At 70.6% G+C, this 57,671-nt stretch carries 44 protein-coding genes and 2 tRNA genes (1 of these 46 only partly in view); 26 read left to right on the forward strand and 20 right to left on the reverse strand.

Annotated features, from left to right (window positions below):
* The first annotated feature begins 11 nt into the window (after positions 1–11).
* From ABZ457_RS10810 to ABZ457_RS10840, 7 genes are all read left to right on the forward strand, one after another.
* A complete protein-coding gene (locus tag ABZ457_RS10810) occupies positions 12–1,529 on the forward strand; it encodes a methyltransferase (protein WP_359156210.1) in 1,518 nt (505 codons plus the stop codon).
* Positions 1,530–1,872: 343 nt separating this feature from the next.
* Entirely contained in the window at positions 1,873–2,070 is a 198-nt protein-coding gene (locus ABZ457_RS10815; protein WP_018845834.1) for a hypothetical protein, read from the forward strand.
* Positions 2,071–2,316: 246 nt separating this feature from the next.
* The gene (gene topA / locus ABZ457_RS10820) at positions 2,317–5,175 is read left to right on the forward strand and encodes a type I DNA topoisomerase (RefSeq protein ID WP_359156213.1); all 2,859 of its coding nucleotides are present in this window, start codon (positions 2,317–2,319) and stop codon (positions 5,173–5,175) included.
* A 302-nt stretch (positions 5,176–5,477) separates the two neighbouring features.
* Positions 5,478–8,939, forward strand: coding sequence for a dTMP kinase (gene tmk, locus ABZ457_RS10825; RefSeq protein ID WP_359156215.1), 3,462 nt, complete (start codon positions 5,478–5,480; stop codon positions 8,937–8,939).
* A gap of 433 nt (positions 8,940–9,372) precedes the next feature.
* Positions 9,373–10,578 (forward strand): DNA polymerase III subunit delta', encoded by a 1,206-nt coding sequence (locus ABZ457_RS10830; protein WP_359156217.1) that lies wholly within the window; start codon positions 9,373–9,375, stop codon positions 10,576–10,578.
* Positions 10,579–10,693: 115 nt separating this feature from the next.
* On the forward strand, positions 10,694–12,235 hold the full coding sequence (locus tag ABZ457_RS10835) for an alpha/beta hydrolase (protein ID WP_359156219.1): 1,542 nt from the start codon (positions 10,694–10,696) through the stop codon (positions 12,233–12,235).
* Between the two features lie 150 nt (positions 12,236–12,385).
* Positions 12,386–12,459 (forward strand) — tRNA-Thr (locus ABZ457_RS10840).
* A 126-nt stretch (positions 12,460–12,585) separates the two neighbouring features.
* On the opposite strand, the gene ABZ457_RS10845 is transcribed toward ABZ457_RS10840, so the two are convergent.
* Complete coding sequence (locus ABZ457_RS10845; protein WP_359156221.1) at positions 12,586–14,259, reverse strand: tyrosine-type recombinase/integrase; 1,674 nt, start codon at positions 14,257–14,259, stop codon at positions 12,586–12,588.
* Positions 14,256–14,957, reverse strand: coding sequence for a helix-turn-helix transcriptional regulator (locus tag ABZ457_RS10850; RefSeq protein ID WP_359156223.1), 702 nt, complete (start codon positions 14,955–14,957; stop codon positions 14,256–14,258). The genes ABZ457_RS10845 and ABZ457_RS10850 overlap by 4 nt, the downstream gene beginning before the upstream one ends.
* Positions 14,958–15,051: 94 nt before the next feature.
* Here ABZ457_RS10850 and ABZ457_RS10855 point away from each other — a divergent pair, with 94 nt between their 5' ends.
* The 5 genes from ABZ457_RS10855 (at position 15,052) to ABZ457_RS10875 (ending at position 20,676) form a co-directional block, all read left to right on the forward strand.
* Positions 15,052–15,282, forward strand: coding sequence for a hypothetical protein (locus ABZ457_RS10855; protein WP_359156225.1), 231 nt, complete (start codon positions 15,052–15,054; stop codon positions 15,280–15,282).
* A 233-nt stretch (positions 15,283–15,515) separates the two neighbouring features.
* Positions 15,516–16,814 carry a DUF3631 domain-containing protein gene (locus tag ABZ457_RS10860; protein WP_359156227.1) on the forward strand — a complete coding sequence of 433 codons (1,299 nt, stop codon included), beginning with the start codon at positions 15,516–15,518 and terminating at the stop codon, positions 16,812–16,814.
* Positions 16,815–17,234: 420 nt separating this feature from the next.
* Complete coding sequence (locus ABZ457_RS10865; protein ID WP_359156229.1) at positions 17,235–18,089, forward strand: DUF2637 domain-containing protein; 855 nt, start codon at positions 17,235–17,237, stop codon at positions 18,087–18,089.
* A gap of 323 nt (positions 18,090–18,412) precedes the next feature.
* Positions 18,413–18,973, forward strand: coding sequence for a MobC family plasmid mobilization relaxosome protein (locus ABZ457_RS10870; RefSeq protein WP_359156231.1), 561 nt, complete (start codon positions 18,413–18,415; stop codon positions 18,971–18,973).
* On the forward strand, positions 18,970–20,676 hold the full coding sequence (locus ABZ457_RS10875; RefSeq protein ID WP_359156233.1) for a mobilization protein: 1,707 nt from the start codon (positions 18,970–18,972) through the stop codon (positions 20,674–20,676). Before ABZ457_RS10870 ends, ABZ457_RS10875 begins: the two co-directional genes overlap by 4 nt.
* Before the next feature lie 150 nt (positions 20,677–20,826).
* Here the strand turns inward: ABZ457_RS10875 and tyrS are convergent, their stop codons facing one another.
* From tyrS to ABZ457_RS10925, 10 genes are all read right to left on the reverse strand, one after another.
* A complete protein-coding gene (gene tyrS, locus ABZ457_RS10880; protein ID WP_145503458.1) occupies positions 20,827–22,230 on the reverse strand; it encodes a tyrosine--tRNA ligase in 1,404 nt (467 codons plus the stop codon).
* Positions 22,231–22,327: 97 nt separating this feature from the next.
* Positions 22,328–23,239, reverse strand: coding sequence for a glycosyltransferase family 2 protein (locus ABZ457_RS10885; RefSeq protein WP_359156236.1), 912 nt, complete (start codon positions 23,237–23,239; stop codon positions 22,328–22,330).
* On the reverse strand, positions 23,236–24,327 hold the full coding sequence (locus ABZ457_RS10890) for a hypothetical protein (protein WP_359156238.1): 1,092 nt from the start codon (positions 24,325–24,327) through the stop codon (positions 23,236–23,238). The genes ABZ457_RS10885 and ABZ457_RS10890 overlap by 4 nt, the downstream gene beginning before the upstream one ends.
* Positions 24,324–25,088: a methyltransferase domain-containing protein gene (locus ABZ457_RS10895; RefSeq protein ID WP_359156240.1), complete on the reverse strand. Its 765-nt coding sequence runs from the start codon at positions 25,086–25,088 to the stop codon at positions 24,324–24,326. The genes ABZ457_RS10890 and ABZ457_RS10895 overlap by 4 nt, the downstream gene beginning before the upstream one ends.
* Positions 25,089–25,181: 93 nt before the next feature.
* On the reverse strand, positions 25,182–26,198 hold the full coding sequence (locus tag ABZ457_RS10900; RefSeq protein ID WP_359156242.1) for a hypothetical protein: 1,017 nt from the start codon (positions 26,196–26,198) through the stop codon (positions 25,182–25,184).
* Positions 26,195–27,091, reverse strand: coding sequence for a radical SAM protein (locus ABZ457_RS10905; RefSeq protein WP_359156244.1), 897 nt, complete (start codon positions 27,089–27,091; stop codon positions 26,195–26,197). The genes ABZ457_RS10900 and ABZ457_RS10905 overlap by 4 nt, the downstream gene beginning before the upstream one ends.
* The gene (locus ABZ457_RS10910) at positions 27,085–28,236 is read right to left on the reverse strand and encodes a hypothetical protein (RefSeq protein ID WP_359156246.1); all 1,152 of its coding nucleotides are present in this window, start codon (positions 28,234–28,236) and stop codon (positions 27,085–27,087) included. Before ABZ457_RS10910 ends, ABZ457_RS10905 begins: the two co-directional genes overlap by 7 nt.
* 17 nt (positions 28,237–28,253) lie before the next feature.
* Complete coding sequence (locus ABZ457_RS10915) at positions 28,254–29,255, reverse strand: alcohol dehydrogenase catalytic domain-containing protein (protein ID WP_359156248.1); 1,002 nt, start codon at positions 29,253–29,255, stop codon at positions 28,254–28,256.
* Positions 29,252–29,929: an HAD family hydrolase gene (locus ABZ457_RS10920; RefSeq protein WP_359156250.1), complete on the reverse strand. Its 678-nt coding sequence runs from the start codon at positions 29,927–29,929 to the stop codon at positions 29,252–29,254. The genes ABZ457_RS10915 and ABZ457_RS10920 overlap by 4 nt, the downstream gene beginning before the upstream one ends.
* 305 nt (positions 29,930–30,234) lie before the next feature.
* Complete coding sequence (locus tag ABZ457_RS10925; RefSeq protein ID WP_186343726.1) at positions 30,235–30,432, reverse strand: hypothetical protein; 198 nt, start codon at positions 30,430–30,432, stop codon at positions 30,235–30,237.
* 213 nt (positions 30,433–30,645) lie between these two features.
* Between ABZ457_RS10925 and ABZ457_RS10930 the strand changes: the two genes are divergently transcribed.
* Entirely contained in the window at positions 30,646–31,686 is a 1,041-nt protein-coding gene (locus tag ABZ457_RS10930) for an AAA family ATPase (protein WP_359156253.1), read from the forward strand.
* Positions 31,683–32,243: a guanylate kinase gene (locus ABZ457_RS10935; protein ID WP_359156255.1), complete on the forward strand. Its 561-nt coding sequence runs from the start codon at positions 31,683–31,685 to the stop codon at positions 32,241–32,243. The genes ABZ457_RS10930 and ABZ457_RS10935 overlap by 4 nt, the downstream gene beginning before the upstream one ends.
* A 37-nt stretch (positions 32,244–32,280) precedes the next feature.
* Here ABZ457_RS10935 and ABZ457_RS10940 read toward each other — a convergent pair whose 3' ends face one another.
* On the reverse strand, positions 32,281–33,138 hold the full coding sequence (locus ABZ457_RS10940; RefSeq protein ID WP_359156257.1) for a DUF1932 domain-containing protein: 858 nt from the start codon (positions 33,136–33,138) through the stop codon (positions 32,281–32,283).
* A complete protein-coding gene (locus tag ABZ457_RS10945; RefSeq protein ID WP_359156258.1) occupies positions 33,135–33,809 on the reverse strand; it encodes an HAD family hydrolase in 675 nt (224 codons plus the stop codon). The genes ABZ457_RS10940 and ABZ457_RS10945 overlap by 4 nt, the downstream gene beginning before the upstream one ends.
* 179 nt (positions 33,810–33,988) lie before the next feature.
* Between ABZ457_RS10945 and ABZ457_RS10950 the strand changes: the two genes are divergently transcribed.
* The 3 genes from ABZ457_RS10950 (at position 33,989) to ABZ457_RS10960 (ending at position 36,873) form a co-directional block, all read left to right on the forward strand.
* Positions 33,989–34,062: transfer RNA gene (locus ABZ457_RS10950), tRNA-Met, on the forward strand.
* 244 nt (positions 34,063–34,306) lie between these two features.
* A complete protein-coding gene (locus ABZ457_RS10955; protein ID WP_359156260.1) occupies positions 34,307–35,905 on the forward strand; it encodes an N-6 DNA methylase in 1,599 nt (532 codons plus the stop codon).
* A 65-nt stretch (positions 35,906–35,970) separates the two neighbouring features.
* The gene (locus ABZ457_RS10960; protein WP_359156262.1) at positions 35,971–36,873 is read left to right on the forward strand and encodes a hypothetical protein; all 903 of its coding nucleotides are present in this window, start codon (positions 35,971–35,973) and stop codon (positions 36,871–36,873) included.
* Between the two features lie 386 nt (positions 36,874–37,259).
* Here the strand turns inward: ABZ457_RS10960 and ABZ457_RS10965 are convergent, their stop codons facing one another.
* From ABZ457_RS10965 to ABZ457_RS10980, 4 genes are all read right to left on the reverse strand, one after another.
* Positions 37,260–38,531: an ABC transporter permease gene (locus tag ABZ457_RS10965; protein WP_359156264.1), complete on the reverse strand. Its 1,272-nt coding sequence runs from the start codon at positions 38,529–38,531 to the stop codon at positions 37,260–37,262.
* A 5-nt stretch (positions 38,532–38,536) separates the two neighbouring features.
* Positions 38,537–39,232, reverse strand: a complete 696-nt coding sequence (locus tag ABZ457_RS10970) for an ABC transporter ATP-binding protein (protein WP_359156266.1) — start codon at positions 39,230–39,232, stop codon at positions 38,537–38,539.
* Positions 39,229–40,389, reverse strand: a complete 1,161-nt coding sequence (locus ABZ457_RS10975; RefSeq protein WP_359156268.1) for a hypothetical protein — start codon at positions 40,387–40,389, stop codon at positions 39,229–39,231. Before ABZ457_RS10975 ends, ABZ457_RS10970 begins: the two co-directional genes overlap by 4 nt.
* Positions 40,390–40,583: 194 nt before the next feature.
* Positions 40,584–40,997, reverse strand: a complete 414-nt coding sequence (locus ABZ457_RS10980; protein ID WP_359156270.1) for a hypothetical protein — start codon at positions 40,995–40,997, stop codon at positions 40,584–40,586.
* A 59-nt stretch (positions 40,998–41,056) separates the two neighbouring features.
* Between ABZ457_RS10980 and ABZ457_RS10985 the strand changes: the two genes are divergently transcribed.
* Both ABZ457_RS10985 and ABZ457_RS10990 read left to right on the forward strand, forming a co-directional pair.
* Positions 41,057–41,410: a PadR family transcriptional regulator gene (locus ABZ457_RS10985; RefSeq protein ID WP_359156272.1), complete on the forward strand. Its 354-nt coding sequence runs from the start codon at positions 41,057–41,059 to the stop codon at positions 41,408–41,410.
* Positions 41,407–42,015 carry a hypothetical protein gene (locus ABZ457_RS10990; protein WP_359156274.1) on the forward strand — a complete coding sequence of 203 codons (609 nt, stop codon included), beginning with the start codon at positions 41,407–41,409 and terminating at the stop codon, positions 42,013–42,015. The genes ABZ457_RS10985 and ABZ457_RS10990 overlap by 4 nt, the downstream gene beginning before the upstream one ends.
* A gap of 178 nt (positions 42,016–42,193) precedes the next feature.
* On the opposite strand, the gene ABZ457_RS10995 is transcribed toward ABZ457_RS10990, so the two are convergent.
* Positions 42,194–42,565, reverse strand: coding sequence for a hypothetical protein (locus ABZ457_RS10995; RefSeq protein ID WP_359156276.1), 372 nt, complete (start codon positions 42,563–42,565; stop codon positions 42,194–42,196).
* Between the two features lie 685 nt (positions 42,566–43,250).
* Positions 43,251–43,541: a hypothetical protein gene (locus tag ABZ457_RS11000; RefSeq protein ID WP_359156278.1), complete on the reverse strand. Its 291-nt coding sequence runs from the start codon at positions 43,539–43,541 to the stop codon at positions 43,251–43,253.
* A gap of 287 nt (positions 43,542–43,828) precedes the next feature.
* Here ABZ457_RS11000 and ABZ457_RS11005 point away from each other — a divergent pair, with 287 nt between their 5' ends.
* From ABZ457_RS11005 to glyA, 7 genes are all read left to right on the forward strand, one after another.
* Entirely contained in the window at positions 43,829–44,581 is a 753-nt protein-coding gene (locus ABZ457_RS11005) for an ArpA protein (RefSeq protein WP_359156280.1), read from the forward strand.
* A gap of 195 nt (positions 44,582–44,776) precedes the next feature.
* Positions 44,777–45,352 (forward strand): isochorismatase family protein, encoded by a 576-nt coding sequence (locus ABZ457_RS11010; protein WP_359156282.1) that lies wholly within the window; start codon positions 44,777–44,779, stop codon positions 45,350–45,352.
* Entirely contained in the window at positions 45,349–47,778 is a 2,430-nt protein-coding gene (locus tag ABZ457_RS11015; protein ID WP_359156284.1) for a M20/M25/M40 family metallo-hydrolase, read from the forward strand. The genes ABZ457_RS11010 and ABZ457_RS11015 overlap by 4 nt, the downstream gene beginning before the upstream one ends.
* A gap of 7 nt (positions 47,779–47,785) precedes the next feature.
* Positions 47,786–50,248 (forward strand): ATP-binding cassette domain-containing protein, encoded by a 2,463-nt coding sequence (locus ABZ457_RS11020; protein ID WP_359156286.1) that lies wholly within the window; start codon positions 47,786–47,788, stop codon positions 50,246–50,248.
* 170 nt (positions 50,249–50,418) lie between these two features.
* Positions 50,419–55,797 carry an amino acid adenylation domain-containing protein gene (locus ABZ457_RS11025; protein WP_359156288.1) on the forward strand — a complete coding sequence of 1,793 codons (5,379 nt, stop codon included), beginning with the start codon at positions 50,419–50,421 and terminating at the stop codon, positions 55,795–55,797.
* Between the two features lie 125 nt (positions 55,798–55,922).
* Complete coding sequence (locus tag ABZ457_RS11030) at positions 55,923–57,239, forward strand: cation:proton antiporter (RefSeq protein ID WP_359156291.1); 1,317 nt, start codon at positions 55,923–55,925, stop codon at positions 57,237–57,239.
* A 152-nt stretch (positions 57,240–57,391) separates the two neighbouring features.
* A protein-coding gene (gene glyA, locus ABZ457_RS11035; RefSeq protein ID WP_359156293.1) for a serine hydroxymethyltransferase crosses the window boundary here: on the forward strand, positions 57,392–57,671 show its beginning. It continues 1,067 nt past the right edge of the window; 280 of the gene's 1,347 nt are visible here — the first part of the coding sequence; it begins with the start codon at positions 57,392–57,394; the stop codon falls past the right edge of the window.

Raw genomic sequence — 57,671 nt, forward strand, 5'->3', positions numbered from 1 at the left:
CGGCGGCCACAATGGGAAGCGTGAGTACGACCCGTCTTCCCGCACCCGGTCACGCCCCACGGCTCCGTGACGCCTTCGCCGCCGCCGACTTCACCGCCGACGGCCTCCTCGACCTGCTCGGAGCCCCCGCCTACGCGGCACTGGCCCGCAGCGAGACGGTGCCCGCCCTGCGGGCCACCCGCGGCGACGGCCCGCTGGAGGCGCTGGTCCGGCTCTTCCTGCTCCAGCGCCCCGTCCCGTACGAGCGGGCGCGCCGCGCGCTGCCCGTCGAGGAGTGCCTCGCCGACGGCTGGCTCACCCGGGACGGCGACGAGGTGCGGGCCACCGTGGACATCCGGCCCTACGGCGGGCCCGAGGGCCAGGACTGGTTCATCGTCTCCGACCTCGGCTGCGCCGTCGGCGGGGCCGGGGGTGCGAGCGGCCAGGGCGAGGGCGTCGTCCTCGGCGTCGGCGGCGCCTCCACCACCCTCGCCGGGATCACCGTGCGCACGCCCGTCGCCTCCGCCCTCGACCTGGGCACCGGCTCCGGCATCCAGGCGCTGCACGCCGCCCGCCACGCCACCCGGGTCACCGCCACCGACCTGAACCCCCGTGCGCTGGACTTCACCCGGCTCACCCTCGCCCTCTCGGGGGCCGCCGAGGCGGACCTGCGGCAGGGCTCGCTGTTCGAGCCCGTCGCCTCCGAGACCTACGACCTGATCGTCTCCAACCCCCCGTTCGTGATCTCCCCGGGCGCCCGGCTGACCTACCGGGACGGCGGGATGGGCGGCGACGACCTGTGCCGCACCCTCGTCCAGCAGGCCGGCGACCGGCTGAACGACGGGGGATACGCCCAGTTCCTCGCCAACTGGCAGCACGTCGAAGGGGAGGACTGGCAGGACCGGCTGCGCTCCTGGGTGCCACGCGGCTGCGACGCCTGGATCGTGCAGCGCGAGGTCCAGGACGTCACCCAGTACGCGGAGCTGTGGCTGCGCGACAGCGGCGACCACCGCGCCGACCCGGCGGGCTACGCCGCCCGGTACGACGCCTGGCTGGACGAGTTCGCCGCCCGCGGCACCAAGGCGGTCGGCTTCGGCTGGATCACCCTGTTCAAGTCCGGCTCCGACCGGCCCTCGATCGTGGCCGAGGAGTGGCCGCACCCTGTGGAGCAGCCGCTCGACGCGACCGTCCGCGCCCACTTCGACCGCCAGGAGTATCTGCGCGCCCACGACGACGCGGCGCTCCTCGCGGACCACTTCACGCTCGCGCCCGAGGTGGTCCAGGAACAGGTCGGCCTGCCCGGCGCGGAGGACCCGGAGCACGTGGTGCTGCGCCAGAACCGCGGGATGCGCCGGGCGACCCGGGTCGACGCGGTGGGCGCGGGCTTCGCCGGGGCGTGCGACGGGACGCTGCCGGCCGGCCGGATCCTGGACGCCATCGCCCAGCTGATCGACGAGGACCCCGTCCTTCTGCGCGACCGCACCCCGCAGGCGGTACGGCTCCTGGTGGGGGAGGGCTTCCTGATTCCGGCGGGGCGGGCGGAGGCGTAGGCCGGGCCCAGCCCGGTTCGGACCGGGCACGCGCCGGGTCAGGGCTCGCCCCGGGCCCGGCGGAATCGCGTCACCCGCCGCCGTCGATTCGGCCATTGTTCGGATTGCGCGCCCGGCCCCGGTCGCTCCCTGCGGGTGCCCGCAAGGAGCGACCGCAATAAAGAGGAGGGGCGCACTCCGGGCCCGTGGCGCGCCGAGCCGACGACCCCGCGGACCGGCGGGCCCGCGCGACCGGCCGGGTGAACCCACGCGTCGTTCACCGCGAATTCGCGTCGGCGACGTCCGGGGGTGCCAGCCTCGGCCTCCATACGACCGAGGCGCCAGAGAAGGGCCGGGTGGCGAGATGGAGAGCGGACCAGCGATCTTCGCGGGAACGGCGTTCACACTGTTCGGAGCCGGACTGCTGCTGTGGACCGGGGTGCGGCTCGCCCATCGCGCACCCGTCGCCCACGGAGTGAGCCCCGCCACGGCGACCGCCTGCGGAATCCTCTGCGGGGCCGCCTTCCTCGCCGCCGGGGTGTGGTGCTTCGGACGTCTCTGACGAGGGCCTACGACAGGCCCGGCAACGGACGACGTACCGGTCCGGGCGGCACAAACCGCCGGAGTCGGGTTACCGTTCGAGTGGCCGTTGCGGGCTTTTGCCGTTTGACACGGGGGCGGGTTGTACCGTCACACTCCGCAGCGACAGCAGCGTCACAGCAGTGCCGTCGCGCTCGTACCCACACCGGTGCCGCGTGCCGCGCCGCTGTGAGCGCCCATCGGATGTCGACCGGAGAGAAGAGCGAAGTTGTCCCCGACCAGCGAGACCGCACAGGGCGGCCGCCGACTCGTGATCGTCGAGTCGCCTGCCAAGGCGAAGACGATCAAGGGCTATCTCGGCCCCGGCTATGTCGTCGAGGCGAGCGTCGGGCACATCCGCGACCTGCCGAACGGGGCCGCCGAGGTCCCGGAGAAGTACACCGGCGAGGTGCGCCGCCTCGGGGTCGACGTCGAACACGACTTCCAGCCCATCTATGTCGTCAACGCCGACAAGAAGGCGCAGGTCAGGAAGCTCAAGGAGCAGCTCGCCGAGTCCGACGAACTCTTCCTCGCCACCGATGAGGACCGGGAGGGCGAAGCCATCGCGTGGCACCTCCTGGAGGTCCTGAAGCCCAAGGTCCCCGTCCACCGGATGGTCTTCCACGAGATCACCAAGGACGCGATCCGCGAGGCCGTGGCCAACCCGCGCGAGCTCAACAAGCGCATGGTCGACGCCCAGGAGACCCGCCGCATCCTCGACCGCCTCTACGGCTACGAGGTCTCGCCGGTCCTGTGGAAGAAGGTCATGCCCCGGCTCTCCGCCGGCCGTGTGCAGTCCGTCGCCACCCGGCTCGTCGTCGAGCGGGAGCGCGAGCGCATCGCCTTCCGCTCCGCCGAGTACTGGGACCTGACCGGCACCTTCGCCACCGGCCGCAAGGGCGACAGCTCCGACCCCTCCGTCCTCACCGCCCGTCTGAACACGGTCGACGGGCGGCGCGTCGCGCAGGGCCGCGACTTCGGCCCCGACGGCCGGCTCAAGAGCGAGCAGGTCCTCCACCTCGACGAGGCGAACGCCCGCGCGCTGGCCGCCGCCCTCGCGGAGGCGTCCTTCGCGGTCCGCTCGGTCGAGTCCAAGCCGTACCGCCGCTCGCCGTACGCCCCCTTCCGCACCACCACCCTCCAGCAGGAGGCGTCCCGCAAGCTGGGCTTCGGGGCGAAGGCGACCATGCAGGTCGCGCAGAAGCTGTACGAGAACGGCTTCATCACCTATATGCGTACGGACTCCACCACGCTGTCCGACACCGCCGTCGCCGCGGCCCGCGCCCAGGTGACCCAGCTCTACGGTTCGGACTACCTGCCGGGGAAGCCGCGCACCTACGCCGGCAAGGTCAAGAACGCGCAGGAGGCGCACGAGGCGATCCGCCCCTCCGGCGACCGCTTCCGCACCCCGGCGGAGACCGGCCTGAGCGGCGACCAGTTCCGCCTCTACGAGCTGATCTGGAAGCGGACCGTCGCCTCCCAGATGAAGGACGCGACCGGCAACAGCGTCACCGTGAAGATCGGCGGCCGCGCCTCGGACGGCCGGGACGCCGAGTTCACCGCGTCCGGCAAGACGATCACCTTCCACGGCTTCATGAAGGCGTACGTCGAGGGCGCGGACGACCCCAACGCCGAGCTGGACGACCGCGAGCGCCGGCTGCCGCAGGTCGCCGAGGGCGACGCGCTGTCCGCCGAGGAGATCTCGGTCGACGGCCACGCCACCAAGCCGCCCGCCCGCTACACCGAGGCCTCGCTGGTCAAGGAGCTGGAGGAGCGGGAGATCGGCCGCCCGTCGACGTACGCGTCGATCATCGGCACGATCCTCGACCGCGGCTATGTCTTCAAGAAGGGGACGGCCCTCGTCCCCTCCTTCCTCTCCTTCGCCGTGGTCAACCTGCTGGAGAAGCACTTCGGCCGGCTCGTCGACTACGACTTCACGGCCCGGATGGAGGACGACCTCGACCGCATCGCGCGCGGCGAGGCGCAGGCGGTGCCGTGGCTGAAGCGTTTCTACTTCGGCGAGGGCGACGCGGCCGGCGCCGCCTCCGAGGCGGGCAACGGCGACGGCGACCACCTCGGCGGCCTCAAGGAGCTGGTCACCGACCTCGGCGCGATCGACGCCCGGGAGATCTCCAGCTTCCCCGTCGGCAATGACATCAAGCTGCGCGTCGGCCGCTACGGCCCGTACGTGGAGCGCGGTGAGAAGGACGCCGAGGGCCACCAGCGCGCCGACGTCCCCGACGACCTCGCCCCCGACGAGCTGACCGTGGAGTTGGCCGAGGAACTCCTCGCCAAGCCGAGCGGCGACTTCGAGCTGGGCACGGACCCGGAGACCGGCCGCCAGATCGTCGCCAAGGACGGCCGCTACGGCCCGTACGTCACCGAGGTGCTGCCCGAGGGCACCCCGAAGACCGGCAAGAACGCGGTCAAGCCGCGCACCGCCTCGCTCTTCAAGTCGATGTCCCTGGACACGGTCACGCTGGCGGACGCGCTCAAGCTGATGTCCCTGCCGCGGGTGGTCGGCACCGACGCCGAGGGCGTCGAGATCACCGCGCAGAACGGCCGCTACGGCCCCTACCTGAAGAAGGGCACCGACTCGCGCTCCCTGGAGACCGAGGAGCAGCTCTTCACGATCACGCAGGACGAGGCGCTGGCGATCTACGCGCAGCCGAAGCAGCGCGGCCGGGCCGCGGCCAAGCCGCCGCTGAAGGAGCTGGGCACCGACCCGGTCAGCGAGCGTCCGGTGGTCGTCAAGGACGGCCGCTTCGGCCCGTACGTCACCGACGGCGAGACCAACGCGACCCTGCGGACCGGCGACAGCGTCGAGGAGATCACGCCGGAGCGCGGCTACGAGCTGCTCGCCGAGAAGCGGGCGAAGGGCCCGGCCAAGAAGAAGACGGCCAAGAAGGCGCCCGCGAAGAAGACGGCGGCCAAGAAGACCGCGGCGAAGAAGACCACCACCGCGAAGACGGCCGCGAAGAAGACGACGGCGTCGAAGACGACCGCGTCCAAGACCGCGGCGAAGAAGACGGCGACGAAGACCGCCGCCAGGAAGACCGCGCCCTCCGCCGGGCCGGCCGAGGAGTAGGACGGCCCGGCCGGTGTCGGGCCGGTACACCGGTGCGCCGCGGGCCTCGGAACGCCGGCACCCCGGCCCGGCCCGTGGTGCGCCGGTCGTCCTCGGTACCCGACATCGTTCGGCGGCGGCCCCGTGGGAGCACCTCCCGCGGGGCCGCCGCCGTCTCCGGTTCCCCGCGCGGACGCCGGGCCCGGGCCGTGCGCGCGGCCCGTGTCCGGCTTCGGGCACGGGCCCTTCACAAGCCCTCGACAATGCGTCCGTGTGTTCGGACACCCCGCCGGGGAGCGGACCGCTCCCGATAGGCTGGGCGGATGACGCGAGCCGAGCAGCCAGCCGAGCAGCACGCGGTCACCGGTACCGCTGTGGAGACTGCTTCCGACGCCTCTGATTCCGAAGCCCTCGCCGCGGACTCGCGGGAGCGGGCCGTACGCGCCCTGCTGCGCGGGCAGCCGCTGCGGCGGTTGTGGAACGCGCAGGCGGTGGGCGGGACCGGGGACGCACTCGGCGTCCTCGTCCTCCTGCTGCTCGCCCTCCAGGCGGCGGTCGCCTCCGAGACCTTCGGCAGCGGCTACCGGGGCGCGGCCTTCGCCGTCGCCGCCGTCCTCGGCGCCCGGGTGCTGGCCACGGTGCTCTTCGGCGCCGTGCTGCTGGGCCCGATGACCTCCCTGACCGCGCCGAGCGGACCGCTCGACCGGCGCTGGACCATGATCGGCGCGGACGGTCTGCGCGTCGCGCTCTTCGTCGTCGCCCCCCTGTGGCTCGACTGGACGCCCGCCAACGCGCTGGCGATCCTGCTGGTCACCGGCTTCGTCGCCGGTGTCGCCGAACGCTTCTGGACCATCTCCCGCGACGGCGCGGCCCCGGCCCTGCTGCCCGCGCCGCCGCTGGAGGGCGCCGCCGTCCGGCCGCTGCCCGACCACCTCGACGCGCTGCGCAGGCTGTGGATCCGTACCGGCTTCGCCGTCGTCCCGGCCGCCGCGGCCGCGCTTCTCGTCGCGACCCTGATCGGCAGTCTGCTCGGCACCGGCATCGAGTGGTTCACGCTGCACCAGGCGGCGCTGGGCTCCTACCTCGCGGCCGGCCTCTTCGCCGCCTCGGTCTCCACCCTCTACTTCGTCCAGTTCCCCGACGCCCAGACGCCCCGGCCCCGTTCACCGCTGGAGGGGCTGCGCCGCCCGTCCGCGAGCGAGGCCGCCGACGGGCGGGCCCGGGAAACCGGCGCCGACCAGGCCGAGGGCAAGGCCGCCGGTGGCAAGGGCAAGGGCAAGGGCGGGCGCAAGGGCCGCACGCCCGACAAGGGGCGGACCGGCGGAATCCCGCTCTTCGTCCTGGCCTGCGCCTCCGTCGCCGCCGCGATCGCCTCGGCCGTCGCCGTCGCCGTCCTCCACGCGGTCGACCTCGGCGCCGGGCCGGCCGCCTTCGCCCTGCTGGTCCTCGCCCTCACCGGCGGCACCGGTATCGGCATCCGCGCGGCCGGGGCCGTGCTCCCCGGCCTCTCGCGGCGCAGGGTCCTCGCCCTGGCGATCACCGTCACCGGTATCGCGCTGCTCGCGATGGGCCTGGTGCCCGACACGGCGACCGTGCTGCTCCTCGCGCTGCTCGCGGGTGTCGCGGCGGGTGTCGCCGCGAACACCGGGCACACCCTCGTCGACCAGGAGACCGAGGAGCCGCGCCGCGCACGCCTGACCGACCACCTCCAGGCCGTCGTCCGCGTCTGCATCGGGCTCGCCGCCGTCGCGGCCCCGCTGCTGGCCGCCGCGATCGGCCCGCACCGGCTCGCCGGCGGTGACTTCGTGTTCGCGCACGGCGGGGCGGCGTTCACGCTGATGCTGGTGGGCGCGCTGCTGCTGCCCGTCGCCGCGCTCGTCCTCGCCAAGACGGACGACCGCTCCGGTGTCCCGCTCCGCCACGACCTGCGCGACGCGCTGCGCGGCGGGGCCGACCCGGCGCAGACGCCCGCGTCGAACGGTTTCTTCATCGCGGTCGAGGGCGGCGACGGCGCGGGCAAGTCCACCCAGGTGGAGGCCCTCGCCGAGTGGATCCGGGCCAAGGGCCACGAGGTCGTGGTCACCCGCGAGCCCGGCGCGACGCCGGTCGGCAAGCGGCTGCGCTCGATCCTGCTCGACGTCTCCAGCGCCGGGCTGTCCAACCGGGCGGAGGCCCTGCTGTACGCGGCCGACCGCGCCGAACACGTGGACTCCGTGGTGCGGCCGGCGCTCGACCGTGGCGCGATCGTCATCTCGGACCGCTACATCGACTCGTCCGTCGCCTACCAGGGCGCCGGCCGCGACCTGGCCCCCACCGAGATCGCCCGGATCTCGCGCTGGGCGACCGGCGGACTCGTCCCGCACCTCACCGTGCTGCTCGACGTCGACCCGGAGACCGCGCGCGAGCGGTTCACGGAGGCGCCGGACCGGCTGGAGTCGGAGCCGGCCGAGTTCCACCGCCGGGTCCGCACCGGCTTCCTGACCCTGGCCGCGGCCGACCCCGGCCGCTATCTGATCGTCGACGCCGGGCAGGAGCCGGAGGCCGTCACCACGGTGGTGCGCCACCGGCTGGACCGGCTGCTGCCCCTCTCCGAGGCCGAGATCCGGGCCCAGGAGGAGGCCCGCCGCAAGGCCGAGGAGGAGGCGCGTCGCCGCGCCGAGGAGGAAGCCCGCCGGAAGGCGGAGGAGGAGCGACTGGAGCGGGAGCGCCAGGAGCAGCTCGCCCGGCTGCGCGCCGAGGAGGAGGAGCGCAAGCGCCGCGAGGAGGAGGAAGCCCGCCGCCGTGAGGCCGAGCGCCAGGCGGAGGAGGCCCGGCAGCGGGCCGAGGAGGCACGCGTGCGCGCCGAGGAGGAGCGCCGGCGGCGTGAGGCGGAGGAGAAGGTCCGCCAGGAGGAGCAGGAGCGCCTCCGCCGGCAGGCGGAGGAGGAGGCCCGGCTGCGGGCCGAGGCCGAGGCGCGCCGGCTGGAGAAGCAGCGCAAGGCGGAGGAGGCGCTGCTGAAGGCGGAGGAGGCGCGGCGGGCCGCGGAGGCGGCGGCTGCGGCGTCGGCGGCCGCCGGGGCCGGGGGCCGGGCCGGGGCGGCTTCGGCTTCGGCTTCGGCCAACGAGGTCACCGTCGCGACGCCGGTCGTGCAGCCGGACGCCGAGCGGGCCGCGCCGGCCGCGCCGGAGACCCCTCTGGAGGAGATCACCCAGGAGGTGCCCCGCCCGGGCACGCCCCCGGCCGACGACGCGACGACGGTGCTCCGCAAGGTGCCGGACGAGGCGGCGGGCCAGGCAGGCCCGGCGGACACGCGCTCGCGGCGCGGCCCGCGCGGCGGTGACGCCGAGACCTCGGTGCTGCCGAAGGTCCCGGCGGCACCGAACGACGCGGAGACGTCCGTCCTGCCCAAGGTGCCGAACGAGGCCGAGACCTCGGTGCTGCCCCGGGTCCCGGGCGAGGCGGCCGGGAGCGGTGGCGGGCGCCGCGCCGCCGACGAGACGGCGAAGCTGCCGCCGGTGCGGGACGGGCGTCGCGGCGACGACCCGGCGGACCGTGTTCCGGCGGACTTCTTCCGCGACGAGCGGTCGGGGGCGGCCTCGGAGAGCGCGGCCGAGCGCACCCGCGAACTCCCGCAGATCGACCCGGACGGGTCGGAGACCACGGCGGAGCGGCCCCGGCGCCGCTCCGACTGGGCGGAGGAGACTCCGCTGGACGACCTTCCGACACTGGCGGACGAACTCCTCGGCCCGCACGAGGAAGAGGACGAGGACGAGGACGACCGGCGGGGCGGGCGCGGGCGTCGCTGACGGCACACGGAACGGGCCGGGCCGGGACCAACGGGGTCCCGCGCCCGGCCCGGGTCGTTCCGGGGCGGGCGGTTCCGTTCCGGAGCGGGCTTTTCCGTTCCGGGGCGAGCTGTTCCGTTCCGGGGCCGGGCCGACCGCGTCCGCACCCGGGTCCGGTTCGCGGCGGGCCGGGGGTTCCGGGGCCAGGTCCCGGTCCGTGGCGGGCGGGGTGGGCGGACCCTCGTCCGGCCGGGGCCGTTGGTAGCGGGCCGGGTCGGCGGCGGCCGGGTTCGACGCGGGCCGGGCCGACCGCGTCCGCCCGGCCCGCGTCCGGGGCGGGCCCGCCGTGAACGCCCCCGATGAATGGCGCCCCCCGAGCGCCCCCGCCCGCGTCCGTCACTGTCAGTCGGCTGGACCACAATGGGAGGCCGCAGGCGAAAGGTGGTGGCGGCCCGTGGCCGTTTGGGACGACATGGTCGGCCAGGAGCGGCTCCAGGAGCAGCTGGAGGCCGCCGCGCGGGACGCCGACGCGCTCGTCACCGCGCACGAGCGGGGCGAGCCCGCCCAGGCCGGGTCCAAGATGACGCACGCGTGGCTGTTCACCGGACCGCCCGGCTCCGGCCGGGTCACCGCAGCCCGGGCCTTCGCCGCCGCACTCCAGTGCACCAGCCCCGACCGCGCCCTCGGCGGCGCGCCCGGCTGCGGCTTCTGCGACGGCTGCCACACCGCGCTCCTCGGCACCCACGCGGACGTCAGCTCCATCGCCGCCGTCGGCACGCAGATCCTCGTCGACGACATGCGCGACACCGTCCGCAAGTCCTTCACCTCGCCCGCCGGCGGCCGCTGGCAGGTGATCCTCGTCGAGGACGCCGAGCGGCTGAACGAGAAGTCGGCCAACGCCGTCCTCAAGGCCGTCGAGGAGCCCGCCCCCCGGACCGTCTGGCTGCTCTGCGCGCCGTCCATCGAGGACGTGCTGCCCACGATCCGGTCCCGGTGCCGGCTGCTGACGCTGCGCACCCCCTCGGTGCGGGCCGTCGCGGACGCCCTCGTCCGGCGGGACGGCGTCGAGCCCGCGGCGGCCGAGGCGGCGGCCCGCGCCACCCAGGGGCACATCGCCCGCGCCCGCCGGCTCGCCACCGACGAGCGCGCCCGCGCCCGCCGCGCCACCGTCCTGAGGCTGCCCCTGCGCGTGGACGACATCGGCCAGTGCCTCAAGGCCGCGCAGGAACTCGTCGACGCGGCGGCCGAGGACGCGGCACAGCTCGCCGAGGAGGTCGACGGCAAGGAGACCGAGGACCTGAAGGCGGCGCTCGGCGCGGCGCAGGGCGGGCGGATGCCGCGCGGCACGGCGGGGGTGATGAAGGAGCTGGAGGACAAGCAGAAGCGCCGCAGGACCCGGGCCCAGCGCGACAGTCTCGATCTCGCGCTCTCCGACCTGACCGGCTTCTACCGCGATGTGCTCGCCCTCCAGCTCGGCTCGGGGATCGCGCTCGCCAACGGCGACGTCCGGGACGCGCTGGACCGGGTCGCCCGCGCGTCCCGCCCCGAGACGACCCTGCGCCGTATCGAGGCGATCGTCGCCTGCCGGGACGCGCTGGACGGCAATGTGGCGCCGCTTCTCGCGGTCGAGGCGATGGCGGTGGCGCTGCGCTCGGGCTGACGGGCCCCCGTCCCGCCTTCTGTCCCGCAGGCGCCCGGGCACGTCACCCGTACGAGCACGGACCCGCCCCGGCAAGGACGCGCAACCGCCGCCCCCGGCGATTACGCTCCGAGGGATGGACACCAGGCGCCTGTTCCGCACCTTCGCCCTCCCGCTGGCCACGGCCGGCCTGTTCCTCTCCGGCTGCAGCGGCGGCGCCTCGGACGGTTCCGCTTCCGCCGGCGCACAGCAGTCGGGCCAGGCGGCCCCGGCCGCCGAACTGGAGCCGTACTACTCGCAGAAGCTGAAGTGGCGCGAGTGCGGTGTGCCCGGCTTCGAGTGCGCCACGATGAAGGCGCCGCTGGACTACGCGGACGCCGACGGCGAGTCCATCGACCTGGCCGTCGCCCGCAAGAAGGCCACCGGACCCGGCGAGCGGATCGGCTCCCTGCTGGTGAACCCGGGCGGACCGGGCGGCTCCGCGGTCGGCTACCTCCAGGCGTACGCGGGCATCGGCTACCCCGCCCCGGTGCGCGCCCGGTACGACATGGTCGCCGTCGACCCGCGCGGCGTGGCCCGCAGCGCGCCCGTGGAGTGTCTGACCGGTCCGGAGATGGACGCGTACACGCAGGTCGACCAGACGCCCGACGACAGCGCCGAGGCGTCGGAGCTGACCGCCGCGTACAAGAAGTTCGCCGCGGGCTGCGAGAAGCGCTCGGGCAAGGTCCTGCCGCATGTCTCGACCGTGGAGGCGGCCCGGGACATGGACATCCTCCGCGCGATCCTCGGCGACGAGAAGCTGCACTACGTCGGGGCCTCGTACGGCACGTTCCTCGGCGCGACGTACGCCGAGCTGTTCCCGGACCGGACCGGGCGGCTCGTCCTGGACGGTGCCCTGGACCCGGCCCTGCCCGCGCGTGAGCTGAACCGCGACCAGACGGCCGGCTTCGAGACGGCGTTCCGGGCCTTCGCGGCGGACTGCGTGAAGCAGGCGGACTGCCCGCTCGGCACCACCTCGGTGGCGGACGCGACCGACCGGCTCAAGGCGTTCTTCAAGCAGCTCGACACGGAACCGGTCCCGACCGGCGAGAGCCGCCCGCTGGGCGAGGCCCTGGCCACCACGGGCGTGATCTCCGCCATGTACGACGAGGGCGCCTGGCCCCAGCTCCGCTCGGCCCTGACCGCCGCGCAGCGGGGCGAGGGCGCGCCCCTGCTCGCGATGGCCGACAGCTACTACGAGCGCGGCACGGACGGCTCGTACGCGAACCTGATGTTCGCCAACGCGGCCGTGAACTGCCTGGACCTGCCCGCCGCCTTCGACTCGACCGAGGCGGTCGAGGCGGCGGTCCCGGAGTTCGAGAAGGCGTCCCCGGTCTTCGGCAAGGGCTTCGCGTACGCCTCCCTGAACTGCGGCTACTGGCCCGAGCAGGCCACCGGCAAGGCCCACCGCATCACGGCCGAGGGCGCGGCCCCGATCGTGGTCGTCGGCACCACCCGCGACCCGGCCACCCCCTACAAGTGGTCCGAGAGCCTCGCGGACCAGCTGTCCTCCGGCACCCTGCTGACCTACGAGGGCGACGGCCACACGGCGTACGGGCGCGGCAGCGACTGCATCGACACGGCGATCAACACGTACCTCCTGGAGGGCACGGTCCCGAAGGACGGCAAGCGCTGCTGACGGGCTCCCGCGCCGGGTCCCGGGGTCGGTGCGGGGGCCCGCCGGGGCCTCGGGGAGGTGGTGCGAGGCACCCCGAGGAACCCTGTAGACTTGGCGCCGCTGCTGATGAGAGCGTGTTCCCCCGGGGACGGATCTCTTCGTCTGCAGGGTGCCGCCTTAGCTCAGTTGGCCAGAGCAACGCACTCGTAATGCGTAGGTCTCGGGTTCGAATCCCGAAGGCGGCTCAGAAGAACCCCAGGTCACATAGCCCGTGACCTGGGGTTTTCTGTTGCTCGGGGCATGGCGGGTTGCACGGCGGGTTGCCGTGACGTTGCTTGCGTGAGCGGTGCGTGAGCGGAGCCGCTCGGGACCTACTTTGCGGGCTTGCGGCGTGTGGCCTTCTTGGCTGCCTTGGCCTGGGCTTTCGCCTTGTCCCGCTTCGGCTTGCCGCCGCCCTTGTTGCCCTTGCCGACGTCGGCCGCCTTGGCCGCAGCCTTCCTGGCCTTCTCCTTCTTCGCGGCCTTGCGCGCGGCCTTCTCCGCCTCGGCCTTGCGCTGGAGGGGGACGAGCTTCGCGGTGGCCTCGGCGGCACTCTTACCGACGTGGGGGAGGACGCTCTGGTAGATGTCCCGCGTGATGCGGGTGTCGCTGTGCCCGAGGGTGTCCGACACGATCTTGATGTCGATGTCGGCGGCGAGCATGAGGGTGGCCGCGCCGTGGCGCAGATCGTGCAGGCGGATCGGTGGGAGGCCGGAGGCGGCGACGAGGCGTTCGAAGAGGTCGGTCACCTTGCCGGGGTGGAGCCAGGAGCCGTCTTCCTGGGTGAAGACGTGGCCGGTCTCGACCCAGGCTGTACCCCATTCTTCTCGGGCCGTTTCCTGCCGTTCGCGGTGGTGCTTCAGGACGTCGACGGTGTCGTCGTCGAGGGCGACCACGCGGGAGCCGCTGTCGGTCTTGGGGTCGGACGCTTCCACCTCCCAGCCGTCCTGGACGAGTTGAGAGGAGACGGTGAGGAAGTGGGTGTCGAGGTTCGTCTCCGACCACGGCTGGCCGCACGCCTCGCCTCGGCGCAGGCCGCGGAACGCGATCAGGTGCCACATCGCGTACAGCCGGTCCTCGACGACGAAGTCGAGGAAGGCACCGGTCTGTTCCGGCGTCCAGACCATCACGGGCGACGGCTTCTCGCCCGTCTGCTCCCACTTGGCGACCCGCTCGTCCGTCCACACGAGCGCCTTCGGCTTGCGCACGGGGTCGATCTCGACATGGGCGGCCGGGTTGAACGTGATGATCTGCTGCCCGATCGCGTCGTTCAGGGCCGCCCGGAGGGTGGCCTTTACGTGCAGCCGTGTGGCAGGGCCGGTGACGCGCCGAAAGGGCGGCATCTCGTCGATCGCGGCCTTCATGGCCTTGCGACGAGCCCGGTTCCCGACGCCCTTCCACGGCACCGTCCCCAGCTCGTCGAGAGCGGCTCGCCGCTGGGCGTTGTCCTCCAGGATCTGGGCGTTCGCCTCGCGAATGTCGGTGAACATCTCGCTGAGGTGGCTGACCCGCAGCCGGTCCAGGCGCCGGCTGCCGATGCGCGGCTTCAGATGGACGCGGATATCGGTCTCGTAGCGGTTGAGACCGGACTTGCGTATGCGCTTGCCGGCCAACCACCGGTCGAGCCATTCGGCGACGGTCAGGCTGCCTATGAGGTCCTGACCGGAGTTGAGGCGCCGCCGCGTCTCCTCGACCTCGGGCAGAGGTGACCGCTCTCGACTGACCTCGGCCAGCATCTCGGCGATGAGTTCGGTGCCCTCGGGGTCGTCCGAGTCGGCGAGCCCGAGCAAGGCGCGTACGTGGTCGAGGTCGGCCTGGGCGGCCTTGAGACTGGCGTACCCGCCACGGGCGAAGGAGCGGCGGCTGCCGTCCTCGCGGGGTGAGAGCTCCTGTCGTACGGAGTAGGTGCAGTGGTTCCTGCTGTTGCGCTTGGGGCAGGAGGTGCCGAGTTCCTTGCCGGTCTTGGGGTCGCGGCAGGAGCAGCGGCGGTAGGTGGAGCCCTTCAAAGATCATTCTCCTCGCTGGTTTCGGGATCGCTCCCGGATGAGTCGACTACGTCGGCCAGGTCGGGCCATAGGAACGGGGGCGTGACCCCCTCTTCCTCGATGAAAGCGCGAACTCTGCGCAGGCGGTCTTCGGCGTCGTCGGCCGTCTCGGCGGCGCGGGCCTGGGAGCGGAGGGCCTCGGCCTTCCGGTCGGCATTCGGGGCGGTCTGGGCGTGGTAGCGCGCGTACTCCTCGTCGCGTCGCGCACTTCGCAGCCGCTCCTGGGCGGCGTGATGGGCTCGGAAGTAGCGGAGCATGTCGTCGTCCGCGCCGAGATCGGTCTCCTCCCCCGTGAACCAGCGCAGCGCATCCAGAGTGGAAGTGGAGTCCTGGAGCGGGAGCCGCTGCACGTCCTCGATGTAGCCCACGGGATAGAGCAGGCAGATGGGTGGGGTGTTCAGTGCTTCGGCCAGCACCATGACGTCGACCAAGGGCAGGTTGGAGCGGCGTCCGGACTCCATGTTGGCGATGACGTTGCGGGGGATCGGATGGCCGATCTCCGCGCATCTGTCGGCCAAGTCCTGTGCGCTCCAACCCAATTCCTTCCGTCGTCTGCGGACCTCGGCGGCCACGGTGGCCATGACCTGGTCCACCCACTCCGGGACGTCGTCCTCGTCGTCGGCCTTGCTCGATCCATGGTGACTTCGGCGTTGTGTCATGCAGACACATTAGCTCGCTTAGCGTTGATTCCAAGACCTGGAGACGGACGCGGAGGTCGCGTTCGCCGTGGGCTCAGTCATGGATGGAGTGCGCATGCGCCAGAACGATGACGCCGGAGGGGCGAAGGGGATGAGTCGCGAGGAGCTTCTGAGGCTCCCGGCGGCCGTTGACCTGGAGACAGGTAACCGCGCGCTGGGGCTCGGCCGGAGCAAGGGCTACGAGTTGGCCAAGCGCGGCCAGTACCCGTGCAAGGTGCTCAGGCTCGGGAACGCCTACCGGGTGGTGACCGCAGACCTGTTGGCCTTGCTGGGACTGGCCGCATGAGGCACGTGATGCGTCATAGGCGCTTCTGCGCTGAGCTGACACAGAAACGCTGGACTGTGGCACGGCGTGGACGTACTGTCCGTGGTCGCTCGCGGTACCGAGACCCCCGCGAGAAGAGGGAGAGCCTCCGACGGTGCAACGCCGGAGGCTCCAGGACTCCCCAGCAATCCCGTGAGATCCGACCCGGCGGCAAGGGCGTGCAAGCCCGCAGCCGCCAGACGAGGAGCCGCCCAGTGCAACCCGAGAACCCCGACTCCTATTCCACCCCCGCCCGAGCGGCCTGGCCCGCCACGGCCATCCCCGGCCGGCCCGGCGCTCATCTGGGTCCGGCCCAGGCCGCCTATGCCACATCGGAGATGCACGATGGTCCGGCTGACGGCAGCGAGGCGGACCCGGCAAGCGGCCTGGAGACCATTCCCGACGCGGAGCCGACGCCAGGCTCGGATCTGCTGGACGAACTGCGCTCCCAGATAGCCCAGTTCGTGATTCCGCCCTCTCCCGAGGCGCTGGACGCGACCACCCTCTGGGTGGCGGCGACGCAGCTCCAGCCCGCCTGGCAGCACGCCCCTCGGCTGGCAGTGGTGGGACCTGCGAAACGGTGCGGGAAGTCGCGACTCCTGGACGTGCTGACCGAGACGGTCCACGAGCCGATGCTCACCATCAACACCACACCAGCGGCCATCTTCCGCTCGATCAACGAGGAGGAGCCACCGACGCTGCTGGTGGACGAGGCCGACACCATCTTCGGCCCCAAGGTCGCGGAGAAGAACGAGGAGACACGCGGACTCCTCAACGCCGGCCACCAGCGCGGCCGGTACGTCACCCGGGTCGTCGGCAACGACCACACCCCGCACAGGTTCGCCACCTTCGCCATGGCGGCCATCGCGGGGATCGGTGACCTGCCGGACACCGTCATGGATCGATCCGTCGTCATCCGTATGCGCCGCAGGGCCGAGGGCGAGAAGGTCAAACCCTTCCGCTCGCGACGCGACATCCCGGCCCTGCACGAACTGCGCGACCGTATCCGTGCCTGGGCCCTCCCGCTACTGGAGGACGCTTCGAGCCTGGAGCCGGAGATGCCGGTCGAGGATCGAGCCGCCGACTCCTGGGAGCCTCTGGTGATCATCGCGGACCTGGCCGGCGGTCGCTGGCCACGGCTTGCGCGGATCGCGTGCGCACGGATGGTCGCGGCCGAGGTGGCAGCTGAGGAGGACCACCCGAGTGGGGCCCGCATCCTCGCTGACATCCGACGAGTCTTCTTCGCACAGCGGGAGGCGGACAGCCTGTCCACCGAAGACCTCCTGCACCACCTGAACGCGGACGCCGAAGCCCCGTGGGGAGAGCGTGGACGCTACGGCCTGACCTCCCGGGAGCTCAGCGGGATGCTGCGCGACTACGACATCCGGCCCGGCAACGTGCGCATGGCCGACCGCACTCAGCGCAAGGGCTACACGCGCAACAAGTTCCTGGACGCCTGGCGGCGCTACTGCCCGACCATCCACCCGGTCGACGCTCGGCGCGGCGAAAGCTGACCCCCCACCTCCCTGGTTGCCGTACTTGCCGTCCCTGCCGTGATCGTGCAGGTCAGGGCACACAGCAGCAAGACGGCAGCCGAGGGCAAGACGGCAGCGCACGCGCCTGAGCACATGCAGCCAGCAGGGGGACGGCGTCCAGCTCCGTCTTGCCCCGTCCCAGGCGTCTTCGCCGTATCGCAGCAGGTCACAGTCCTGCTCGCTGGGACGGCTGCCGCGACCGGCCGTCCCAGCGGATGCAGGCGCCCGGACACGAGCCGGGGCGGATCCGCCTCACCCCTGTCCCGAGTCGGGACAAGACGCCAGAGCTTCCCGCCAAGACGGCACGTCCAGCGCGCTGCCGTACCGCGCTGACCTGCACGTGCAACGCACAAGACGGCAAAGACGCCCCTCACCCACTACCCCCAAGGAGATTCCCGCTTGACCGCCCCGCACCTCACCACGCCATCACCGCAGACACGAGATGACGTCCCAGCCAAAGGGCAGCGCCCGAAGCGTGCCGACGCAGAGCGGCTCGTGCTCGGCGCGGCCGGCATCGTCATCGTGGTTCTGACAGCCGGAGCCTTCTGGCTGTCCTACGCGCACCTCGCCGATGTCGCAGGCCAGCACGGGCTGGGCGCATCCCCCATCCGCCGATGGGCCTGGCCCGCCACCCTGGACGCGTTCATCGTCGCCGGTGAACTGCTCATGCTGCGGGCTGCGCTCCGGCGTACGACCGACCTCTGGGCCGTCGCCGTAACCGCTGCCGGATCGGTCGGCTCTATCGCACTGAACGTCGCTGGGGTCAGCGGCGCGGACAGCGAGCGCAGCGTTCCGCTCCTCGACTACGTGGTCGCTGCCGTCCCTCCAGCCGCCGCGATGGTCGCGTTCGGCGTGCTGATGCGACAGATCCACCAGCATGTGGCACCAACCGATGCCCCATCCGGTATCGGCTCCATAGCTGTGCGGAACCGGCCGGTCGGTGAGCACGGCGAGGGCTGGCGGCAGGATGCTGCCGCCGAGGTTCCGCAAGCTTCCGGCGAGGAGCGGACGGAATCCACGTCCCCGGTGCCGAAGGCCAAACCAGTCGGCGGCCGTCCTCCGAAGGCGACCATCGAAGAACTGAAGGCCATCGGCCGGGCCGCCGGTCGCCAGCACGGCAAACTCACGCGTGGCCTGCTGCGAGACGCCGTGAAGGAACGGAACTTGACGATCGGAAGCGCGCGGCAGACCGAAGTCATGGAGTCGCTCCGGCCGGAACTCGAAGCCGCTGGCATCAAGGTCTCCGGAGGCTGACGCCTCGCGTGCTCGGGTGACCGGAACCCTTCCGGTCACCCGAGCACACGCCGGTCGCCCCGCAGATCCCCACACCTGTGACAACGCGATGGCTCGCGCCACCGGGTCGCCGTGATCCTGTCCGCCGAGCCGCATCTGGAGCATCTTCCATGCAGCACAGCCAGCACCTACCTGACGACACCTCCGCTGAGCCGCCCGCCTCGGCACAGCCCCGTACGCTGCTGTCCCGACTGCGTCGGGCGTTCGGACGGGCTGCCCCGGGCGGAGCCAGTAGTACCCCGAGTCCGACTCAAGGCCGGTCTTCGGGGATCTCCGCCCCGGGGGTGGCGGAGTCGGCCCAGCGCCAGGGGGCGCTGGGCCGGGAGGTCGGGGCCGAGGGCGGCTCCGACCAGGACGAGCTCCACGCCGTCCAGCAGCAGATTCTCAGCCCCGCACCCGCCACCGATCCGACAGCCGGCGAACGAGCACCGCAGAGCGTGCAACCAACGATCCGCCGCTTCACCGGCACCAAGCGGACCGTCCGTGTCGGACCGCTGCGCTTCACCGGCGACGAGCACGCCGCGCTCCAGGAGGCCGCAGCCGAGCACGGCTACAAAGGGGAATCCGGCTTCACCGCGGACATCGCCCTCGCCTTCATCACCGGCCGGTTCACCGCGAACCTGCCGCTGTCCGAGGACCGCCGCCGCACCCACATGTTCCGCGCCCAGGTACTGCGCGAACTCAACCGGATCGGCGTCAACGTCAACCAGATCGCCCGCGCCCTCAACAGCGACCTCACCCCACCCGACGTACGCCACCGCCTCGACGAGCTCCACCACCTGCTGGACCTGATCGCCCGAGCCCTGCGTGCCCCCGCCGAGACGGAGAAGGAGCAGGCCGCGTGATAGCCGCCATCAAACCGGCCGGTGCCAACACCCGTGGCCTGCTCGCCTACCTCTACGGCCCAGGCCGCCACGACGAACACCTCGACCCGCACATCGTCGCCGGCTTCGCCATGCTCGGCATGCCCGACCCCGGACGAAACCCGGACGCCACCCTCACCCAGCTCGCCCACCACCTCGACGAACCCGTGCACCTCCGGAACAGCGAGTTCGGGAAGAAGATCACCGACCACGTCTGGCACTGCCCCGTCCGCGCAGCCCCCGAGGACCGGCACCTCTCCGATACCGAGTGGGCCGACATCGCCCAGCGCATCGTCGAAGCCGCAGGCATCGCCCCGCCCGGCGACGACCTCAGCTGCCGGTGGATCGCCGTACGCCACGCGGACGACCACATCCACATCCTCGCCACAACCGTCCGCGAAGACGGCCGCCGCCCCAAACTCCACGGCAGCGGCATCCGCGTCGGCGACGCCTGCCGCCAGATCGAGACCGACTACGGCCTGCGCCAACTCAAGAAGGGCGACCGCACCGCCGGAAAGCGCCCCACCCAGGCAGAGATGCACAAGGCCCAACGCCTCGGCTGGGAGCAGACCAGCGGCGACTGGCTCCAGGACCGCATCCGTGCCGCCATCCCCCACGCCGGCAACGCCGAGGAACTCCTCGCCTACCTCGAAGCCGACGGCATCGCGATCAAACCCCGCCGCGCCCCCTCCGGAGACCTCCTCGGCTACGCTGCCGGCCGCCCCGGCGACCTCAACAAGGACGGGAAACAGATTTTCCACGCTGGCGGAACAATCGCCCCCGACCTCACCCTCCCCAAGCTCAGGGCCCGCCTGGAAAGCACCGCACCCGAAGAACACCCCACCGCACGCCGAGAACGCCCCACGACCCCCTGGCACCAGGCCACCGACGCCCTCGACACCCTCCACCTGGGCATGACCGACGACACCCACGCCCAGGCCCACATCGCGGCGCTCGGTGAACTTATCGAGTCCACCGCACAGAAGGCTCCTGACCACTTCCGAGCCGAACTGCGAACCGCAGCACGGACATTCGCCCGTGCCCAGCGCTCCCAGATCCGCGCTGAGAACCAGGCCGCCCACACCCTGCGCCGCGCGGCCCGCGACATCGCCCACACCGCTACCGGCCCCGACGGCAGCGCCTTCGCCGCCCTGCTCGCCGCCCTCGTCTGGGCCACGATCATCGCCGCCCGCTGGCACGAGGCACAGAATCACGCCCACCAGGCCGAAGCCGCCCGTCAGGCCCTGCACCACCTACACACCGCCGCCGACCACGCCCTCGTCCCGGTCATCGACAACCTCGCCGCTCGTCAGCCGAGCGACCAGGCCAGCCGAACCCTGGCCCATGATGTCCGGGCCGCCGTCCCCGACCACGCCGACCGCATCCTCACCGACCCCGCCTGGCCGGCCCTCGCCACCGCCCTCGCCGACGCCGAAGCAGGCGGCCACAAACCCCACCAGCTCCTCAAGGAAGCCGCCGCTCAGCGCGAACTCACGAGCGCCCGCCAGCCCGCCCGCGTCCTGATCACGCGCATCCAGCGCACCGGCCGTAACCCGGCAGCCAACCGTCGCGCTGAAGCTGCACGCCAACGCACCACCATGGGAACATCGCCTAACAATGGGGCTCCGGCATCACAGACGACGACTCCCTCTTCTGCTCCTGCACGGCACCGCCCCAGGCGATAGCGGACCGGCTGCGAGCGCAACCCCGATTGGACCTCGTGGTCCTGGTGTCTCTCCCCACATCCCAGGTCATGAGAACGCGCCTCGCCAGCCACACCGAGGGCAAACAGTGCGGCGCCGACCCACGATCGTGAGTCGGCGCCGAGCCTGGTCTCAGACGTCGATGCGGGCGACCTTGCGGCCCACCTTGAGGTACAGCTCGGCACCTTCGAGCGCGCCGATCTCGCCGACGACTTCGCCGAGCGTCTGCTGAACAGAAGCCTCCGTGAGCGGCGTCGGCTGCTGGTCTCCGTTCGACTCGCGGATCAGGCGGAGGCCCTTCTGCTGAGCCACGCGGCGCACCGCGGAGATGCTGGGAGCGAAGTCCAGCGTGCGGCTGATCAGCGCCCCGAGCGTGTCCTCGGCGTGGTCCTTCAGGGAAATAACGGGGAGGTTCTGGGTGTCCGCGAAAGAGCGCTTGGAGAAGCGTGCCGTGAACTCCGCGCGGGCGGCGGCAGCAGCGTCCAAGCCGTGGAGGGCGGCCACCACCTCGCCGGCGAGGATGCGCTTGATCGCCATCGGGTGCGCGGTCCCCTCCTCCAGGCGCTTGGTGACCACGCGGATCTCGTCGTCCGTCCATTCGGTGAGCAGCTGGAGGTACGGCTCGGTCAGGTGGTCGGGGATGGACATCAGTCGGCCGTAGACGTCATCAGGCGACGCCGTCAGGCCCACGTAGTTGCCCTTGCTCTTGCTCATCTTGGTGCCCGTGCCGTCGGTGCCTTCGATGAGCGGGGTAGTGATGACGACCTCGGGTGACTGATCCGAGATCTCCATGACCTTGCGGCACATCTGGAGGTTCAGCAGCTGGTCCACACCGCCGAGTTCGACGTCGGCGTCGATGGCCACGGAGTCCCAGGCCATGACGACGGAGTAGACGAACTCGGCGACGGACAGTCCATGGCCATCGGCCAGCCGGGTGCGGAAGTCCTCACGCTGGAGCGACATGGAGACCGGCACCCGGGCGAGGACTCCGACGAGCTCCGGCAGGGTGACCTTGTTCAGCCACTCGCCGTTGAAGCGCAGGTCGGCACGCTCGAAGTCGATGAACGGCGTGACCTGCTGCTGGTAGCCGCTCAGATTGCGGGCGATGTCCTCGTCGGTGAGGGGCGGTCGGTCCGAGGACCGTCCCGAAGGGTCACCGATCTTGGCCGTCACGTCGCCGATGATAAAGACGACGTGGTGGCCCATCCGCTGGAATCGGCTGGCGATGATGATCGGTACTGCGTGGCCCAGGTGGACGTCGGGCGAGGTCGGGTCGATGCCGTACTTGACGACGAACGGACGTCCGGCGGCCTGCGCGGCTTCGATCTTCTCGGCGAGTACCGCGGCCGAGGGGATCAGGTGGTTCGCACGCCCCTCGACCAGTGCGGCCTGCTCCTCGGGGGAGAGGTCGGAGAGGTCCAGGGAGCGCCGTGCCGTTGTCTCGCTGAGCAGCTGCGCGGCCGTATAGTCCGCGCCCAGGTCCGCTCCATCGAGGATGTGCATGACACGGGTGACAGACTCGCTCAAACGGCTCATGGCGCTTATACGCTCCTGGGTCGGACAACTGGCCTGACCAGTAGGGATTGGAAGCGGCGATTTTATCATCGCCACCCCCGTCGCATCACCGAAATGATCACTTTTCAGCCCGCTCGCCCTGGGGCGTCGAGAGCTGTACCAGCGGCTGGCCTGCGATCGCAGCGGAGAGGGAGCGGAGCCACGGGGCTATTGGGTCTCGGGCTCGAAGCGTGGCGATGAGCATCCCCGGAAGGAAGATCATGGCGGGGACGTGCTTCTTTCTCTGCAGGGCGGATTCCACTCTGTGCCCGGAAGCGAGTACGCGGAAATGCTGGGAGATCCTCTTGAGCTGGCGATAGGTCGCCCAGGTGGGAGGGTTCCCGTACATCATGCGGAGCCGATCCGAGAGTTCCAGGCACACCTCGGCTCGATAATCCTGCGAAAGGCCGGGCGTACTTCGGTCGGTCATGCTGTGGGAGTGGATCCGGTAGAAGGTCAACGGGTCCTTGAGGACGGCACCGCGGTTGGCCTCGCGCAGCGTGTGGAAGAAGATCTCGTTGGTCACCGGTAGGAGGCTGAGGGCGGCCTCTCGATGGACCACCAGCGTGCTTGTGTTTCCGCCCGGGTGTGGGTCTTGCAGCTTGGGGTTTCCGTTGGAGTCGACGACGTTTTCCCAGTGCTCGATGAACAGCGTTTCACCCGTCATCGCCTCGGCGCATGTACGTAGCTTCGATGGGTGGAACCAGTCATCGGCGTCGAGCGGAGCGACCCAGTCGCCTGTGCTGAGGAGAAAGGCATCGGTCAAGGTTCGGCCGAAACCTTGCTGGCTCCTCCGGATGACCTTGATGTTCATTTCGTGGCGACGGCATACCTCCTCAGTTTCGTCGTTGGATCCGTCGTCGATGACGATGATTTCGTGAAGGACGAAGTTTCCAGGCTCCTGTTCCAGACAGCTTGTTATGGCCTGGTCGAGATATCGGCCGTAGTTGTGGCACAGGATCACGCACGAAATACGCGGAGTGGCGCTCACCGGTCACCCCCGTACACGCGGGCGTAGTCGTCCAGGATCGTCCTGTGTTCCTGGGTCCTGTAGTCGAGGAACTTGCGGTCGAGGCGGCGGGGCCTGGAGCCGAGCCGTTCTGCCGCTTTCTCCAGCGCGGTCAGGAACTTCTCTCCGAAGAGGTTGGGATGCCCCTGCGACCAATCGAACCATTCGGGTTCCTCGACGAATCCCTTGTGCCGCTCGTACTGCTCGGGCAAGTGCCCTGTGAGGGAGCAGACCGGAAGCAGGTTCAGGTCGAAGGCCAGTTCCAGCTGCCCGGAGTGACTCCCCCAGAGGTACGGCAGCAGCAGGGAGTCCGAAGCCAGCCCGGCTCTGACCACCTCGTCGTCCGTGGGATACGGGCGCATGGTCAGGCGGATACGGGGATCGTGGCGGGCCGTCTCAAGGAGCAGCGGGGCGCGGCCAACGTCAGCGAAGTCCGCAGGGCTGAACGCGCGCAGGAGGACGTGGAGCGTGCTGTGGGGATCCGTGATCCCCAGGCTCCAGTTGGCCGTGGTGGACAACTGGTCCCGGCTGGCCCGGGAGGCACCGAACATGAGGTACCTGGCCCCCGGGCCCCTCGCCTCGCGCTCCAGGTCAGCCAGCGACTCCGGGGCAGCGACGTATCCGTGGGGGATGACCGTTGCAGTGACCCGCTCGCCGAGGACATCCGTCAGCTTCGTGACGGATCCCTCAGTGAGACAGACCCAGCTGACCTCGGCAGATCGGAGCAGCCGCAGCCGCGCCACGAAGCCTTCGGCGTTGCCGACCACGGGCCGGGTGTCATGGGCGGTGAAGACCACGTTGACCCCGTAACCCAGGCACGCGTCGAGCAGGCGCTCCAGGGTGGCGATGTCCTCGAAGTCGATGTGGTGCAGGTGCAGGACGTCGAGCCACGTGAGAGGGCCGTGTTCGAGGAGCCATGCGGCGCTGACCGCCTCTGGCACAGTCTCGCCCGTGGGAATCTCTGTCCCGTTCAGGATGTGGAAGTCAGGGCTCTGGAGCTTCCACGCGTACGGGGTACGAGCCGGCAGGTGAACGACACGCAGGCCCCTGGACCGGGGAACCGCCGTCACTGTTCTCCCACCTCCGTCCCTCCCACGCCGACGAGGAGCAGCTGGGTGGACAGACCGTTGGAGGCGTCGTCACTTCGGGTGAGGCCCGCGTAGTGGATCTCGAATCCGGACGCCCGCAGCAGCGCCTGGAACTCGTCGCTTGCCCACTCCCGCACATGGCTGGGGTTGCGCGGCGGTCCAGGGGTGTCGTAGCCGCTGCGGCACTCACGGGCGGGTGTGGACAGGACCGCAGCAGCGCTGCCTTCCCGCAGTAGGCCCAGGATGAGGGACAGGGCCGGGGCCGGGTCCACCAGGTGCTCGATCACGTCGGAGCAGATCACCACGGACCGGCGAACGAGGTCCGGGTCGAGCGGCAGCCGCTCTGCCGATTCGAGGTCCGCCTCCACCCACTGTCCGAAGGGGTGGTTGTCGTGGCACCAGCGCAGGTTGTCCCCGAAGTCCACGCCGACGAAGGTCCAGTCGGGGTGCTCGGCGGCGAGCGAGGCCAGCTTGCCCGCCTGCCCGCAGCCGATGTCGATCACGACGTCACGGCCGAGCTCCTTGGCCCGTTCGGCGGCGTAGGGGTACACGTCGGGCTGCCAGGTGACGGTGTCGTCCGTCTCGTCAAGGAAGTACTCGACCTCGCTCCGGCTGCGATAGCCGCAGCGAATGAAGAAGGTGTCGGGGCCGCCTAGCGGCTGCGAGGACTCGGAGACGGTCGGCGGCTGCGGGGCATCGGGGCCGGTCAGGGGCTGTGATGTGGTCGTGGTGTCCGCGTGCACAGTCAGACTCCTTGCTTGCTCGGGTGTGTGGTGCAGCAGAGGGCGCGCGGCCTGCTTTGGCCGCGGGTTCGGCGCTCCCTCGGAGGGGGCCTGCTACTTCGGCCAGCAGGAGAACAGCGTGATCAGCCGCTCGACGAGCTCCTCGCGGATCACACGCCACTCCCGGCCTCCGGCGCGTCGCGCGGCGCAGGCGCGGTCGTACTCCGCCTGGCCGACCTCGGGCAGACACGCGTACATCTGGAGCAGGGCCGCCCCGTCGTCGGAGGGCGCCGAGTCGGTGTCCGCCGCCAACAGGGCCCTGATGTCCTCGGCGGGCATGGAGCCGTCGATTCCGGAGCCGGGGATGCTCTTACTCATCTTCGGTAGGCCCCCGAGGCCCGGGATCATCTTGGTGTAGATGCCGGCCAGCCGGTCTGCGGGCAGACCCCAGCGTTCCGCCCCGCGCCGGGCGAGGGCGACGTACTTGTGCTCGTCGACGCCCAGTGACACCAGCACGTGCCGTCCTTCGCGCAGCAAGTGCACGAAGTCAGCGGCCATCAGCAACGTGGCCTGCTTCATCCCGTAGTTGAGGTGGTCGAAGACGCCGTGGTTGCGGTAGAGCCCGGCGAGGTCCTCCTCGGCCCACTGGAAGTCGTCGTCGTCCAGGTGGCGCGAGAGCAGGAACGCGGTGGCCATGACATCGGTCTCGCCCTCCTGCCGACGCAGTACACCGCGCCCAGGGTCGAAGCCGAGCCCAAGCGCGAACTCCTCGTACTGGTCGGCCAGGCGGCGCACCGCGTCCAGCGGCGTGCGACGCGCGTTGTAGGAGTCGAGGTCGCCGAGCACGATCTGCACGTCGAGTCCGCACTGCTGGAGCTTGACCGCGCGCAGCAGCTGGAAGAGGGTGCCGGCGTGCGGCGGGCCGCCGAGCCCGACGCCCGTGGTGACGATCGCCGGCCGACCCCCAGAGGCGGCGTCCGCGAACTCTCGCGCACCGGTGTGGCACACCCACTTCGTGTGCAGGTCGCCAGGGCTCATCCCCGCGAGGGCGAAGTCGATGGTGCCGAGGCCAAGGTGCTCGTACTGGTGCTGGTCGATGACGCTCTCGTAGTACGCGGTGTCGAACTTCATGCGATCCCCTCCAACTGAGGCTGCTCTCGTAGGGCGAAGGCTCGGCGGACCAGCGGCTCGAAGCCGTCGGCCAGCAGGTCCCCGATCACGGCGTTGCGAGGTGCGGCGACGCTGCCGAGGTCCGCGGTGACCGTTCCGTCGGCGAGGACCCAGACGCGGAACGGGTACGGGTCCTCGGGCGCCCGTGTGGGCTGGGCGAAGATCTCCACCGGGGCGACGGCGTCGCGCACCCCGTCCACGGCCCGGGCGAAGCCATCACGCTCGAAGCCGTAGAGCTCCGCCTTGCCCGCGCTGGCACGGCCGATGGGCCTGTACTGGGAGATCAGCCAGTACTCGACCTCCGTGCGGTCAGCGATGCCGGTGACGAACTCCGCGAGCCGCGGCAGGTCCCGCACGGACGCGGCCGTGGTGAACGTGTTGAAGGCGAGTCGGCGCCGGTCGGCGACGAGGAAGTCGACGTTGGACCGGAACCGTTCGAAGTAGCCCTGCCCGCGGAACCAGTCGGCCGAGTCCGCCTCCGGACCGTCGATGGCCAGGGAGTAGAGGGTCACGTGGTCACGCACCCCCGCGTAACGGTCGCTCAGGAGCAGCCCGTTGGTGTGCAGATTGGTTTCGAAGCCGGCTTCCTGTGCGTGCCGGAGGGCGACCTCCAGGTGGTTGTCGTAGGGCATCACAGGGTCGCCGCCGGTGAACACGACACGGTGGGCTTCGGACTCAGTACGGACCTGGTCGATGACCCTCCGGACGGTGTCCGGGTCCGTCTTGACCCGGTTGCGCTCCCGGTAGCAGAACCGGCACACACCCGGTGAGGCACTGGTCGGGGCCAGGTCCCAGGCGTTGCAGTCGGTGTTGAGAACCAGGTGAACGATCGCGAGTTCGTCGTGCGTCAGCATGGGGTCTTCTCCTTGTTGCCAGGGCTGACCAGGAGGGCTGTCGGGGTGACGTGCCGAAGGAGCGAGCGGAGCATGTCCGGGGCACCGCCGGTGAGGCGTACGAACTGCTGCAGCGTGTCCATACCTGCGCCGGCGTCGATGATCGTGAGTGCCGTGTCGATGCCGGATTGGACGGTGGGCACCGCCTCGGACATCACCATGAGCAAAGCCGCGTTGAGGGCGACCGCGTTCCGCGCCTGACTGGTGTCATGGCCTGCCACTACGCGTATCGCGGCGGCGACGTTCTCCCGAGGGTCCTCGTGCTGGGTGACGGACATCAAGTCCTGCGGCATCGAGGACGCGCCCTTGCGTACCTCGTCGTTGAAGGTCAGGTCCTCGTCGTCGGCGTTGATGCGGCAGGCTCGCACGGTGCTTCCGGGGATCAGTTCGTCTACCTGGACCGCCTTGCCGAGGCTGGAGTTGATGACGGTCACGTCGGGCAGGCCGAGTCTGGAGAGCAGCCGGGCGGAAGCGCCGACCGCAGGGTGTGAAAGGCCGTACACGTAGGCGGAACAGGTGACCGGGCTGAGGAGAGCAGGGAACGCCAGGCTGAGGGCGTGCACGGCCTGGAACCTGCCGCCGTAGCGGCGGTCGAACTCGGGCACGCGGTTCTCGATGGAGAAGAACCCGAAGCCGGTCTCCGCCGTGATGTCGACCATCTCCTGGTGCGGCACCGTGTCGCTCGTCGCCCCCACGAGGTCGATGAAGTCGCGGGACCCGGTTTTCGACGACGCACTGCGCGATCCCAGCTTGGCGACGTGTGCTCCCCCGGTGGCCGCCACCAGCGCGGCCGCGGTACTGAGGTTGATCGTCTTGAAAGTCTTCTTCCCGCTGCCCGTGTAGCCGACGAACCGCATGCCCTCCGGCGGCTGGTGGAAGTCCCAGCTGCTTCGGTCCAGGGAGGTCGCGGCCTGGACAGCGGCCTCGATCTCCTCCAACCGTGGCCCCCGCAGGAGCAGTCCCGTCAGGACGCTTCCCAGCATCACGTCGCGCGTGTGGCCCTCCGGTAAGGCGAGGATGCGCGTGATCCCGGCGTGGACGTCCTGGGGTGGAATGTCGGCAGGCGAGTTGATTTTGTGGGCCAGCAATGGCTTTGTGACCGCCATGGCGTGGGCTCCTTCCGTCACGTGTCGGATGTGAGCAGGACCTTGAAGGGGCGAGGGCGGGTTTCGTTGTTCAGGGCCGCCAGTCCCTGCGGCAGTTCGCCGAGGGGGAATCGGTCTCGGGTCATGAGGGCGGCCCAGTCGCCGCCCTTGGCGATCACGTCGATGGCGTCTCGGAAGTCGTTCTGGCCGTCCGCGCGGCAGTACGAGAAGGAGCCGCGCAGGGTGATCGAGCGACGGAAGACATCCCGCAGGGGGACCGAGAGAACGACGCGGGGCGCGTAGGCGTTCTGGACGAGAACCGTTCCCCCGCCACGAACAGCCCTCAGCGCCTGGCGTATGGGGGCATCGCTCTGACCAGACGCCGCGTCCACCACGGCGTCGCACGCCGGCAGCTCGGCAGAGTGGAGAGTGATGTGCCGGTCGAGGACGTAGCGCAGTTGATGCGATCGCGAGGGTTCCCTGACCAGCATGTGCACGTCCCACCCAGCCTCTGCCGCACAGATGGCCGTACACACCGCAAGGACGCCGCCCCCGATGATGCCGAGCCGCCCCATGGGCACACGTAGCCCGCAGCGGACTCCGTGCAGGGCCACCGCCATCGGATCGGCGAGGACTCCGTGCGCGGGATCGTGCAGGTGGCGAAGCGGGACGATGCTGTCGCGGGGCGCCCGTACGCAGTCGGTGAGACCTCCGGGAAGATCCCACCCGATGCGCTGGAGTCGTGGGCAGAGGTGGACATGGCCTCGGTCGCAGTAGTGGCACGACCGGCAGGAGACCAGCGGGTCGATTGCGACCCAGCCACCTGTCTCCGTGTCGACACCGACGATCTCGTGCCCGGGGTACCACGGTTCCGGCAACTGTCCTTGCCAAGGGTGATTGAGCTTCGCGACGTCGCTTCCGCACAACCCTGAGAAGCGTGTCTCGACGAGCGTCGTGTCGGGTGCCGAGGACATGGCGACCGGAGCGGGAAGTCGGCAGAGGACTCCGTTCGCAACCGCCCACGCGTACGGGCCGGTCATCGCTGCCCCCATCTGTCCAACAAGGTGGGGAGAGCTTCCACATTGGGTATCGCCCTGCCGGACCAGGCGGTCTCGCCGAACGCGAGGCCACTCGGCCCGCCCCGACGCTCCACGCGCACGGCACGCATGTCGGCCCGCTCTGCGCCGCCAAGCTCGTCACCGCCGCCGTCGCCGCAGTAGAGGGCCTGCTGCGGGGCGACAGCCAGGTCTCGGAGGACCGCGCGGAAGAGCAGACGGTCGGGCTTCACCGCCCCCGCCCGGCAGCTGAACACGACAGCGTCGAAGTGTGGCGCGAGGTCGCTTGCGTTCCACGCTTCGGCGATGTCCGGGGACGCGTCGCTGAGGACGGCCAGCCTGATGCCACCGCGCCGAAGCTGCTCCAGTGCCCGCAGGAGGGAGGCATCGGCCTGGAGACGGACATGGGCGAGTCGGGCCAGGAGCACTTCCAGCTCATCCACACAGGCAGCGGAGGCGTCGCATCGGGTGACGAGGTGAACCGCCACCTCGGTGGTGGACGCCATCTGCCCGTCGTGCCTCGCCTGCCAACTGTCGGACAGCACCGACTCGGCGATCGCCGGGGATACGCGCAGGATCGCAGCGAACTGGGCAGCGGCTGCCCTCCGCTCGACCACACTCGGGGCTGCGACGAGCGTGCCGAATAGATCGAGTATCACTGCGGTCGGGCGTGGAGCCGGAGCAGTAGAACTCCGCTGCGGTGAAGGGCCAAGCAGTACGTCGCCCATTGGATGTGTGGCGGGCGCGGACAGGCTCGTCGACATGGAGGTGCCCGTCGGCTGATAGCGCATGGTGAGGCCCATCGGTAGATCGGTGATCTCGTGCAGAACCGAACTCTCCGGCTGGCTGGGCTGCGGCCAGATGACGCTTTCTCGGATGTCCGACAGACGAGGAAGGAGGACTTGACTGCCACCAGGTCGAGGCCGCGCTGGGTCGCCAGGGCCCGGCGATGCCGTCGGCGCGCTCACAGCCGTAGCCCTGACAGCAAGCTGGCGATCGACGCCGTGACGTCCTTCGCGAACGGGCCGACGTTGTGGGTCTCGGCGAGATACAGACCGAAAACAGCGCACACAACGGCGTGACCCGCCTTGAGCCCACCTCCGCGGCACAAGAAGACGATCACGATGCCGAGGAGCAGCAGGACAGCAACATCGACAGCCACTGCGGAGCCCCCTTCGATCTCGGACGAATAGTGGAGACCGAGGCGGCTACTGGGACGACCCGCGTCGGTGTGACCATGACAGCGGCTCGGAGCTGTGCGGAGTATCACAAGCCGTTCCTGAAGCTGCTCATCAGCAGCTCATGGCTGGCCGACCTGACTTTTCAACATCCGCTTACACACGGGTTCATGACAGGCAGACTTAGGCTCCGGATCATGACCAGGGATGGGCAGGCGGTAGGCGCGGTGGGTAAGAGTCGCCCGGGGTGGCGCCCGGACAAGTTGAGACAACAACGCGAAGCTCACGGCCTGACGCTCGAAGGCGCGGGCGAGCAGTTGCGCGAGGTGGCCCGGGCTGCGGGGCTCACGGTGCCGGCGGCCAACTTTCAGACGCTGTGGCAGCACGAGCAGGGAGAGGTCTATCCCGGACCGCACTACCGTCGCGCGTACTGCCTTCTGTACCGTGCGACCGAGCCCGAACTCGGCTTCCGTAGCGCACTGCCCGACGAGGCCACGAAGCTCAAGTTCACCGCGTCGAGCGAACCGCAGAACGGCGCCCACGTCCTGGCCGTGGAACGGGCGTTGCACCAGCTGGCGCCGAGCGCGGAGGACGCCGACGGCGTGGGCGTCCAGCAGCGAATCCTCGACGCTTGGAAGCGGCGTCACACCGGCGGTGATCCGAACCGGCCGACGCTGATGATGGTCGGAGGCTACGCGGGCAGCGGGAAGTCGGAGTTCGCCCGCTTCGTATCGCAACTCACTGGATGGCCCGTCCTCGACAAGGACCCGATCACGCGCCCGCTCGTCGAGCGCCTCCTTGTGGAAATGGGCAGCGAGCCCAACGACCGGCACACCGACCTCTACCGGGAGAAGGTCCGCCCGCTGGAGTACCAGTGCCTGCTGGAGACCGCGTACGCGAACGTCGACTGCGCGATCAGCACCGTCCTCTCCGCGCCCTTCATCGCCGAGACCACCGACCCTCGGTGGATGCGACGCTTGATCAACCGCTGCGAAGCCCGCGGCGTCTCCGTGGCCGTCGTCTGGATTCAGTGCGACCTCGACACGATGCACGAGTACATCAGCTTCCGGTCCGCAGCCCGGGACAGCTGGAAACTCCAGAACTGGGACACCTACGCTGCCGGGATCAACCTTGAGCTTCGGCCCGTCGTACCGCACTTGGTTGTCGACAACCGGCTCGGCTCCGCGATATCGCTCACGGACCAGGTGCGCCAGGTCTTCGGGACGGTGTTCCAGTGAGGCAGGGCGTCCTGCTGTACGGGCCGCCGGCGGCGGGCAAGGACACGATCACGGCGGCGCTCGCCGAACTCGACGAGCGATATGTGCTGTTCACCCGGCTGAAGATCGGGACCGGGAAGACTCAGGGCTACCGGATGGGTACGCCAGAGCAGCTGACCGCCCTAGAGGCACGCGGCGACGTCATCTACCGCAACGACCGGTACGGCAACATCTACGTCGTCGACCGCCCCGGCCTCGACCAGGCCATGGAGGGCGGCAAGACCCCCGTCGTCCACCTCGGCCAGATGGCGGGGATGGAGCAGGTGACCGCCCTCTACCCGGCGCGCTGGGTGCGCGTTCTTCTGTGGTGCTCCAAGGAGACCACCGCTCGCCGCTCACCACAGCGCGGTGACACCGACACGGCGGCCCGGCTGGCCGCCTGGGACGCCACTCAGGCCGACCTTGCGGCTCACCCGCGAGCCCAATGGGAACTGCGCGTGGAGACGGACGCGACGGCACCCCATGAAACCGCACAGAGGATCGACGACATCGTCCGCACCACGCCCCCTCGCTCCTGACAGCCAGGACGTCAGCGCCCGCGCGGATGCGACCTGCTCAACTCGGGTTGTCCGGGTCCCGCTCAAGGCGCAGAGCTTCCAGGGCCTCAGCGATCTCCAGCCGCTCGTCTCTGTTCCCGTCCCACCGGGCAAGCGTCGCGGCAGCCGCGTGCATAAGGGAGTCCGGCAACCCGGCGTCGGCGAGAAGGGCCGCCGCGTCCTCAAGCTCTGGGCCCCAACGCCAGGCACGAGAAGCGGTCTTGGGGATGTAGTCGGTCTCCACGAGGTAGCTGCGGGTGCGCTTGGCCGCGATCAGCAGCAGCTCGTCCGCGACCCCGTACGTGTCCGCCGCCCCGTAGGCCACGGCAGCCAGCACCCGGGAGACCTTCTGGTAGCTGGAGTACGCGAGCTTGAGTGCGGAGGCTTTGCCGATGCAGTCGCCCAGGACGTGGGTGTGCACGTCGGTGCCGGCGAAAAGCTCGCCGATCCGGTCGGTCTGTTCGACGGCGCCGGAAAGGTAGAGCGTCGGGGACTTGCCGCCCACCGGAGGCGATCCGACCACCGCTGCGTCGATGACCGGCATCGGGGCCAGGCGATCGGCGATATTCACCACGCGCGACGGCGAGACGGCGTTCGCGTCGACATAGATCGTGCCCGCTTCGGACATGCCGAGCTCGGCTACCTGGCCGGCGGTGTCCTCCGCTGCGGCGGGAGGGCACAGGGAGAGCAGCACATCGGACCGGGAGACAAGCTCGGGCAGCGCCGCGGCTTCGAGGCCCGCGTGCTCGGCCCGGCGGCGGGTTGTGTCGCTGCGTCCGTCGGGGCACCACAGCACGATGTTGCCTCTCGCGCGCAGCTGGGCGCCGAAGGCGGATCCCATACTGCCGGGGTGCAACAGCCCAACAGTGCTCGTCATGCTGCGGTCCTTGTGTGGTCGGCGGAGTGCAAAAGCAACAGGTCGATGGCGGCGCGTGCATGCGGCACTACGTGGTCCGGCTCGGGATCGTCCGGCGGCCAGGAGGGGCCGTCGCCGATCCAAATGGTGCGCAGCCCCGCGGATCGTCCGCCGCCGATGTCGTTGACCGGGTTGTCCCCGACCATCCAGCCACCGTCGCCCAGCACCGTGCCGCAGCGGGCCGCCGCCAGGGCGAAGTGCCGGGTCTGCGGTTTGCGCGCGTCGGCCTCCTCGGAGACGAAGACGCCGTCCACGCGCTCGGAGATACCGGTGGCCCGCAGCTTGGCGCGCTGGATATCCGCCGCACCGTTGGTCGCCACCCCGACCCGCCAGCCGGCCGCACGCAACTCCTCCAAGCCGTCGAGGACCCCCGCCTGGCACGACACCAAGGCCGCGATGTCGGTGCAGTACGTGTGCCACAGCTCTGCAGTCGACATGGCCAGCCGGTACCGGCTGCGGATTGCGTCGAAGGTGGACGGATACGCTTGCTTAGCCACGAGGCTCAGAACGTACCTCTGTTCCTCGGCCTCCAGGCCATGGCGGGTGGCGAAGCCGGTGACCCAGTCGACGAGTGCTCCCCGCCGGTCCACGAGTGTGTTGTCGAGGTCGAAGAGAACCAGGAGGCGCTGCACATCTCGCACCCTACGCGCGACGGTCAGCTCTGTGCTCGAGGCCACTGCCAGGCCCTACGGTCACAGGGGGAGACGGCGCTACATCCCCAAGACTGAACAGAGTTGTGGCTGGCACCGACCTGTCTCCCGGGAGAGGGGACCAACGTCGGTGCCAACATGGCGTATGGTTGGGGCACCGACGCGGGGTGGAGCAGCTCGGTAGCTCGCTGGGCTCATAACCCAGAGGTCGCAGGTTCAAATCCTGTCCCCGCTACGAGTGTGATGTCTGAAGGCATCCTGGACGGCCGAACTTGCTAGTTATGGGTTCGGCCGTCTGTTGTTTCATCGGATGGGCCGGGTGGTGTCTACCCAATGACAACATGCGCTCCGCATCGGCCACTCCCGAAGGTCTCCCCAACCCGTGACCCGATCTTGCCCGGGGCCTGCGCGCCCCGGGACGCCCGGGACGCACTCGCGGTTGGCGGCGGCGATTTGCGACGAGCGGCTAAGGTTGTGCCGTGACGGATGACTCTACGCGTACTCCCAGCGGCCCCGAGCACCAGCAGGTGCGGGTGCCGGTGCTCAAGAGCCTCATGGAGGCAGGTTGGGATTCGGGCCAGCTGCAGTGGAAGCCTGAATGGCGCGTACCGCAGTCACCCCACGACGCTGCGAAGCGGGAGGATGGAAAGTCCTTCGCTGGTTGGCCTGTCGATCTGGCCATTTTCGATGACGTGCGGAATGCAGGTGATTGGGAACACCTCCTGGTCATCTGTGAATTCAAGCAGCCTACGATCGATGCTGGCATTTCACAGCTCGAGATCTACCTCAGCCGTGAGCCACGTGCGCGTATGGGTTATTGGACCAATGGTTCCGATAACGTCAGGGTCTATAAGTTGGCCGACGGCAGGTTTCAGCATGTCCGAAACCGTGGCCTGCCACAGCCTGGAGAAGGGTTTACGCGCCCCTCCGAGAAGCCGTTGACATTCAGCGACTTGGTTACGCCAAAGAATGGTCAGCTGCGATCAATCTTTAGTCGACTATTGGACGTCGTAGTCGCGAGAGATAGTCGATCGACTCGTTCAGAAGCGCAACTTAACGAACTTTGCAACCTCCTGCTACTTAAGCTGGAGTCGGATTCAAACGCGTCGTATGACCCCAGCAAGCCGGTCGCTTTCCAGCTCTCTCAGGGTGGGGAAGCCGCGACAGGTAAGGCGATGAGGGCACAGTTCGATGCCCTTAAGAATTTTCGACCAGAAGTTTTTGCTGACCATCGGGAAGGTGCCCTCGAGCTAGACGATCACACCATTCAGGAAGCGGTGTATGAGCTTTCCAATTTGAACCTTAATGATGTGGGTCCTGAGGCGATTTCTTCCGCCTTTCAGGTGTTTCGCCGGGCGAACCTGAAGGCGGGGGAAGGGCAGTACTTCACCCCCCAACGCGTAATCGCTGCCGCCGTCAAAATGATGGATATTCGCCTGGAAGACAGGATTATCGACCCAGCATGTGGAACGGGCGGGTTTCTCACCGAAGCGTTCCTTTCGTTGGTCGATCGCATTCCTGCTGGTGACTCTGCCGCTGCAGCGAGAACTTGGGCGCACCGGAACGTCTATGGGGTGGACAAAGACTCCATTAACGTCAAGCTTACCCGGGCGATTATGGTGGGGCTTGGCGACGGATCTGTCAATGTGCACATTGGCGATTCGATAAGGGAGGACAGGTGGGCAAAGGACTACCCTCAGCTTGAGCGGCCTCTCAGCGACGGGTCGTTCACTGTGGTGATCACAAACCCGCCTTTCGGCAAGAATCTAAAGGTCAGCAAGATTGATGCGCGCCGTAACGGTTACAGTATCGCGGCCGCAGCACATCGGAAGCCGGGTGAGTATGCGGATCTCGAAATTGGCCTCGTCTTTCTTGAGCGCGCGCACAGACTCCTGATGAAGGGGGGTAGGCTCGGGATTATCTTGCCGGAAACGTACTTCTTTTCGCCCACATATAAATGGCTACCAGAATGGCTGAGTGACCGGTTCACCCTGCGGGGCGTCCTCAATATTCCCATGGAAGCGTTTCAAGGGTTCTGTCGAGCGAAGACCAACTTCTACGTCTTTGAGAAGAAGTGATTTCCATGGTGCATAGGCCCGCTTGGTTTCGTGAAGGTCAGGTATTCGTCTCTTACGCCCCGACCGTGGGTATCAACAAGGATGGCGAGGATCTATTCGTCGTTGCTGCTGATACTGGAACTCGAACAGACGTAATCGACGACCAGATCGCCGCAGACGTTACTGCCCTGGTGGACGAGTTCGGTACGACGGAAACGAGTCGTTGGGTAGATAAGAGTGAACTTACCGAGCAGCTGATTGCCGTTCCAAACTATTTCGATGAACGTTCAGTGCGTGACTTCTTCACGCTTATGGATGCGCCGGAGATGGGGGATTTCACGAGCGCTTCTATCGGAGAATTGGTTGACAATGGGCTGCTGGTCTCGATGCATGGACATGGAAGCCCGTCAGCAGATTTTCGAACTGGGCACGTCCCTTACATCAAAGTCTCCGATATTCGCGCCGGGCAGGTGAATATCAATCCGACGAATCGTGTGCCGGATGTGGTCGCCGAGCGTTTCTGGAAGGGGAGTGAATCCGGGCTTGAAGAGTATGACCTGATCACCCCGATCCGCACCAGCAAGAATATCGGCGATTTTGCGGTAATCATGCCGGGGCAAGAGAGGGTCGTGCTGACCAAGGAGGTGCTGGTGCTGCGGGCCTCGGAGTCCGCTTCCTTCGACAACTTCTATCTCTTGTGGGCAATGACGCTGAAGGCGGTGCGCCGGCAGTGGGATCGCGTCGTCTTCATGCAGACAAACCGTGAAGATGTGGGCCGACGGTATCGGGAAATTCGCATCCCTGTCCCTCCGAGTCGCGAAGCGGCAGACGAGGTCTCGAAGGCGTTTCGGGACTACTACCTGGGGACGCAGCGGCTGCGCGAGAACCTGGTGACCTATCTGGCGAACGACGACAAGCATCACATCTTCATGTCGAGCGTCGCTGCGGCGGTGGAAGATCTTGAAGATGAGGTTGACGACGTTGAGTGACTGTCGGGCAATCTCATTGCTGCTGCTGCGGTGGGCTGGGCACTGATGTGCGTGAGCGATGCGTGAGCGGACGGTCCAGCACTCGTTGGACCGGGCGTCACGTCGCCGAGCTCGGCAAGTCTCTGACCTGGCAAAACTGGATCAGACATGATCACGAATCACCGCCCGTCACGACCCCGCGAGCCCTCGTAATGCGTAGGTCTCGGGTTCGAATCCCGAAGGCGGCTCAAGAGAGAACCCCAGGTCACCTTGATTGTGATCTGGGGTTCTGTGGTGTCGGGGGGCAATTCCACCGGCGCCCGGCGGCGAGCGAGGCGGCGTAGTCCCTTACGCCGCGATCGCCCTTCCGACCCTCAACGGCAACCCCCTGGTGTGGCAGTGTCGTCCTAACGCCGGATCGCATCCACCACGCTGAGCCGTCGGGCCCGCAGAGCGGGCAGGAACCCGGCCAGTAGGCCCGAGAGGGCGCTGACCGCCAGGCCCACCGCGGCGGTGGACAGGGACATCGGTGTGATCGGGAAGCCTCCGAGCAACCTGCCGAGCGCCGCACCGGCGGCTCGGGAGAGGACGCCGGCCAGCAGCACACCGGCCGCTCCGCCGGCAAGGATCACCAGCGCGGTTTCCGTGAGGACCAGCCAGGCTATCACTGCTGGTGAGGCTCCCAGCGCGCTACGCAGACCGAATTCCTGAGTACGTTCGCGGACGCTCATCAAGCTGACGTTCGCCACACCGAGCACACCCACGGCGAGGGCGACCGCTCCGATGACGCCGAGCACGGTGGTCAACGAGCGGGTGGCTGCAGCGAAGTCGTCGGCGCGGTCCACGCGTTCTGCCGTCACCTGAGCCCCAGGGTGGCCGGCTGCCGCGATGATCCGTTTCTGCCCCGCGGCCGTCACCTCTTGGGCCGCGCCGGAATCCGCCCCGCGTGCAAGCAGATAGGTCTGTACGGTATCCGTCCGGCTCGCGACAGCAGCGAGCGCGGGATGCAGGCCACTGGGCTGAGAGGTGTGCAGCGGTACGAAGCCGATGTTTCCCTCCGACTGAAACCGCACGAGCGGTCCGTCCGATGCGATGCCCACGATCCGCAGCCGCAGCCCGGTCGGACGGGGGACTGCCAGCTCCCCTCCGACCAGCGCCTCGGGGTTCCGGCCACCACCATCCGACAGAAGGGCCTTCGCTGCGCCGGGCGCGAGCACCACGGGCACCGACCCATCACGTGTGTCGTGATCGTCGAGCCAGCGGCCTGCGTTCACCGGGGCCGGGGCCACCAGCGTGATCGACGGGTCCACGGCCAGCAAGGACAGGACGGTCTCCGGCCCCCCGACAGCCGCGTTCCTCGCGGTCGCGGTGGCCTTCACCTCGCCCACGCGCATGGCTCGTCCCCACGACTCGACCCGGCCGCCCGGCTCTTTCGCTGCCCGGGCACCGCTGCGGAGGAGCACCTCGGGCGGCGCGCCCGTGCCTGTGACCCGCCAGGTGCCCGAACGGCCCTGGGTCAGTTCGACCGTCTCGGTCACCTCCTGCTGCGCCCCCTGACCGAGTTGCATCACCAGAGAGAAGGCTGTGACGGCCACGCAGATGCACAGCCCTGTCACCACCGAGCGCAGCCGGTTGACCCGAATCTCCTGAAGGCTGACAGAGAGGATTCTCTTCCACATCGCCGTCACCTTCCTGTGACCTGCGCCCCGGCGGCGATCTCGCCCCGGACCAGGTGGATGCTCCGGCTGCACCGTCCTGCGATCTCCAGATCGTGGGTCACCAGGACCAGCGACTTCCCCAGTTCGTGCGCGAGCGACAGCAGCAGGCCGATGATTTCGTTGCCGGTGTCGGGATCAAGGGCGCCAGTAGGTTCGTCCGCCAGAACGATGCGTGGGGACCGCATCAGGGCGCGGGCGATCGCCACCCGCTGCTGCTGCCCACCGGAAAGTTCGGACGGCCGGGCCGAGGTCTTGTCTCCCAGACCCACGGATTCCAGCAGAGTGCGGGCCCGCCGGTGACGGCCGCGCCACTCCTTGACAGAGCCGTTCAGTTGGGGCAGGGCGACATTCTCGAGCGCGCTGTGCCGGGGCATCAGCAGATAGTCCTGAAAGACGAAGCCGAAGGAGGCACCCCGGAACCGTGCCACGTCTGCGGGCTTCTGCTGCCACACATCCACCCCGTCCATGCTCAGTCGGCCCCGCTGGGGCGGCGTCAGCGCGCCCAGGATGTTGAGCAAGGTCGACTTCCCGGAACCGGAACGGCCGAGGATCGCCACGGACTCCCCGGCGCGCACCTCCAGTGACACTCCGCGCAGCACGTTCAGCCGGGTGCCATCGGGTTGGGTGAACCCTGCGTGGCAGTCGGTCAGGCTCAGGGTCACCGTTGCTCCCCGGTTCGGGCGAGCGCGGTCTCGCCGGGGCGGAGGCCCTTGGCGACCACATAGACGAGGCCGTCGGTCGCCCCCAGGGAGACAGTCCGGTCTTCGATGCTGCCGTCCGGGGTGCGGACCGATACGAGACCCTTCTCGCCGGTGGTGAGCCGTATGGCCGAGGCGTCCAGCACGATCGCCTTGGGAAGGTCGACCACGGTGATGGCCAGGGTGCCGGTCAGTCCGGCGTAGACGCGTACGTTCCGCGGGATCGTGCAGGACGCGGAGATGCCCGGCCGATCATCTTCGCCCATGGATGTATCACGGGGAGCCGCATCGTCAGGGGCTGTCTTCTCTCGAGTTCCTGACGGGGAGCCGGTCTCGGCGGATGCGCGCGTTGCCGTGGCTTCGGTGAGCTCTCCTGGGCGCGCGCCACGGTAGGCGATCGCCCCGCAGTCGAATTCGGCGGGTCCGCCAGTGACTCTGACCACGGCCGAGGTCCTGGTGGCTTCAGGCGCGTCCAGCCGATACATCAGGACGGGCGGTACGGCTGCCGTCGCCTCGAAGCCGTCCGGCTGGATGTGGACTCCGCCCTCATCCCGGACCACCTTGCCGGCGACCGGTGCGGTCAGGGTGCGCATCTTGTTCCGGGCGGCCGATACCTTGGTGTTCAGCCGGGAGATCTGGAGGTCCAGCTTTTCCAACGCCTGCCGGGAGGTCAGCCGCACGCGGGCGAGTTCGCCCCGTGCACTGTCCTTGGCTTCGCCGGTGGCGCGCGCAAGGCTCTGCTCCGCCTGCCGCACATCGAGTTCGAGAAGCCGGGCCTGGTCGGCGCGCTCCTGCCGGGCATCGGCGAGGGAGATCCGGAGGTCCTCCAGGGTCAGTTCACCGGTGCTCGTTGTGAGTGTGCCGAGCAGCTGCCCCTTCGTCACTCGGTCCCCGTCATTGACGGACCATTCGGCCTTGTCCGTCGCGCCCTGGTGCACGAGGACCGGCTGCTGGGCCCGTATCTCGGCGTCCAGTGTCACCACGGATCGGAAAGGACGCTGCTGCACGGTGTGTTCCACCGGTGCGGACGGTCCCGTGGCATGGACGAGCGGATCCTCGTCGGCCGGCAGAAGAACCGCCGCGCAGGCGGCGGCCGTCAATACCGCCGCGGTCGATGCCACGGCCTTGCGGCGGCGCGTCCTGCCGTCTCCGCGGTGCTTGCGGGTTTCGCGGGCCCCTCGCGCCCGACCCGATGTGCGGCCCTCGTCCGGTATCCCGGCTCCGCCGGGCGTGCGGGACGCGGTGGATTCACTCGCTTTGCTGGAGCTGTCGCGTGGCCCCTGGGTGTCCCCGGGCCGCATCGCGCGACGCCTGCTCACTTCACGCCCGCGCAGTTGGCCGCGTGGTACTCCTGCGCCTCCTGGGCGTCCCCGAGCCGGACCTTGTCTGCCAACTGCTTGAAGTAGTCCGCCTGCTCGGGTTGCCCACGCTCCTTATTGAGCCGGCTCAGCTCGTCCAGTCCGTCGAAGGCCGGCCCGGACCGTGCGCCCTTGCCCACGGCATCCAGGGCGGTCTTGATGGTCCGGCAGTCGTCCCGGGCACGCAAGGTCTCCAACAGGATGTCGTCAGTGACCTCCAGGCCGCTCTCCCGGCCCTGCTCCCGGAGCATCTGCACCTCAGCCGGATCGTAGTGGTCGAGCTCGTCCGAGCCGGGGCCCCCACAGGCGAGGAGGACCAGGGCGAGGCCGAGTGCCCCCACACAGCGCCCGAGCAGTGGTCCGCGACGCATGGTTCGACTCTTCATCGTCTCTTCCCTTCTAGGCATGGTTCTCTGCTATACATAGAACCATGCGATCCAGTCAATTGCTCAAAGGGGTCCTTGAGCTGGCTGTCCTGCTGGCTCTGGAGCGGCGGACGTCGTACGGCCTGGAGCTGGTGGAGAGGCTGCGTGCCGCCGGTCTCCGGGACGTTGCCGACCCATCGGTCTACGGGGTGCTCCGCCGCTTGGAAAAGGACGGTGCGCTGGTCGCCAGGCTGGTGCCATCGAGCTCCGGCCCGGCCCGCAAGTACTACGAACTCAGCGACGACGGCAGGCAGGTCCTCGCTGAGGCCCAACGGGAGTGGTCACAGATGGCGGACGCCGTCAGCGCCCTGAGCGGTGGAACCGCGCAAACCGAAGGAACGGAAGGGGAGTCCCCATGAACACCGCCCGCCGCGAGATCGAGCACGACCGGATACGCCGCTACGCCGCGGAGGTGGACGACCGCCTGCTGGCCCTTCCGTACCGGGAGCGGGCCGAGGCTGTGGCCGGTTTGACCGCCCACCTCCATGAGGGGGCCGGCGTCGAGGAACTGCCCGGACCGGCCGAGTATGCACGCGAACTGGCCATGGAATCCGGCACGCCGACGCGACAGCTTCGCTTCATGGGGCTGTCTTCCACAACCTGGCCGACCCCCGCGGAGTGGATCGCCTCCGGCGTGCGCGGCGTCGCCGCGCTCTACCTGATGGCGATTCTCTGGTCGGTGACCCTCAGCATCGGGTCGGACGTGGTCTCGGCGGGCGGCCCGCTGCTCCCGGCAATCGACCATGGCATCGGGGCTGTCATGCGGGTGCCGCAGCTGGGCGGCTCGGAGACCATGGGTGCGATGGTGCTGCTCCCTCTGTCCTGGGTGGCCGGGCAAGTGGCCACGGGCTGGCTGCTGGACCGCGACCCCGCGTGGCGTCGACGACTGAACCGTGCCACGGCTTGGGCGGTGGGGCTCCTCGGCCTGGTCTGCCTGTACATCGTCACGGACATGTTCCGTTGAGGTTCGCGGGCGGGGTCATGACTGGCCCGTTCTTCTGAGTCCCACGGAGGAATCGCCCGGGCGGCGATCTCCTGCCCGCCCTGTCCGGGCGGGCAGGAGACTGCCACACTGGGCAGTGGGGTGCTCGGGCAAATTGGCGTTGCCCGAGCACCCGTCCCGTGCGGTCGCGTCCCCGGCTCTACCAGTCGATGCTGCCGGACAGGTCGGTGACGCCGCTGCCCGGCAGAATGCCGTTGGTGTCCTTGGGAACGGCCCGCTTCATCGCGGTGCGGAAGCACTTGCGGCCCAGGTCGTCCCAGGACTTCGACTTGCTCTTGTTGATGGTCTTCTCGCTGCCGACGACGCCCAGGTCGTGGCAGTTGATGAGCTGGACTCCGACACCGCCGTACGGGGCCTGGCCGACGTAAATCATCACCTTGTTGCTGGTGGTGCGCTGGGTGCTGAAGTACTTCAGCTTGCCGCCGCTGTCGACTTCACCGCTCCACTTGGCGTTCGCGGCGGATGCCGGGGTGGCCACCAGAACGGCAGTGGCGAGTGCGGTTGCCGCCACGCTGACTATTCGTCCTCGACGCATGGGTGCTCCTTTGTTTCGGGCAGTGCCGCTGGCTGCGGCGAGAGGAGATCTTGCCACGGTGATGATCATCTATAGCCCCAGGTGAACACCCATATCCTTTGTTTTCGCGAAGCGGAGGAATGGCTTCATATGGGGGACATGGGCAGGCGAGGATCGAGTCGGATTGCCCGCCGGATGCCGGGGCGATCGAGGAGGCCGGGACGTCAACCGGCATCTGGCTGGTAGTGGTTGGCGCTCTCCGGCCCAGGTCTCCCCGAGGGGAAGGGAATTTGCTGCTGCAGCGCCACCATGCGCAGCAAATCCTGAATGTGTCCCACTTCACCGGAAACCCTCCAGTGAGGCGGCCTGTAGTGGCCTGAAATAGGCCGCTCCACGAGCACCGCGCGTCGCGGTGTACCTCGTCCTGGCCGACCTCTCCCTGCCGTCCCGGCACCACATGGACGCGAACAGCGACCGGCACGCGGACGTGCTGGTGGGCGTCCATGGCGAGCCGTCGACTCGGGGGAGTACGCGGGTTCCGTCGCTCTGCTGCGCGGCTCGGGCGGTTGGACCCAGAACACCGCCGGGGTTCCCGTAGTCACGGAGTCGTGGGACATGTTCGGCGCCGGGGCGCGTGTGGCCTGGGCTTCTCGCATGTCCGCGCCCGGCGGACGGCGGCGCGTCAGCTCCGCTGGAGCAGGGTTGTCTCGCCCAGGGCGCAGGACGTGAGGACCGTCGTGCTGCGGGCGTGGGTGCGGGCGCGGCGGAGGAGGGTGAGGCGTTCGGGGCGGGGGACGGCGCGTTCGCCGGCGCGCAGGAGGCAGAGGACGGTCCGCAATCCGCTGAGCTGAGCGCGGAGGAGGGCGTCGGCCGGGTCGCCGTGCGTGGCCGTCAGGTCGTCCACGAGGGCTTGGACCCGGTGCCGTGCGTCCCGTGCGGCGTCGGCGTGTGCCGGCTCCAGAGGTTCGGTCATCTCGGTCTCTCCTGTGGGCGATGAGGGGCGGTGCGGGGTGCTGCGGGGCCGGACGGGGCGGTCCTTCCGCGAGCGTGGCGCACGAGGGGGCCCGGCGCCAGGCGGTCAGGCGGCGGTTCACCGGCAGTTGCGGCAGTGGCACGGCAGAACCCGCGCGCACCGGCAGAGCGGCCCCGTGTTGCTGCCCGTCCTCGTTGTCGGCCGGATTCCGCGCTGCCTACGTTCCCTTCCGACCCGCCCGACCGGACACCGGTGAACGGGCTTCGGCGTTGAATTAGGGAGAACCCATGTCGTTCGACGAGATCGCCCCGGCGCGCATCGAGAAGGAGCTCGCGAACCACTTCGCGGCCACCTTCGACGACGACGCCCTGCGCCGGCTCTCGCAGAGCTTCCGGCGCAACGGCTATGTGAAGCTGCCGAACTTCGTGTCCCAGGACCTGTTCCAGAAGGTCACGAAGGAGTGCCACCGCCTGCTCGACCTCCACCAGCAGCGCATCGACATCCACCTCAAGGAGACCAGCAACTCCCCGCGCTACATGAGCACGGTGAGCCAGAAGGCGATCGAGCAGGACAGCGAGCTGGTCCGGACCGTCTACAACTCCGAGGCGATGATGGGCACCCTGTCCCGTATCGCCGCCGAGCCGGTGCTGCCCTGCCCGTGGGACGAGGAGAAGTACGTCCTCATCCGCCAGCACAAGCAGGGCGACACCCACGGCTGGCACTGGGGCGACTTCAGCTTCACCGTCATCTGGATCATCGAGGCGCCCGAGGCGGAGTTCGGCGGCCAGCTCCAGGCCATCCCGCACACCGACTGGAACAAGGACGACCCGCGCGTCCACGAGTACCTCGCGCAGCACCCGATCAGCACCTACCCGCACGCGACCGGCGAGATGTACTTCCTGCGCTCGGACACCACGCTGCACCGCACCATCCCGCTGAACGCCGACCGCACGCGGATCATCCTGAACACCTGCTGGGGCAGCGAGAAGGACCAGGCCAAGACGGCCACCCACGAGACCATGCAGGCGATGTTCACCTGATGCGCCCGGCCGGTGCGACAGCCGCGACAGCCATGGCGGCTGCGACCGCTGCGACATCGCCGGCCACCTCCCCCTGAAGCACGGACGCCGGACCGGACCGGGCCCGCGTGTGCGCGCATCCACGCGCGCGGACGCCGGGGCCGGCCGGCCCGCCGAACCCCCCCAACGACCAACTGATGTAAGGAGAGCAGCCGTATGACGACGGCGCTTGTCCTCGTGGACCTCCAGGTCGGCCTGCTGGCCGGCGAGAACGCGGTGCCCGACGCGGACGCCCTGCTGGACCGCCTGCGCCCGCTCGCCGAGAAGGCGCGCGCCCTGGGCGTCCCGGTCGTCCACGTCCAGGACGACGACCTCGGGGACACGGACTCCGCGGAGTGGCAGATCGATCCCCGCCTCGGCGCGGCGGACGGGGACCTGAAGGTCCGCAAGGCGGAGTGCGACTCCTTCCACGAGACCGACCTGGACGAGGTCCTCCGCTCGCGCGGTGTCCGGCACCTCGTGGTCGCCGGTCTCGTGACCGAACTCTGCATCGACTCGACCTGCCGCAAGGCCGTGACCCTCGGGTACGACGTCACCCTGGTCTCGGACGGGCACTCGACGCACGCGGAGAACCTGCCGGTCGAGGCGATCATTGACCACCACCACCGGATCCTCGACGGGTACGGCGTCTACATCAAGCGCCGGCCCTACGAGATCCGCCTCCAGTCCGCGGCCGAGGTCGACTTCGTCGCTCCCGAGGAGCCCGAACTCCAGGGCACGGACTCGGCATGACCGCGACGGCCTCTGCCCCCGCCGACCCCCTCGACGCACCGTCGAACGGGTCCGCGGCCGACCGGGACGCGGTCGCCGCACGCCGCCGCCGTCCGCCGGCGGCCGTGCTCGCGGCGGTCCTGCTCGCGCTGCTCGGCACCCTCGCCGTCCTGGCGGCCCAGCCGCCGTCCGCGCGCGGACAGGACACCCCCGCCGGTGAGTTCTCCGCGGCCAGGGCGACCGAGCACCTCCGGGAGATCGCGCGCCGGCCGCACCCGGTCGGCAGCGCGGAGCACGCCCGGGTGAGGGAGTACCTCGTCCGGACGGCCCGGGGCCTGGGGGCAGAGGTCGACGTCCAGTCGGGCCCGGTCGCACAGCCCGGCATGGGGAGCCCCTTCCCCTCGGCGACCGTGCACAACGTCGTCGCCCGGCTGCCCGGCCGGGGCGGCGGCGCGGGGCCGGAGCCCGGCGCGCTGCTCTTCGTGGCGCACTACGACTCCGTTCCCAACGGCCCCGGCGCCGCGGACAACGGCGCGGCCGTCGCCGCGATGCTGGAGACCCTGCGCGCCGTCCAGGCGTCCGGCGGGGTCCGCAACGACCTCGTGTTCCTCTTCACCGACGGCGAGGAACTCGGCGCCCTCGGAGCCGAGTTGTTCGTCCGCGAGGAGGGACTCGGCGACTACGCGGCGGTCTTCAACTGGGAGGCGCGCGGCAGCAGCGGCCCGCTGACCATGTTCGAGACCGGCGAGGGGAACCTGCCGCTGGTCGACGCCTTCGCCGAGGCCAACCCGCGTCCGGTCGCCACCTCCCTGGCGTACGAGATCTACAAACGCCTGCCCAACGACAGCGACTTCACGGTCTTCCGGGACGAGGCCGCCGGGCTGAACTCCGCCTTCATCGAGGGGTTCCACGACTACCACTCGCGCTCCGACACGGTGGACTCCCTCGACCCGGACAGCCTCCAGCACCACGGCGAGACGATGCTGGGCCTGGCCCGGGAGCTCGACGGTGCGCCGGCGGAGCGGCTGCGCGGCGAGAACGGGGAGAACGGGGTCTACTTCGACCTGTTCGCGCGGCTACTGGTGCGCTATCCCGTCGCCTGGGCGGCCCCGCTGGCCGGGGGCACCCTGGTGCTGCTCGCGGGAGTGCTGGTGCTGGGCGTCCGACGCCACGCGCTGCGCCCCACGAGGGTCGCGGCCGCGGCGGGGGCGGGGCTCGGCGCCCTGCTGGCGGCCGGCGCGGCGGTGCACGGGCTGTGGACCCTGGCGCTGCTGACGGCGCCGGACCTGGCGGCCCTGCCGCTGGCCGAACCGTACAACCGGGGCTGGTTCGCCGCCTCGTTCGGCGTGGCCGTGGGCGCGGTGCTGCTGGGCACGGCCCGGCTGCTGCGCCGGCTGCGGCCGGCCGAGACGGCGGCGGGGGCCCTGCTGACGACCGGTCTGCTGCTGGCCGCGCTGACCGCGACCCTGCCTGGTGCCGGGTATCTGCTCCAGTGGCCGCTGCTGGCCGCGCTGCCGGCGCTCTGGTGGACGGTCCGCCGTGCACCGGCGGGCGGCTCCCCGGAAGAGGGAGCGGCCCGGACCGAGTGGACCGGGGTGCTGCTGTGGTCCGCCGGACCGGCGGTCGCGGTGGTGCTCTTCGTGCCCCTCGCCGCCATGCTGCTGACCGCCCTCGGTGTGCCGCTGGCCTCGGTCGCCGCGGTCTTCGTGACCGCGGGGCTGGTGACGGCGCTGCCGCTGCTGGCCCGCCTGCCGGCCACCGGCGCGGTCGCCGCCGGGGCCGGGGCGCTCGCCCTGGTGCTCCTGGGCGGTGCCGTGGCCGGGCACGGCTACGACACCGAGCGGCCCCGGCCGAACTCGCTGCTGTACGTGCGGGACGCGGCGGAGGACCGGAACCTGTGGTTCAGCGCCGATCCCGCGCCCGACGCCTGGACGCGCCGGGTGCTGGGCGGCGATCCCGGGCGGGAACCCGTGAGCGACTACTTCCCGCCCCGGGGGGACGAGCCGGCCATGGTGGCCGACGCCCCGGCGCTCGACGTGCCCCTCCCGAAGGTCACGGTGCGCGGGGACACCACCCGGGACGGCGTCCGGACCGTCCGCTTCACCGTCGCGTCGCAGCGCCCCGCCTGGCGCATCCAGGTCCGGCTGCCGCGTGCCCCGCTGAACGCCTGCACGGTCGGGGAGACCCGGCTGGACCGGGCCCTCCTGGCGGAGCAGACCGCCGGCGCCGAGGACGTCGTCCTGCACCACTACGGCGCCCGCTCGGTCGAGGTGACCTGCGAGGTCGCGGCGGGGACCCGGCTGCGGGTGGACGCCGCGGACTACACCCTCGGCCTCACCCCGCAGGTGCGGGAGCTGGTGGGGCCGCGACCGCGGGACACCGTGCCGGTGGGATTCGGATTCCTGCCGGAGGACTCCGTCATCGCCCGTACGACGGAAGAGATCTGAGGACGTCATGAAGCACACATCACGCGAGGTCGCGATCGAGGTCCGCAACCTGACCCGGGTCTTCCCAGCGGGGGGATCGGACCAGGTCGTCAAGGCCAACGACGACCTGACCTTCAGCATCCCCCGCGGCCAGGTGTTCGGTCTGCTGGGCGCGAACGGCGCGGGCAAGACCACGCTCGTCTCGCAGCTCCTCGGGCTGATGCGGCCGACGTCGGGGCAGATCCTCGTCGAGGGCATCGACGCGGTCGCGCACCCGGACGAGGTCAAGGCGATGACCGGCTTCCTCCCGCAGACCGGGCTGTCGATGCGGCTGGTGGAGGTGCGGCGCGCGCTGCACTACACCGGCCGGCTGCGCGGACAGTCGGAGGCGGACGCCCGCCGCCAGACCGCGGAGCTCATCGACGAGCTGGGGCTCGGCGAGGTGCGCGACCGCTATGTCGACCAGCTCAGCGGCGGGATGACCCGGCTGGTGAACTTCGGCATGGCCCTGATGGGCAGGCCCAAGCTGCTGGTCCTCGACGAGCCGACGAACGAGCTGGACCCGCACAACCGGCGCCGGATCTGGGAGATGGTGGCCCGGCGCAGTGTGGAGGACGGCACCACGGTCGTGCTCGTCACCCACAACATGCTGGAGGCGGAGTCCGCCGTCGACCAGGTCGCGGTCATGGACGGCGGGCGGATCACGGCGATGGGCACGCCCGCGAGCCTGAAGGAGGCGCTCGGCGACCGGGTCCGGCTGGAGCTGTCCGTCCGCGGCGCCGGGGAGCTGGCCCGCCACGAACGGGAACTCCTCGCCGGGGTGGGGGAGGTGGGCGCGGGCAAGCGGGACGGCAGCTACCTGGTGCAGACCGACTCGGCGCGGATGCCGGAGCTGATGCGCCTGGTCCACGACGAGCTGGGGATGGACCGGGTCGCGGACTTCCGGCTGACCCGGCCGACGCTGGAGGACGTCTACCTGACGCTGGACGGCCGGGGGGCCGCGCGGGCCGCGCAGGGCGCGGCGGGTACCGGGCCGGGCGCCGCGCCCGGCGGGCCGGTTGAGGCCGGGCGGGGTGTGGACCCGTCCGGGGCCGGGCCGGTGTCCGCCGCCGTGGACCCGGCGGGGGCCGGCCGCCTGGCCGTCGCCCCGGTCGCGCTCACGAGCGCGGGTGGGCCGGGTACCGGGTCGGCCGGTTCCGGGCCGACGGTGGCGGCGGCCCGGTCTGTCGTCGCAGCGGCGATCGCACCCGCGAGCATGCCGGGCTCCGCGCCGCCGGGCACGGCGGCGGACGCGTCCGCGCCCCTGGCCGTGGGCCCCTCCGAGCCCGGACGGTCGGCCCCGGTTGCGCCCGCGAGCGCGCCGGGCGCAGGGTCGGCGGGGACGGTCGGTTCGGCGGAGGCCGGGCGGACCGTGGCAACGGCCGGGCCGTTTGCCTCCGCCCCGGCGGCGGCCGCGAGCACGGCGGACGCCGTGCTCGCGAGGGCGAGCGGTTCCGCAGTGGCCGGACCGGCCGCGTCCGCGCCGCCGGGCACGGCGGCGGATCCGTCCGCGGCCGTGGACCCGGTCGGGGGCGACGACCGCCTGGCCGTGTCCGCGGACGCGCCGGGTGGCCCGGCGGGGACGGCCGGTGCGGCGGGCGGCGCGCCCGTGGCGTTGCTCGTGCGCGAGGGCGCCCCCGTGCCCGGCGCGGGCCCGGTGGCGCGTGCCGCGTCCGCGCCGCCGCGGCGCGGCGCGGGGGAGCGGCTGCGGCGGATGGGGACCGATCTGAAGTACCTCTGGCTGGAGCAGATGCTGGAGGTCCGCAGCACCTGGTCGTGGGTCCTGATGTTCGGCCTGCTGATGCCGGCCGCCATGGTGTTCGGTCTGACCCGGATCGGCAACGGACTCTCGGACGAGGAGAGTCTGCTCTTCATCGTCAGCGGCGCGGCCGTCTTCGCGGTCGCCAACGAGGGCATCGGCACCCTGGCGCAGCGGATCGGCGTGCTGCGGCAGGACGGGATGATGGTCTACTACGCCTCGCTGCCCATCAGCCGGATCTCCTTCCTCGCCGCCATGGTGTTCTCCCGGCTGCTGCTGATCATGCCGGGCCTGATCACCCCGATGATCACCGCGAAGCTGATGTACGACACGGACTTCGTCATCTCCCCGGCCCTGCTCCTCGTCCTCCCGCTGGCCTGTCTGGCGCTGTCGGCGATCGGGCTGGCCATCGGCACGCTGGTGCGGAGCATGGACCTGCTGCTGGTGATCGTCAATCTGATGATCTTCGTCCTGCTGCTGGTCGCGCCGGTCCTCATCCCGATCGAGTCCCTCCCCGTGCCGCTCCAGGTCTTCGGCTACCTGCTGCCGCCGACCTACGCGGCGGAGGCCCTGCGGCTCGCCCTCGTCGGGGACCTCGGATCCGCTTTCCTGCTCAACATCGCCGTGCTCACGGCGATGACGGCCGCCGGACTGGCCGGCGCGAGCCGCTGGATCCGCTGGCGCACCGCCTGACCGGGGCGGACGGCGCCGGACCCTCGGCGCCGTCCCCCAGCCCACCACCCCACCGCACCCCGGTCCGCGCCCGGGCCCGGGCCCGCCACGGCCCGCACCGGCGTGTGCTCCGCCGTGCGCCCGTGCCCACCCGAACGACCGCGTAACGACCGCGTGAGGAAGCCCCTGCCATGGACCTGCTGGACACAACGGCCCCGCCGGTGGACCGCGCCGTGCGGCTCGCCCCGACCTTCGTGGACGTGGTGGCCGAGCGTGCCGCCCTGAGCGACGGCACGGCCTACACCTTCGTCAGCCCCGACCGGGCGGAGCGCCCGTCGCTGACCTTCCCGGCCCTCGACGCCCGGGCGCGGTCGGTGGGCGCGATGCTCGCGGAGCGGGGTCTGGCCGGGGAACGGGTCCTGGTGCTGCTGCCGCCCGGCCTGGACTACGTCGCGGCGTTCCTCGGCTGCCTCTACGCCGGGGCCGTCGCCGTCCCGCTGTACCCGCCCAGTGGCGGCAAGTACTCCGCCCGGCACCTCGCCGTGCTGGCCGACTCGGCGCCCGCCGCGGCGCTGGTGCCCGGCGCCGACCTCGGGCGCGGCGCCGAACTGGCCGCCGAACTCGGCGCCCCGGGACTGGCGCTGCTCTCGGTGGACGGCGAACTCCCGGACCCGGACGGCTGGCGGCGGCCGGACGTCGACGGCGACAGCGTCGCCTTCCTCCAGTACACCTCCGGCTCCACCGGAACGCCGCGGGGCGTGCGGGTGACGCACCGGAACCTGGTCGTCAACTCCGCCCAGATCCAGGAGCGTTTCGGCTCCGGCCCGGACACCGGGGTGGTCAGCTGGCTGCCGCCGTACCACGACATGGGGCTGATCGGCGGCATCCTGCAGCCCGTCTACGCGGGTGCGCCCGCCACCCTGCTCTCCCCGACCGCGTTCATCACCCGCCCGCTGCTGTGGCTGGAGCTGATGTCCGAGCAGGGCGCGGTGATCAGCGGCGGGCCCAACTTCGCCTACGACCTGTGCGTGGACCGCATCCCGGCGGAGCGGCTGGCCGGTCTCGACCTGTCGCGCTGGCGGGTCGCCTTCAACGGCGCGGAGCCGGTGCGCGCCTCGACGCTGGAGCGGTTCGCGGAGCGGATGGCTGCGTCCGGCTTCCGCCGTGAGGCGTTCTTCCCCTGCTACGGCCTGGCCGAGGCCACCCTCATGGTCTCCGGCCGCCGGGTGGGCGGCGAGGAGGTCGCCCGGACCTTCGACGCGGACAGCCTCGGGCCCGGCCGGCGCCCCGAACCCGCGCCCGGCGGACTCCCGGTCGTCGACTGCGGACCGGTGGCCGAGGCGCTGGACGTGGTCGTCGCCGACGCCGAACGGGGTGCGGCCTGCGCCCCGGGCACCGTCGGCGAGATCTGGGTGTCCGGCGAGAACGTCGCGGACGGCTACTGGGGCCGTCCCGTCCCGGACGGGACCTTCGGCGCCGCGCTCCCCGGCGACGCGCGCTCCTATCTGCGCACGGGCGACTACGGCTTCCTGAGCGACGGCCGCCTGTACGTCACCGGGCGCAGCAAGGACCTCATCGTGGTCCGGGGACGCAACCACTACCCGCAGGACCTGGAGACCACCGCCCTCGCCGCCCACGCCACCCTGCGGCGCGGCGCCGCCGCCTTCGCCGTGGAACGGAACGGGCGCGAGGAGGTCTGCCTCGTCCTGGAGACGGCGCACGGCCGTGTGACCGAGCAGGCCGAGGAGGTGGTCGCCGCCGTCCGCGCGGGTCTCGTCCGGGACCACGGCGTCACCCCCGGGTCGGTCGTCCTCGTACGGCCGGGCGTGATCCCCCGCACCACGAGCGGCAAGATCCAGCGCTCGGCGGCGCGGGCGGCCCTCGCCGACGGCGCGATGAAGGTGGTGCACCGCTCGGACACCGCCACGGCCCCGGCCACGGGCATGGCTACGTCTCGGGCAGCAGCCCCGGCCCCGGCCACGGACCCCGTCCCGGTGGCGGACGCGACCACGGACCCGGTCGCCGCCGGTGACCCGCGCGCCGTGGTCGCCCGCCTGGCCGGACGCCGGCTCGGCGTCCGGGTGGACCCGGCGGCCCCGCTGGTCGCGCAGGGCCTGGACTCGCTCGCCGCGGTGGAACTGCAGGCGGCCGTCGCCGAGGCGACGGGCGTGGAACTCTCCCTGGAGGAACTGCTCGCCGGGGCGAGCGTCGACGCCCTGACCCTCACCGCCCCCGCCGCGCCGGTCCGTGCCTCGGGAGACGCCGGAGACACCGGGGACACCGGGGACGCCGGGGGCACCGCGACCCCCGCACCGGACGGCCGTCTGCCCCTGACGCCCGGCCAGCAGTCCATGGTCTTCCTGGAGCAGCAGCACCCCGGCACCTCCGCCCTCCACATCTCGGTGGCCGTGCGGCTGCTGTCGCCCGTCGCCCCGGACGCCCTCGGCCGGGCCTTCCAGCACCTCGTGGACCGGCATCCCGTGCTGCGCACCGCCCTGCGCTGGGCGGACGGCGAGCCCTACCAGACCGTGCTCCCCTCCCGGGCGGCCGACTTCACGGTCGAGGACGCCCACGCGTGGGACGACGACACCGTGGCCGCCCGGCTGGAGCGGAGCGCCGAGAGCCCGTTCGCCCTCGACGAGGGCCAGGTGCTGCGCGCCCTCCTGCTCCGCCGCGCGGACGGGGACGTGCTGTCGCTGACGCTGCACCATGTGGCCGCCGACATGTGGTCCATGGCCCTGCTGACGGACGAACTGGCCCGGCTCCTCGCCCATGAGGCGGGTCAGGGTCCCGCCCTGCCCGAGCCGCCGGAAGCCGCCGACCCCGCGTCGGCCGACCGCCGGCGGCGGCTGCTGCTGGAGTCCCCGCGCGGCGAACGCCTGCGGGAGTACTGGGACACGGCCCTCGCCGGCTGCGAGCCGGTGCTGGAACTCCCCGCCGACCGGCCCCGGCCGCCCGTGCAGAGCCTGCGCGGCGACACGGTGACCTTCACCCTGGACCCGGCCGTCACCCGGGAGCTGCGCCGGCGGGCGGAGGCCGAGGACACCACCCTCTTCGTCACCCTGCTGTCGGTCTTCCAGATCCTGCTGCACCGCTTCACCGGGCAGGACGACTTCCTGGTCGGCGTGCCCGGCTCGGGACGCCACGAGGCCGCCCTCCAGCGGGTGATCGGCTACTTCGTCAACCCCCTGCTCGTCCGCGCCACGGTGACGGAGGAGGCCACCTTCGCCGAGCGGGTGCGCGAGACCCGGCGGGCCGTGGTCGGCGCGCTGGCCCACCAGGAGATGCCCTTCCCCGAACTGGTGCGCCGCCTGGGCCTCCAGCGGGACGCCTCCCGTTCGCCCGGCTACCAGGTCATGTTCAGCCTGACCAACGCGCATCTGGCGGGACTTGAGGGCCTCGGCGCCCTCCAGACCGGCCGGGGCGGGGTCCGCACCCGCCTCGGCGGTCTCGACGTGGAGTCCGTGGCGGTGGCCCGCCGGAGTGCCCAGACGGACCTGGGGATGACCCTCGGCGAGGCGGACGGCGCCCTCGAAGGCGTGATCACCTACTGCACCGATCTCTTCGACCGGCAGACGGTGGAACGGTTCGCCGCTCACTTCGCCGCCCTCGCGGCCCGGGTGGCCGCCGCACCGGACGAGCCGCTGCGGCTGCTGCCGAACGCCTCGGCCGCCGAGGAGCGCGATGTCGCCTCCTGGAACGAGACCGCCACCGGCTACCCGCGCGAGAGCACGCTGACCGAGCTGTTCGCCGAGCACGTCCGCCGGACCCCGGACGCCCCGGCCCTCGTGTACGGCGAACACCGCAGCACCTACCGGGAGCTGGACCGCCGCGCCAACGCCCTGGCCGCCCGGCTGCGGGACCTGGGCGTCGGTCCGGAGACCCTGGTCGGCCTGCATGTGGACCGGGACCCGTCGGTCGTCGTCGCCATGCTCGCCGTGGTGAAGGCGGGCGGCGCCTATCTGCCGCTCGACCCGGGCCACCCCCCGAGGTGGCTCCGGCAGATCCTCGACGAGGCCCGGCCCGCGGTCCTGCTGACGGGCTCCGGCGAGGGGCCCGCGGGTGTGGAGTGGGACGCGCCGGTGGTCTCCGTCGACGCCTTCATGGGGCCCGAGGTCGCCGGGGACCCCGCCCACGACGCGGCCGTCGACCCGGGGACCGTGCCCGGCTCCCTGCTCTATGTGATGTACACCTCGGGGTCCTCGGGCCGCCCCAAGGGCATCTGCATCACCCACCGCAATGTGGTCCGGCTGGTGCGCGACACCAACTTCGTCCGCATCGCGCCCGGCGACCGGATGGCGCAGATCTCCAACGCCGCCTGGGACGCCGCCACCCTGGAGATCTGGGGCGCCGTGCTCAACGGCGCGGTGCTGCACGGGTTCGACCAGGCGACCGTCCTCAACCCGCCCCGGCTGGGGGAGGCGCTGCGCGAGGCCCGCGCGGACACCGTCGTCTTCGCGACCCCCCTGTTCACGGAGGTCGCCGCCTACGACCCGACGGTCTTCGCCGGCGCCCGGGAACTCGTCGTCGGCGGCGACACCATGGACCCGAAGCGGGCCAGGGAGGTCGTCGACCTCGGCGGGCCGCTGCTCATCAACGACTTCGGGCCGACCGAGTCCACCAGCATCGCCGCCACCTTCGAGGTCCGAGAGGTCCCCGAGGGCACCTGGCGGGTGCCGATCGGCCGACCGATCGCCAACACCCGGGTGTATGTGCTGGACGCGTGGCTGCGTCCGGTGCCGGTGGGTGTGCCCGGCCAGCTCTTCATCGGCGGGGACGGCCTCGGACGCGGCTACCTCGGCCGGCCCGCGCAGACCGCGGGCGTCTTCCTGCCCGACCCGTTCAGCGACGAGCCGGGCGCGCGGATGTACGCCACGGGCGACCAGGTGCGCTGGCTGCCGGGCGGGACCCTCGACTTCCTCGGCCGGATCGACTTCCAGGTCAAGATCCGGGGCTACCGGATCGAACTGGGCGACATCGACTCGGCCGTGCTCGCCCACCCCGGCGTGCGGGAGTCGCTGACCGTGGTCGACGAGAGCGCCGGGCACAAGCGCCTCGTCGGGTACTACGCGGGGACGCCGTCCCCGCGGGAGCTGGCCGCGTACCTGACGGACTGGCTGCCGCGGTACATGATCCCCCCGGTTCTGCTGCGCCTCCCGGAGCTGCCGAAGAACCCCAACCGGAAGATCGACCGGGCCGCGCTGCCCGAGCCGCCCGCCGGGGCGGCGGTCCCGGCGGCGGGCGCCACGGACGGACTGACGCCCCTGGAGCGGGAGATCACCACCCTGCTCGCCGAGGTGCTGGGTGTGCCGGACGTCGCGGCGGACGACGACTTCTTCGACATCGGCGGCCACTCGCTGCTGGCCATCCGGCTCACCGCGCGGCTGCGCGAACGGCACGGCGTGGAGATCGACCTCAACGCCTTCTTCCACGAGCCGACCGCCCGCGGCGCGGCCCGCTGCGTCCAGGAACTGCTGGACGCGGGGCAGACGGTGGCGGTCCCGGCGGCCCCGGCCGGTCCCGTGGCCCTGCCCCGCGCCCGTTACGCGCGAAGCGCCCCCGGTGCCTGATCCGTGCCGGCTTCCGCCGCCCGCGGACGCCGGCCCCCGAGACCCCGCCGGGCCGGTGACGGCCCGGACAGCGTGAGACAGAACCACGTGAGACAGAACCATGAGACAGAGAGGTGGTGCGGGCCATGGCCGGCCCCGGAAAAGACGGTGAGACCATCACGGCGATGGTGATGGCGGGCACCGCGGTCATCCTGATCGCCGGCGTGGTGCTGCGGCGGCTGGCGATCCGCGCGCGGCAGCCCGCCGTCATCGGAGAGATTTTCGCGGGCCTGGTGCTGGGCCCGTCCCTGCTCGGGCTCCTCCCGGGCAATCCCACGGAGGTGCTGTTCCCGCCCGATGTGCGCCCCTACCTGAGCGTGCTCGCGCAGGTGGGCGTGGTGCTGTTCGTGTTCCTCATCGGCTGGGAGTTCAACGCCGGTCTGCTGCAGGGGCGTCGGCGCGTCGTCGTGGGCGTCTCGGTGTCGGCGACGGCCGTACCGTTCCTGCTCGGGGTACCGCTGGGGCTGCTGCTCTACCGCGAGCACGGTGTGGTGGACGGTGAGCAGGTGGCGCAGGTGCCGTTCGCCCTCTATATCGGTGTGGTCATGTCCATCACCGCGTTCCCGGTGCTGGCGAAGTTCCTCGCGGACCGGCGGATGCAGCACTCGCCGGTGGGCGTGATGGCCCTGGCCTGCGCCGCCTTCGGGGACGCCGTCGCCTGGTGCGTCCTCGCGGTGGTGGTGGTCGTCGTGACGGCCGGGTCGATGCTCGGCGTGGCCGCGATGGCCGGCTGGCTGCTGCTCTTCCTCGCGGTGATGGCCCTGGCCGTCCGGCCGCTGCTCGGGCGCCTGGTGGAGCGGATGAGCGCGGGCGGCGGGGCGCCGTACCTCTCGGCCGTGGTGGGCGCCGGGGTGTTCCTCTCCGCGTGCGCCACGACGTGGATCGGCGTGCACGCCATCTTCGGCGCCTTCGTCTTCGGCCTCTGCATGCCCAGGCCGGTCAAGCCCATGGTCCAGAAGCACGCGCTGGAGCCCATCGAGCAGGTGGCCACCTTCCTGTTGCCGGTCTTCTTCATCGTGGTGGGCATGTCCATCGACCTGCGGGCCCTGTCCGCGGGCAACACGGTCGAGATGCTGCTCATCCTCCTCGTCGCCTGCGGGGGCAAGCTCGTCGGCACCATCGCGCCGGCCCGGCTGTTCGGGCTGTCCTGGCAGCAGAGCGGCACGCTGGGCCTGCTGATGAACATGCGCGGGCTGACCGAGCTGATCGTCCTCAACATCGGCGTCCAACTGGGCCTGCTGAGCCAGCAGATGTACACGATGATGGTCGTGATGGCCCTGCTCACCACGTGTCTTCCGGGCCTGGTCATCCGCCGCGACGGCGACCCCACCCTGATGGACCCGGTGGCGGAGCCGCCCGCCGCGCCCCGGCCCGCGCCGGCGCCCGTGCCGCAGAAGGTCTGACCCTCCCGCACGGGGCCGTGTCCCGCCCCCGTGCGCCCGTCCCGCACCGCGCCCGTCTTCGCGCCCGCCCCCGACTCGCACCCGTCCGTGCGCACACGGGCCGCCCGCCCGTGCCCGCGCACACCCGACTCCGCCCAAGGAGCTGCCCGATCATGCTCGCCACCGAAGAATTCGCCCGCCACGCGGCCCGGTTGCTGGTGGCGGACGACGAGGACCTCGTCTCCGCCATCGAACAGGAGAACGCGCGCCAGCAGAACTCGCTGATGCTGGTCGCCTCCTCCTCCGTCACCGACCCGTCGGTCCTGGCCTGCCTCGCCACCTCCTCCATGAACGTCACCGCCGAGGGCTACCCCGGCGCCCGCTACCACGCGGGCTGCGAGGCGATCGACCCCATCGAGCGACTGGCCGTCGACCGCGCCCGCGCCCTGTTCG

The sequence above is a fragment of the Streptomyces sp. NPDC005805 genome (assembly GCF_040630445.1).
Taxonomy (GTDB): Bacteria; Actinomycetota; Actinomycetes; order Streptomycetales; family Streptomycetaceae; genus Streptomyces.

Excerpts from the sequence above, each read along its gene's own strand:
- ABZ457_RS10810 (WP_359156210.1), top strand. The coding sequence starts at position 12 with ATGGGAAGCGTGAGTACGACCCGTCTTCCCGCACCCGGTCACGCCCCA.
- ABZ457_RS10815 (WP_018845834.1), top strand. The coding sequence starts at position 1,873 with ATGGAGAGCGGACCAGCGATCTTCGCGGGAACGGCGTTCACACTGTTC.
- tmk (WP_359156215.1), top strand. The coding sequence starts at position 5,478 with ATGACGCGAGCCGAGCAGCCAGCCGAGCAGCACGCGGTCACCGGTACC.
- ABZ457_RS10835 (WP_359156219.1), top strand. The coding sequence starts at position 10,694 with ATGGACACCAGGCGCCTGTTCCGCACCTTCGCCCTCCCGCTGGCCACG.
- ABZ457_RS10850 (WP_359156223.1), bottom strand. The coding sequence starts at position 14,957 with ATGACACAACGCCGAAGTCACCATGGATCGAGCAAGGCCGACGACGAG.
- ABZ457_RS10855 (WP_359156225.1), top strand. The coding sequence starts at position 15,052 with ATGCGCCAGAACGATGACGCCGGAGGGGCGAAGGGGATGAGTCGCGAG.
- tyrS (WP_145503458.1), bottom strand. The coding sequence starts at position 22,230 with ATGAGCCGTTTGAGCGAGTCTGTCACCCGTGTCATGCACATCCTCGAT.
- ABZ457_RS10900 (WP_359156242.1), bottom strand. The coding sequence starts at position 26,198 with ATGAAGTTCGACACCGCGTACTACGAGAGCGTCATCGACCAGCACCAG.
- ABZ457_RS10905 (WP_359156244.1), bottom strand. The coding sequence starts at position 27,091 with ATGCTGACGCACGACGAACTCGCGATCGTTCACCTGGTTCTCAACACC.
- ABZ457_RS10910 (WP_359156246.1), bottom strand. The coding sequence starts at position 28,236 with ATGGCGGTCACAAAGCCATTGCTGGCCCACAAAATCAACTCGCCTGCC.
- ABZ457_RS10915 (WP_359156248.1), bottom strand. The coding sequence starts at position 29,255 with ATGACCGGCCCGTACGCGTGGGCGGTTGCGAACGGAGTCCTCTGCCGA.
- ABZ457_RS10930 (WP_359156253.1), top strand. The coding sequence starts at position 30,646 with ATGACCAGGGATGGGCAGGCGGTAGGCGCGGTGGGTAAGAGTCGCCCG.
- ABZ457_RS10940 (WP_359156257.1), bottom strand. The coding sequence starts at position 33,138 with ATGACGAGCACTGTTGGGCTGTTGCACCCCGGCAGTATGGGATCCGCC.
- ABZ457_RS10965 (WP_359156264.1), bottom strand. The coding sequence starts at position 38,531 with ATGTGGAAGAGAATCCTCTCTGTCAGCCTTCAGGAGATTCGGGTCAAC.
- ABZ457_RS10980 (WP_359156270.1), bottom strand. The coding sequence starts at position 40,997 with ATGCGTCGCGGACCACTGCTCGGGCGCTGTGTGGGGGCACTCGGCCTC.
- ABZ457_RS10985 (WP_359156272.1), top strand. The coding sequence starts at position 41,057 with ATGCGATCCAGTCAATTGCTCAAAGGGGTCCTTGAGCTGGCTGTCCTG.
- ABZ457_RS10990 (WP_359156274.1), top strand. The coding sequence starts at position 41,407 with ATGAACACCGCCCGCCGCGAGATCGAGCACGACCGGATACGCCGCTAC.
- ABZ457_RS11000 (WP_359156278.1), bottom strand. The coding sequence starts at position 43,541 with ATGACCGAACCTCTGGAGCCGGCACACGCCGACGCCGCACGGGACGCA.
- ABZ457_RS11005 (WP_359156280.1), top strand. The coding sequence starts at position 43,829 with ATGTCGTTCGACGAGATCGCCCCGGCGCGCATCGAGAAGGAGCTCGCG.
- ABZ457_RS11010 (WP_359156282.1), top strand. The coding sequence starts at position 44,777 with ATGACGACGGCGCTTGTCCTCGTGGACCTCCAGGTCGGCCTGCTGGCC.
- ABZ457_RS11015 (WP_359156284.1), top strand. The coding sequence starts at position 45,349 with ATGACCGCGACGGCCTCTGCCCCCGCCGACCCCCTCGACGCACCGTCG.
- ABZ457_RS11020 (WP_359156286.1), top strand. The coding sequence starts at position 47,786 with ATGAAGCACACATCACGCGAGGTCGCGATCGAGGTCCGCAACCTGACC.
- ABZ457_RS11025 (WP_359156288.1), top strand. The coding sequence starts at position 50,419 with ATGGACCTGCTGGACACAACGGCCCCGCCGGTGGACCGCGCCGTGCGG.
- ABZ457_RS11030 (WP_359156291.1), top strand. The coding sequence starts at position 55,923 with ATGGCCGGCCCCGGAAAAGACGGTGAGACCATCACGGCGATGGTGATG.